56 protein-coding genes (2 of these 56 running past the window's edge) are annotated in these 55,713 nt (G+C 71.9%); 18 read left to right on the forward strand and 38 right to left on the reverse strand.

All coding sequences use genetic code 11. From position 1 onward, the window contains the following. Positions 1 to 515, forward strand: the 3' portion of a protein-coding gene (locus BU204_RS21475) for an ABC-F family ATP-binding cassette domain-containing protein (protein WP_075127510.1). The gene continues 1,123 nt to the left of window position 1, outside the view; only the last 515 of its 1,638 coding nucleotides appear in the window; its start codon lies beyond the left edge, outside the window; its stop codon occupies positions 513 to 515. Between the two features lie 66 nt (positions 516 to 581). Here the strand turns inward: BU204_RS21475 and BU204_RS21480 are convergent, their stop codons facing one another. From BU204_RS21480 to hemA, 18 genes are all read right to left on the reverse strand, one after another. After that, complete coding sequence (locus BU204_RS21480) at positions 582 to 962, reverse strand: histone-like nucleoid-structuring protein Lsr2 (protein WP_075127511.1); 381 nt, start codon at positions 960 to 962, stop codon at positions 582 to 584. Positions 963 to 1,735: 773 nt separating this feature from the next. Continuing rightward, the gene (surE, locus tag BU204_RS21485; RefSeq protein WP_075127512.1) at positions 1,736 to 2,497 is read right to left on the reverse strand and encodes a 5'/3'-nucleotidase SurE; all 762 of its coding nucleotides are present in this window, start codon (positions 2,495 to 2,497) and stop codon (positions 1,736 to 1,738) included. After that, positions 2,494 to 3,390, reverse strand: a complete 897-nt coding sequence (locus BU204_RS21490; protein ID WP_233160448.1) for a PfkB family carbohydrate kinase — start codon at positions 3,388 to 3,390, stop codon at positions 2,494 to 2,496. Before BU204_RS21490 ends, surE begins: the two co-directional genes overlap by 4 nt. Positions 3,391 to 3,482: 92 nt before the next feature. After that, a complete protein-coding gene (gene ccsB / locus BU204_RS21495; protein WP_075127514.1) occupies positions 3,483 to 4,523 on the reverse strand; it encodes a c-type cytochrome biogenesis protein CcsB in 1,041 nt (346 codons plus the stop codon). Between the two features lie 77 nt (positions 4,524 to 4,600). Beyond that, positions 4,601 to 5,494 carry a M56 family metallopeptidase gene (locus BU204_RS21500; RefSeq protein WP_075127515.1) on the reverse strand — a complete coding sequence of 298 codons (894 nt, stop codon included), beginning with the start codon at positions 5,492 to 5,494 and terminating at the stop codon, positions 4,601 to 4,603. Beyond that, positions 5,491 to 5,871, reverse strand: a complete 381-nt coding sequence (locus BU204_RS21505; protein WP_075127577.1) for a BlaI/MecI/CopY family transcriptional regulator — start codon at positions 5,869 to 5,871, stop codon at positions 5,491 to 5,493. The genes BU204_RS21500 and BU204_RS21505 overlap by 4 nt, the downstream gene beginning before the upstream one ends. A gap of 87 nt (positions 5,872 to 5,958) precedes the next feature. Next, entirely contained in the window at positions 5,959 to 6,507 is a 549-nt protein-coding gene (locus tag BU204_RS21510) for a hypothetical protein (RefSeq protein ID WP_075127516.1), read from the reverse strand. Beyond that, positions 6,504 to 6,929: a hypothetical protein gene (locus BU204_RS40180; protein ID WP_075127517.1), complete on the reverse strand. Its 426-nt coding sequence runs from the start codon at positions 6,927 to 6,929 to the stop codon at positions 6,504 to 6,506. Before BU204_RS40180 ends, BU204_RS21510 begins: the two co-directional genes overlap by 4 nt. Then, complete coding sequence (locus BU204_RS21520; protein ID WP_083661499.1) at positions 6,824 to 8,293, reverse strand: IS701 family transposase; 1,470 nt, start codon at positions 8,291 to 8,293, stop codon at positions 6,824 to 6,826. Before BU204_RS21520 ends, BU204_RS40180 begins: the two co-directional genes overlap by 106 nt. Positions 8,294 to 8,406: 113 nt before the next feature. Continuing rightward, entirely contained in the window at positions 8,407 to 9,213 is an 807-nt protein-coding gene (locus tag BU204_RS21525; protein WP_075127519.1) for a metal ABC transporter permease, read from the reverse strand. Continuing rightward, entirely contained in the window at positions 9,210 to 9,998 is a 789-nt protein-coding gene (locus tag BU204_RS21530) for a metal ABC transporter ATP-binding protein (RefSeq protein WP_075127520.1), read from the reverse strand. Before BU204_RS21530 ends, BU204_RS21525 begins: the two co-directional genes overlap by 4 nt. Further along, positions 9,979 to 10,956 carry a metal ABC transporter substrate-binding protein gene (locus tag BU204_RS21535; RefSeq protein WP_075127521.1) on the reverse strand — a complete coding sequence of 326 codons (978 nt, stop codon included), beginning with the start codon at positions 10,954 to 10,956 and terminating at the stop codon, positions 9,979 to 9,981. Before BU204_RS21535 ends, BU204_RS21530 begins: the two co-directional genes overlap by 20 nt. Next, positions 10,953 to 12,293 carry a glutamate-1-semialdehyde 2,1-aminomutase gene (hemL, locus tag BU204_RS21540; protein ID WP_075127522.1) on the reverse strand — a complete coding sequence of 447 codons (1,341 nt, stop codon included), beginning with the start codon at positions 12,291 to 12,293 and terminating at the stop codon, positions 10,953 to 10,955. The genes BU204_RS21535 and hemL overlap by 4 nt, the downstream gene beginning before the upstream one ends. Before the next feature lie 124 nt (positions 12,294 to 12,417). Next, on the reverse strand, positions 12,418 to 13,320 hold the full coding sequence (gene hemF, locus BU204_RS21545) for an oxygen-dependent coproporphyrinogen oxidase (protein WP_075127523.1): 903 nt from the start codon (positions 13,318 to 13,320) through the stop codon (positions 12,418 to 12,420). Next, the gene (hemE, locus tag BU204_RS21550; protein WP_075127524.1) at positions 13,317 to 14,339 is read right to left on the reverse strand and encodes a uroporphyrinogen decarboxylase; all 1,023 of its coding nucleotides are present in this window, start codon (positions 14,337 to 14,339) and stop codon (positions 13,317 to 13,319) included. The genes hemF and hemE overlap by 4 nt, the downstream gene beginning before the upstream one ends. Continuing rightward, positions 14,336 to 15,322, reverse strand: coding sequence for a porphobilinogen synthase (gene hemB / locus BU204_RS21555; protein ID WP_075127525.1), 987 nt, complete (start codon positions 15,320 to 15,322; stop codon positions 14,336 to 14,338). The genes hemE and hemB overlap by 4 nt, the downstream gene beginning before the upstream one ends. Positions 15,323 to 15,390: 68 nt before the next feature. After that, the gene (gene hemC / locus BU204_RS21560; protein WP_075127526.1) at positions 15,391 to 16,356 is read right to left on the reverse strand and encodes a hydroxymethylbilane synthase; all 966 of its coding nucleotides are present in this window, start codon (positions 16,354 to 16,356) and stop codon (positions 15,391 to 15,393) included. Beyond that, a complete protein-coding gene (gene hemA, locus BU204_RS21565) occupies positions 16,353 to 17,642 on the reverse strand; it encodes a glutamyl-tRNA reductase (RefSeq protein ID WP_075127527.1) in 1,290 nt (429 codons plus the stop codon). Before hemA ends, hemC begins: the two co-directional genes overlap by 4 nt. Positions 17,643 to 17,828: 186 nt before the next feature. Between hemA and hemG the strand changes: the two genes are divergently transcribed. The 4 genes from hemG to BU204_RS21585 are packed head-to-tail and all read left to right on the forward strand — an operon-like array spanning position 17,829 to position 22,063. After that, positions 17,829 to 19,226, forward strand: a complete 1,398-nt coding sequence (hemG, locus tag BU204_RS21570) for a protoporphyrinogen oxidase (RefSeq protein ID WP_083661500.1) — start codon at positions 17,829 to 17,831, stop codon at positions 19,224 to 19,226. Further along, on the forward strand, positions 19,223 to 20,134 hold the full coding sequence (locus BU204_RS21575; RefSeq protein ID WP_075127529.1) for an ABC transporter ATP-binding protein: 912 nt from the start codon (positions 19,223 to 19,225) through the stop codon (positions 20,132 to 20,134). The genes hemG and BU204_RS21575 overlap by 4 nt, the downstream gene beginning before the upstream one ends. Further along, positions 20,131 to 20,895, forward strand: coding sequence for an ABC transporter permease (locus BU204_RS21580; protein ID WP_075127530.1), 765 nt, complete (start codon positions 20,131 to 20,133; stop codon positions 20,893 to 20,895). The genes BU204_RS21575 and BU204_RS21580 overlap by 4 nt, the downstream gene beginning before the upstream one ends. Before the next feature lie 31 nt (positions 20,896 to 20,926). Next, entirely contained in the window at positions 20,927 to 22,063 is a 1,137-nt protein-coding gene (locus BU204_RS21585) for an MFS transporter (protein WP_075127531.1), read from the forward strand. Between the two features lie 13 nt (positions 22,064 to 22,076). Here BU204_RS21585 and BU204_RS21590 read toward each other — a convergent pair whose 3' ends face one another. From BU204_RS21590 to BU204_RS21605, 4 genes are all read right to left on the reverse strand, one after another. Continuing rightward, the gene (locus BU204_RS21590) at positions 22,077 to 23,129 is read right to left on the reverse strand and encodes an alpha/beta fold hydrolase (protein WP_075127532.1); all 1,053 of its coding nucleotides are present in this window, start codon (positions 23,127 to 23,129) and stop codon (positions 22,077 to 22,079) included. A 13-nt stretch (positions 23,130 to 23,142) separates the two neighbouring features. Next, the gene (locus tag BU204_RS21595; RefSeq protein WP_075127533.1) at positions 23,143 to 24,405 is read right to left on the reverse strand and encodes an esterase/lipase family protein; all 1,263 of its coding nucleotides are present in this window, start codon (positions 24,403 to 24,405) and stop codon (positions 23,143 to 23,145) included. After that, on the reverse strand, positions 24,405 to 25,250 hold the full coding sequence (locus BU204_RS21600; protein ID WP_075127534.1) for an alpha/beta fold hydrolase: 846 nt from the start codon (positions 25,248 to 25,250) through the stop codon (positions 24,405 to 24,407). The genes BU204_RS21595 and BU204_RS21600 overlap by 1 nt, the downstream gene beginning before the upstream one ends. Positions 25,251 to 25,387: 137 nt before the next feature. Then, positions 25,388 to 26,386, reverse strand: a complete 999-nt coding sequence (locus BU204_RS21605; protein WP_198942944.1) for a LacI family DNA-binding transcriptional regulator — start codon at positions 26,384 to 26,386, stop codon at positions 25,388 to 25,390. Between the two features lie 256 nt (positions 26,387 to 26,642). Between BU204_RS21605 and BU204_RS21610 the strand changes: the two genes are divergently transcribed. The 6 genes from BU204_RS21610 (at position 26,643) to BU204_RS21635 (ending at position 32,791) form a co-directional block, all read left to right on the forward strand. Next, positions 26,643 to 27,896 carry an extracellular solute-binding protein gene (locus BU204_RS21610; protein WP_075127535.1) on the forward strand — a complete coding sequence of 418 codons (1,254 nt, stop codon included), beginning with the start codon at positions 26,643 to 26,645 and terminating at the stop codon, positions 27,894 to 27,896. Next, positions 27,893 to 28,795, forward strand: coding sequence for a carbohydrate ABC transporter permease (locus tag BU204_RS21615; RefSeq protein ID WP_075127536.1), 903 nt, complete (start codon positions 27,893 to 27,895; stop codon positions 28,793 to 28,795). Before BU204_RS21610 ends, BU204_RS21615 begins: the two co-directional genes overlap by 4 nt. A gap of 1 nt (position 28,796) precedes the next feature. Further along, positions 28,797 to 29,690, forward strand: coding sequence for a carbohydrate ABC transporter permease (locus tag BU204_RS21620; RefSeq protein WP_075127537.1), 894 nt, complete (start codon positions 28,797 to 28,799; stop codon positions 29,688 to 29,690). Positions 29,691 to 29,778: 88 nt separating this feature from the next. Then, the gene (locus BU204_RS21625; protein WP_075127538.1) at positions 29,779 to 30,861 is read left to right on the forward strand and encodes a DUF1214 domain-containing protein; all 1,083 of its coding nucleotides are present in this window, start codon (positions 29,779 to 29,781) and stop codon (positions 30,859 to 30,861) included. Then, on the forward strand, positions 30,858 to 32,012 hold the full coding sequence (locus BU204_RS21630) for a sulfotransferase family protein (RefSeq protein ID WP_158073489.1): 1,155 nt from the start codon (positions 30,858 to 30,860) through the stop codon (positions 32,010 to 32,012). The genes BU204_RS21625 and BU204_RS21630 overlap by 4 nt, the downstream gene beginning before the upstream one ends. Continuing rightward, entirely contained in the window at positions 32,009 to 32,791 is a 783-nt protein-coding gene (locus BU204_RS21635) for an SDR family oxidoreductase (RefSeq protein ID WP_075127539.1), read from the forward strand. The genes BU204_RS21630 and BU204_RS21635 overlap by 4 nt, the downstream gene beginning before the upstream one ends. Before the next feature lie 6 nt (positions 32,792 to 32,797). Here the strand turns inward: BU204_RS21635 and cysC are convergent, their stop codons facing one another. Beyond that, positions 32,798 to 34,621 (reverse strand): adenylyl-sulfate kinase, encoded by a 1,824-nt coding sequence (gene cysC, locus BU204_RS21640; RefSeq protein ID WP_075127540.1) that lies wholly within the window; start codon positions 34,619 to 34,621, stop codon positions 32,798 to 32,800. Continuing rightward, positions 34,621 to 35,514, reverse strand: coding sequence for a sulfate adenylyltransferase subunit CysD (cysD, locus tag BU204_RS21645; RefSeq protein ID WP_075127541.1), 894 nt, complete (start codon positions 35,512 to 35,514; stop codon positions 34,621 to 34,623). Before cysD ends, cysC begins: the two co-directional genes overlap by 1 nt. A 77-nt stretch (positions 35,515 to 35,591) precedes the next feature. Here cysD and BU204_RS21650 point away from each other — a divergent pair, with 77 nt between their 5' ends. Then, complete coding sequence (locus BU204_RS21650) at positions 35,592 to 36,209, forward strand: TetR/AcrR family transcriptional regulator (RefSeq protein ID WP_075127542.1); 618 nt, start codon at positions 35,592 to 35,594, stop codon at positions 36,207 to 36,209. A 121-nt stretch (positions 36,210 to 36,330) separates the two neighbouring features. On the opposite strand, the gene BU204_RS21655 is transcribed toward BU204_RS21650, so the two are convergent. Together BU204_RS21655 and BU204_RS21660 are read right to left on the reverse strand one after the other, a co-directional pair. Beyond that, the gene (locus BU204_RS21655; RefSeq protein WP_075127543.1) at positions 36,331 to 37,893 is read right to left on the reverse strand and encodes a solute symporter family protein; all 1,563 of its coding nucleotides are present in this window, start codon (positions 37,891 to 37,893) and stop codon (positions 36,331 to 36,333) included. Next, the gene (locus BU204_RS21660) at positions 37,890 to 38,252 is read right to left on the reverse strand and encodes a DUF485 domain-containing protein (RefSeq protein WP_233160449.1); all 363 of its coding nucleotides are present in this window, start codon (positions 38,250 to 38,252) and stop codon (positions 37,890 to 37,892) included. The genes BU204_RS21655 and BU204_RS21660 overlap by 4 nt, the downstream gene beginning before the upstream one ends. A 263-nt stretch (positions 38,253 to 38,515) precedes the next feature. Between BU204_RS21660 and BU204_RS21665 the strand changes: the two genes are divergently transcribed. The 4 genes from BU204_RS21665 to BU204_RS21680 are packed head-to-tail and all read left to right on the forward strand — an operon-like array spanning position 38,516 to position 42,784. Beyond that, the gene (locus BU204_RS21665) at positions 38,516 to 40,999 is read left to right on the forward strand and encodes a nitrate- and nitrite sensing domain-containing protein (protein ID WP_143229639.1); all 2,484 of its coding nucleotides are present in this window, start codon (positions 38,516 to 38,518) and stop codon (positions 40,997 to 40,999) included. Beyond that, a complete protein-coding gene (locus BU204_RS21670; protein ID WP_075127546.1) occupies positions 40,996 to 41,418 on the forward strand; it encodes a roadblock/LC7 domain-containing protein in 423 nt (140 codons plus the stop codon). The genes BU204_RS21665 and BU204_RS21670 overlap by 4 nt, the downstream gene beginning before the upstream one ends. Before the next feature lies 1 nt (position 41,419). Then, positions 41,420 to 41,911: a DUF742 domain-containing protein gene (locus BU204_RS21675; RefSeq protein ID WP_075127547.1), complete on the forward strand. Its 492-nt coding sequence runs from the start codon at positions 41,420 to 41,422 to the stop codon at positions 41,909 to 41,911. A 39-nt stretch (positions 41,912 to 41,950) separates the two neighbouring features. Beyond that, positions 41,951 to 42,784 (forward strand): patatin-like phospholipase family protein, encoded by an 834-nt coding sequence (locus tag BU204_RS21680; protein WP_075127580.1) that lies wholly within the window; start codon positions 41,951 to 41,953, stop codon positions 42,782 to 42,784. Between the two features lie 18 nt (positions 42,785 to 42,802). Here the strand turns inward: BU204_RS21680 and BU204_RS21685 are convergent, their stop codons facing one another. Then, the gene (locus tag BU204_RS21685; protein ID WP_075127548.1) at positions 42,803 to 43,855 is read right to left on the reverse strand and encodes a uroporphyrinogen decarboxylase family protein; all 1,053 of its coding nucleotides are present in this window, start codon (positions 43,853 to 43,855) and stop codon (positions 42,803 to 42,805) included. 144 nt (positions 43,856 to 43,999) lie between these two features. On the opposite strand from BU204_RS21685, the gene BU204_RS21690 reads away from it, so the two are divergent. After that, positions 44,000 to 45,172, forward strand: a complete 1,173-nt coding sequence (locus BU204_RS21690) for an NAD(P)/FAD-dependent oxidoreductase (RefSeq protein WP_075127549.1) — start codon at positions 44,000 to 44,002, stop codon at positions 45,170 to 45,172. A 1-nt stretch (position 45,173) separates the two neighbouring features. Here the strand turns inward: BU204_RS21690 and mctP are convergent, their stop codons facing one another. Together mctP and BU204_RS21700 are read right to left on the reverse strand one after the other, a co-directional pair. Next, positions 45,174 to 46,811: a monocarboxylate uptake permease MctP gene (gene mctP / locus BU204_RS21695; RefSeq protein WP_075127550.1), complete on the reverse strand. Its 1,638-nt coding sequence runs from the start codon at positions 46,809 to 46,811 to the stop codon at positions 45,174 to 45,176. Beyond that, positions 46,811 to 47,092, reverse strand: a complete 282-nt coding sequence (locus BU204_RS21700; RefSeq protein ID WP_075127551.1) for a DUF3311 domain-containing protein — start codon at positions 47,090 to 47,092, stop codon at positions 46,811 to 46,813. The genes mctP and BU204_RS21700 overlap by 1 nt, the downstream gene beginning before the upstream one ends. Before the next feature lie 147 nt (positions 47,093 to 47,239). Here BU204_RS21700 and BU204_RS21705 point away from each other — a divergent pair, with 147 nt between their 5' ends. Then, on the forward strand, positions 47,240 to 48,196 hold the full coding sequence (locus tag BU204_RS21705) for an alpha/beta hydrolase (protein WP_075127552.1): 957 nt from the start codon (positions 47,240 to 47,242) through the stop codon (positions 48,194 to 48,196). Positions 48,197 to 48,253: 57 nt separating this feature from the next. On the opposite strand, the gene BU204_RS21710 is transcribed toward BU204_RS21705, so the two are convergent. The 9 genes from BU204_RS21710 to BU204_RS21750 form a co-directional block, all read right to left on the reverse strand. Continuing rightward, on the reverse strand, positions 48,254 to 48,580 hold the full coding sequence (locus tag BU204_RS21710) for a DUF1048 domain-containing protein (protein ID WP_075127553.1): 327 nt from the start codon (positions 48,578 to 48,580) through the stop codon (positions 48,254 to 48,256). A gap of 1 nt (position 48,581) precedes the next feature. Then, entirely contained in the window at positions 48,582 to 48,938 is a 357-nt protein-coding gene (locus BU204_RS21715) for a DUF1048 domain-containing protein (RefSeq protein WP_075127554.1), read from the reverse strand. Beyond that, entirely contained in the window at positions 48,935 to 49,261 is a 327-nt protein-coding gene (locus tag BU204_RS21720; RefSeq protein WP_075127555.1) for a PadR family transcriptional regulator, read from the reverse strand. The genes BU204_RS21715 and BU204_RS21720 overlap by 4 nt, the downstream gene beginning before the upstream one ends. Before the next feature lie 93 nt (positions 49,262 to 49,354). Next, complete coding sequence (locus BU204_RS21725; protein ID WP_075127556.1) at positions 49,355 to 50,380, reverse strand: LacI family DNA-binding transcriptional regulator; 1,026 nt, start codon at positions 50,378 to 50,380, stop codon at positions 49,355 to 49,357. 1 nt (position 50,381) lies between these two features. After that, positions 50,382 to 51,305, reverse strand: coding sequence for an ABC transporter ATP-binding protein (locus tag BU204_RS21730; RefSeq protein ID WP_075127581.1), 924 nt, complete (start codon positions 51,303 to 51,305; stop codon positions 50,382 to 50,384). Continuing rightward, positions 51,302 to 52,252 (reverse strand): ABC transporter ATP-binding protein, encoded by a 951-nt coding sequence (locus BU204_RS21735; protein ID WP_075127557.1) that lies wholly within the window; start codon positions 52,250 to 52,252, stop codon positions 51,302 to 51,304. The genes BU204_RS21730 and BU204_RS21735 overlap by 4 nt, the downstream gene beginning before the upstream one ends. After that, complete coding sequence (locus tag BU204_RS21740; protein WP_083661503.1) at positions 52,252 to 53,175, reverse strand: ABC transporter permease; 924 nt, start codon at positions 53,173 to 53,175, stop codon at positions 52,252 to 52,254. The genes BU204_RS21735 and BU204_RS21740 overlap by 1 nt, the downstream gene beginning before the upstream one ends. Then, positions 53,172 to 54,164, reverse strand: coding sequence for an ABC transporter permease (locus tag BU204_RS21745; protein ID WP_075127558.1), 993 nt, complete (start codon positions 54,162 to 54,164; stop codon positions 53,172 to 53,174). The genes BU204_RS21740 and BU204_RS21745 overlap by 4 nt, the downstream gene beginning before the upstream one ends. A 7-nt stretch (positions 54,165 to 54,171) precedes the next feature. Further along, positions 54,172 to 55,713 carry the 3' portion of an ABC transporter substrate-binding protein gene (locus BU204_RS21750; RefSeq protein WP_075127559.1) on the reverse strand. It continues 183 nt past the right edge of the window, so the window shows 1,542 of its 1,725 coding nt (coding positions 184-1,725); its start codon lies beyond the right edge, outside the window; it ends in the stop codon at positions 54,172 to 54,174.

Below are 55,713 nucleotides of genomic sequence, written 5' to 3' on the forward strand. Positions count from 1 at the left end.
CGGACCGGGTCGCGATCACCGGCTCGAACGGCGCGGGCAAGTCCACGCTGATCGCCGCGATGCTGGGCCGTGTCGAGCTCGCGGCCGGCGAGGCCGCGCTCGGCCCCGGCGTCCGGGTCGGCGAGGTCGACCAGGCCCGGGCGCTGTTCACCGGCGAGCGCACGCTGCTGGCCGCGTTCGAGGCCCAGCTGCCCACCTGGCCGCCGGCCGAGATCCGCACCCTGCTCGCGAAGTTCGGGCTGACCGCGGCGCACGTTCCGCGCCCGGCGGGCAGCCTCTCGCCGGGCGAGCGCACGCGGGCCGCGCTCGCTCTGCTGCAGGCCCGAGGGGTGAACCTGCTGGTGCTCGACGAGCCGACCAACCACCTCGATCTCCCCGCGATCGAGCAGCTGGAGTCCGCCCTCGCCACGTATCCGGGCACGCTGCTGCTGGTGACGCACGACCGCCGCATGCTCGAGGCCGTGCACACGACCAGGCACCTCCACCTCGCCCACGGCTCCGTGACCGACCGCTGATTTCCCGGCGCCGGCCGGAATGACTTTCTCAGGGCGGGTCAGCGAGCTCCGGGGAGGATTCCCGGCTCAGCTCTTCTTGCGCGCACGCCGCTTGGGCGCGGGCTTCTCGGCGGACTGGGCCTCTTTGTAGGCGTCGATGACGTGACCGGGAATGCGACCCCGGGCGGACAGTTCGAAGCCGTTCTGCTGAGCCCACTCGCGAACCTGGCCGGCCTCCCCGTTGGCGGAGCTGCCGTTGGTCGGCTTGGTGCCGCGCTTGATCCGGCCACCGGTCCGACGGGCGGAGTCCACGTACTGGGCGAGCGTCGCACGCAGGCGCTCCGCGTTGTCCTCGGTGAGGTCGATCTCGTAGTTCGCCCCGTCAAGTCCGAACTGGACCGTCGAGATGTCACTGGAGGTCGCACCGGTCAGATCGTCTACCAGTTGGACAAGAACCTTCTGAGCCATGGGGGGAGCCCTTCTGAGATGTGGCCGCGAATACGGCTATCACTTCCTGAAGATAGCAAGAGGTCGGAGGTAAACCAACAGGGGGTACCGAGATCAGCGCCTCATTCTGAAGATTAGATCTCTCCAGCCTGCCAGCCACAAGCCCCTCGCGCATCCTCCGCGGCAACGATTGAGAGCCGGATGACTACGACTGGTAGTAAGGAATCGGACATCCACCCCCTCTCCGCACGCCCGAGAACTCGCCGCGAGACGCCACGAGCACTGCCGGAAACGAAGAACTTTCCGCACTCACAACGAGACGGGGTGTGGTCGAGGCGGTGTGAGCGGCCCACCTCGGGCGCGAGGTGATCTGTCGGCGGGTGACCGGAGAAATCACGGTCCGGGGGAAACCCGCCTCGATCCGGTATCCCGCGCCGACGCCGTCGCGGTCGATTGTGGGCCACGTTCGACCGCGGCGAGGTGACCAACCGCTCGGTCTACGCGGTGGTGGGATGGCTCAGGAAGGGCGGGCGGAGAGCCCGCCCGAGACGGGCACGAGCCGACCGGGAACCGCCGGCGGGATCCAGGGCACGTCCGCACAGCCCTCGGTCGCGGTCTTCGCGCCCAGCCCGCCGCTGGCGGCGTTGTCGGACAGGCCGAGTACGACCCGGTACGAGGCCTGCCCTCCGCCTTGCCAGCGACGACCTGGATCACCAAGCCCATCGACCGGGACTGTGCGGACGCGCCCTACGACCCGCCCGCGGTACCGGGGCGGCGAAACGGGGCGCGGCCGGTCAGGAGAAGGTCGACAGGACCTGCTCGTCCTCGGTGACGGGGGTCAGCGGGGTCGCGGTGGCGTGGCCCTGGGCGAGCAGGGCGGCGTCGGTGCCCTCCTCGAGCTCGCCCTCGACCACGACGTTGCCCACCTCGATCAGGTCCTCGCCGAGCTGGGTGATCTTGCTCTGGACGCGCCCGTAGCTGGCCAGCCGACCCCAGCGCAGCTCACGCACCTCGTCCACCGGGCGGTCGGGCACGTTGACGTTCACGACCGTGCCCGGGGCCATCTCGGCCACCTTCGGCAGCAGGTCGCGGACCAGGGTCGCCGCCGTGGCCCAGTGCGGGTCGGTGACCTCCTCGATCTCCGTGTCGAGGGACACTGCGACGGCCCGGGAACGGTTCACCGCGGCGGTGAGGGCGGCGCCGACGGTTCCGGAGTGCAGGATGGCCCGCCCCACGTTGGCGCCCCGGTTAACGCCCGACAGCAGCAGGTCCGGCCGGCCGCCGAACCCGTCGTGGCAGGCGATCAGGGCGATGAGCCCGGGGTGTGCGGCCACCGCGTAGGCCGTGACCTCCTCCAGGCCCGGCAGCCGACGGCGCTCGACGGCGACCTGGCGGGCGTCCTTGGCGGCGGTCAGGCCGGCACTGGTACCGCTGGACTCGGTGACCGGCGCGGCGACGACCGGGTCCCACCCGAGCTCCAGCGCGCACCGGACCAGCGCGTGCAGACCGGGTGAGTCGATCCCGTCGTCGTTGGTCACCAGCACCCGCGGCGTCATCGCTTCTTCTCCTCGATCTGCTCGATCTCGACCCGTTCGGCCAGCGCGCGCACGGCGTCGCCGCTGCCGGTGCCCAGGCCGTGCCTGGTGATGTTGAGCGCGCCGGCCGCGGCGCCCAGGCGCAGCGCGGTCCGCACGTCGGCCTTCTGGGCGAGCGCCGCGGCGATGCCGGCGGTCATCGAGTCGCCGCCGCCCCTGGTGTCGACCGGTTCGAACGACGGGGCACGCATCGTGACCGCCTCGCCGTCGAACACGGCGAGCGTCGGATCGGCGGCGCGGGACACGACGACCAGCCCGACACCCGTCTCGGCGATCTCCCGTGCGGCGGAGAGCAGGTCGTCGAGGGAGTCGGACTTGGCGCGGCCGTCCTCCTGCAGCTCCTCGTGGCTGACCTTCACGACCGTGGGGGTGCCCTTCAGCGCGGACTCCAACCGCGCGCCCGCCAGATCCACCACCACGTCGCACCCGTTGCGGGTCAGGTCGGTCGTCAGCCGTTGGTACACCGAGATCGGCACGACCTCCTCGGTCGCGGTGTCGGCCGAGCCGCTGAGCACGGCGACACCCGCGCCCAGCCCGGCGACGACGGTCATCTCGTACAGGTCGTCGAGCTCGTGGCGGGTGAGCTTGTCCGGGATCATCTCCGCCACCGACTCGCGGTCCCCGTCCCGCCGGTCGTGCACATAGGCCCCGTTGCGGGCCAGCACGTCCCTGGCGCGCACCTCGATGTCGGGGACGTCCATCAGGTGCCGCAGCACCTGCCCGGGCTCCCCGCCCAGCGCACAGCAGAGGATCACCCGCGAGCCGAGCGCGGTGATCATGCGCGCCTGCCAGAAACCCTGGCCCCCGGCGTGCAGGTGGACGTCGGCATTGCCCTCGACCTGCTCGACCGTCACCGTTACCTGCGGCGAGGGAGCGAAGATTACGACCTGGTCATTCACCCCGGCCGAGTACCCCGATCCGCCCAATGCACAAACGCGTGCCGGGGTCAGCCGCCGGCGTAGGAATGCAGTCCCGCGACGACGAGGTTCACGAAGAACAGGTTGAACAGGACGATCACCAGACCGACGATGTTGAGCCAGGCCGCCCGGCGCCGCCGCCAGCCCGACGTCGCCCGCGCGTGCAGGTAGGCCGCGTAGCAGACCCAGGTGACGAACGCGACGGTCTCCTTGGGATCCCAGCCCCAGTACCGACCCCAGGCCGACTCCGCCCAGATGGCGCCGGTGACGATCGCGAAGGTGATCGTGATGAAGCCGAACACCCCGCTGCGGTAGGCGAGACGGTCGAGGAACTCCGGCGGGGGCAGGCGGTCCGCGCGCGACGCCGGCGCGCGGTCCTGCCCGGAGCGTCGTCCGTCCCCGGTGGACCCGGCCGCGCCGCTGGCCTCCTCGGTGAGCGTGCCCAGCCGTCCCTCGCTGACCAGGTGCAGGGCGCTGGCGACCCCGGAGACCAGGAAGACCCCGCTGGCCATGATCGCCGCCGCCACATGGATCACGATCCAGTAGGAGCGCAGGGCCGGCTGGAGCGGCGCGACCTCCGTGTAGAGCAAGTTGCCGGCGAGGAACAGCAGCAGTGACACCGGCAGCAGCACGAACACGGCCACCCGCCGGACCGGGTGCCGGCGCAGCACGTAAAGCCAGGCGAGGACCGCGACCAACCCGACCGCCGACATGTACTCGTACATGTTGCCCCAGGGGATCCGGCCGGTCGCCGCCCCGCGCAGCACCACCGAGCTCAGGTGCAGCAGCGCGCCGAGCACGGTCAGGGCGACCCCCATCCGGCCCAGCCGCGCGGGCAGGGTGGCGGGTGCCGGCGGCGGGTCGGCCGGGGGCGGTGCCGCCGTCGGTGCCGCACCCCCGGCGGCGGCACCGACGGCCACCGGAGCCGGCCTCGCGGCCGCGGCCCGCCGCACGGGATAGCGCCCGAGGACGTACTCCCCCGCGCTGAGCAGCGCGGCCAGCATGTAGACGCCGACGGCGCTGGTGAACAGCCAGTCACTCAGCATCGCCGTACCGGGCAGCTCGGGCATCACGACTCCTCGAGGTCGGCTCGGACGGATCTTAGTCCTACGCCGCGTAGTAGATCGCGGCGGCCGCCTCGGACCGCTCAGACGACGAGGAAGCTGAGCGGGGTCGACACCAGTACCGCCCCGGTGACCAGCACCAGCCAACGCACGGCGAGCGGGAGCGGCCGGAGGGCCGAACCGAGCCGGGACAGCCGGGCGGCGACCGCGCCGTCGGCCATGCCGATCGCGCCGGGCGGTGGCGCGACCGCGGTGAGGTTGAACCGGCGCAGCGCCGCCGCGAGCGAGGCCGCGCACCGGGCGCGGCAGGCCCCCTCGTCGGCACGCATCTCCACCAGCAGCGCCACCGCCTCGGCCGCCCCGGCCACCAGGCTGCTCCTCGGCAGCAGCCGGCGCAGCGCGGCGAACGGCAGCAGCACCAGGTCGTGCCGCTCCCGGGCGTGGGTCTGCTCGTGGGCCAGCACGGCGGCGACCTCGTCCGGGGAGAGCGCCGACAGGGTCCCCGAGCTGAGCACGACCTGAGCCCGCAACCCCGGCAGGCAGTAGGCCACGGTGAGCGGGTGGTCCAGGATCAGCACGCCGGGCAGAGCGGACTCCTCCCGGGCCACCAGGGAGAGCACCTGCCGGTGGCGCCGCCGGGTGTGCAGCACCCGGACCCACGACCAGGCGAGCGAGGCCAACAGGACCGACGCCAGCACCAGCCCGGCGCCGACCACGGCGAGGTGCCACGGGGAGAGCCCGGCCGGGCGGGTGCCGGCCAGCAGGCGTTCGACGGCGGTGGGGATGTCGGGGTCGTAGGGCGACAGGCCGATCGCGAACACCGCGCCGACCGCGCACAGCACCCAGGTCAGCAGCAGCATCTGCCACAGCAGGATGCCGGTGCGCGGAGAACGCCACACCCACCTCGCCGCGGCCAGCGGGCGCACCAGCGCCGTGCACAGCAGGAGGGTCGTCAGCAGGTGCAGCGTCGCGTTCATGCCGGCGCGGGGTCCTCCGGCTCGCGGCGCGCGGCGCGTTCGAGCGCCTGGCTGAGCACCTGGACCTCGGGACTGCTCACCGACAGCGCGAAGCGGGTGAGCGCGGCGTCCCGGTCGCCGGTCAGGTCGAGCGCGTCGAGCATGAGCTGGGCGATGTAGCCCTCGCGGCTGTTGGTCGGCTCGTACCGCCAGGCCCGGCCGTCCCGGTGGCGCCGAACGACGCCCTTCTTCGCCAGCCGGTCCAGCACGGTCATCACAGTGGTGTAGGCGAGCTGCCGGTTGGCCAGCGCACCGGCGACGTCCCGGACGACGCAGGGTTCGCCGCGGTCCCACAGGACCTCCATCACCGCGCGCTCCAGCTCGCCCAGCCTGCCCACCACGGTGTCCTCCCTGCCGATGCCCGCGCCGATCGTAGCGCCGAACGGGGTGGTCGCGGAGCCGCCACCACCCCGTCCCGCCACGCCTCAGCGGATCACGCTGGCCTCCGCCTCGTACCAGTGGTGCACGTCCTCCACCGACCCGATCGGAACGCCGAGAACCTCACCCGGGCGCTCGTCGTCGCCGACCGCCAGCGCGAAGCGGGCGGGGGACGAACCGGAGACCGAGAGGGTGTAGGTGCCTTCCTCGGCCGGGAACCGCCCGGTGAGGTAGCTCAGGTAGGAGGTCTGGGTGTAGGGCTCGTCGAAGGTCTCCCGCCGGGAGGCGCGCAGCACCCGCTCCTGTCCCGAGGGCGAGACGATGGTCAGGAACGGCAGGTCCTCCTCGGCCAGGTCCTGCTCCGGGCTCAGCTTGGGGATCAGCAGCTCGACGAACAGCTGCTGGTCCGCGCGCAGCTCCGCACGCACGGTCCGGACCTCTCCCGGCTCGTCGATCGCGCCGTAGAAGGCGAAGGAGATGTTGCCGTCGGGCAGCGTCGGCGCCTTGCCTCGGCTGGCGTTGGCCCTGGTGAGCACGACCGGGATGTGCAGCAGCAGGCCGGCGGTGAGCAGGAGGTTGGCGGTCAGCCGGTTCATGTGGTCTCCAATCGAGGGCGGGCGAAACGGAAGACGCAGACGTTGCGCCGGTCGGTCTGGCGGGCGAGCACCCGCACGTCCAGGTCGGGGAAGGCGCGTTCGGTGGCGAGCAGGTCCAGCTCGCACAGCACTGGCTCGGCCTCGGTCTCGGCGAGTCCGAGCCCTTCGGCGGCGACGCGGCAGGTGCAGGTCAGCATGATCTCCAGCGCCGCGTCCTCGGCCTCGGTGGAGACGTCGACGAAGTCGGTGGTGATGCCGACCGCGGCCAGGCCCGGCACCGCGGCGGAGAGCCCCTCGGCCAGGGACGCCGACCCGATCAGCGGACCGAGCCGGGCCGCCTGCCGCTCGGGAAGACCGGAAAGGGCGATCTCCCGCGCCTCGGCCGGCCCGTGCCGCTCACGAAGCTCGAGGTACTGGCGCACCTGTTCGCACATGGCACGTCTGGCGTGCTCGACGGGGCCCGGATCGGGCTCGGGCATGACTCCTCCTCGGGGTCGGGGTCGGGACCGCCGGCGGACTCGGTGCCGGCGTCGGGGAACGGGGTGCGGGCTTCGGGCACGGGACCGGGCCGGGCCACCGGCCCCGGAGCTGGGTCACGCTCCCCGCCGGGGGCGGAGCGCCGGGAGCGGGTGGGGCGGTGTGCGCCGCCCTGGCGGGGGATGGGGACCGGGGTGGCCGGCTCGGTACGGGGTCCGGCGAGCTCCAGGCAGTTGTGCGCGGCGAGCGCGAGCGTGGTGTAGCGGTACCAGCCGGTCCAGTGGCGTACCTCGTACTCGTCCAGCCCGGCCCCCGAGCAGGCCGCCGCCAGCACGTACCGGTTGCGCTCGAGCACCAGGGCGACCTCGACCAGCTCGGGCAGCGTCGTCGCCGGCGCCGCCTGGCACAGGTAGGCGTGCAGGTTGTCGCGGGTGCCGGCGTCGCGGCGCAGCAGCAGCCAGCGGACCGGACGGGCGGGCCGGCCGGGCGCCAGGCGCACCCTGGTCCACTCGTAGGAGCTCCACGGCCTCGGCTGGCCGGACCAGGCGTCCCCCTCCAGCAACGCCGCCAGCGACTCGGCGGACTGCCGCTCGCGGCGGTCGGCGATGACCACCGGCAGCTTCTCCGCGTTGGCCACGCCTACCAGGAACCACATGTGGTTCTTCTCGAAGAACCGGCGCAGCCCGGCGTCGACGACCGACGCGCTGGCCGCGACCCACCGCCCCGGCACCCTGGCCGCGACCGCGCGCGCCACCATCGCCGCCGCCAGGGCGGCCGGGCTCCGATAGGGCAGCTCCTCGGGAATGCGCGCCGCGCGGCGCAGACCGGCATCGGCGATCCACGCCTTGGGGAGGAACAACTCGCGGTCGACCAGAAAACTGCCGCGCTGTGACGAATAGGTGCAGAACAACCCGGTCTGCACGTTTTCCGTTCGCCGCCCCGCACTGGACTGGGCCAGGTGTACGCCGACCGACCGGCGCCCCCGCTTCGGAAAACGCCATTCGTCAACCACCAGTACGGCGTTCCGGTCAGCGGCGTGACCGAGAACGAAGTCGCGGACGTCGTCGCGCACGCGGTCCGCGTTCCACCGCGCCGTGCTCAGCAGGCGCTGCATCCCGTCCGGGTACTTCTCGCCGCCCTGCGCGGCGAGCTGCCACCCGTTCCGGCGGCCGACCGGGTCCAGAATTCCACGGAGATATACCAGCGCCCGTTCCCGCGGCTCTGCTCTGGCGAATCGGTGTCGAATGTGTCCGTGTAATGCCTCCGCGTAATCCAACGGGCTCGGCGGTACACTCGCCTCCAAGGACATCGATGATTCCCCCACGTGCGAATTGGCCCCATAGTTCCGACGCGCTCATGCACGAACGTAGTCCCTGACCCAATGCCGATGTCGACCTAAGTGCGGTTGAGGGCAATTGCAAATTAGTGGTGATAACGGGCGGTACCGGCGTACACGACGGCGAACACCACGGCACCCACCAGAACGATCGTCGTCCCGCTCGGCACGTCGACGTGGTAGCTGAGGTTCATCCCGACGAACCCGGTCCCGGCGCCGACGAGGGCCGCGACCGGGAGCAGGAGGGCGAAGGTGCGGGCCAGCATCCGCGCGACCACCGCGGGGACCACCAACGCCGCGGCCACCAGTGTCACCCCGATGATCGTGAGGGTGGCGAGGATCGCGAGCGAGAGCACGCACATCAGCAGCACGTCGACCCGCCCCACCGCGATCCCGGAGGCGGCGGCGACCTCGGGGTCGAACGTGGTGAACAGCAGCGCCCGGTAGCGGGTGAGGACGGCCACCACCGCCAGGACCAGAACCCCCGCCACCACGACCACGTCCAGCGTCCGCACCCCGACGATCGAGCCGAACAGGGCGGCGTCGAACGAGGGGCCGCGGCTGCCGAAGACGGTCAGCAACGCGACACCGAGCGCGAACGAGGCGGTCGTGACGACACCGATCGCCGCGTCCGAGCCGATACCCCGGGACCTGGCCACCCGGTTGATCACCAGTGCGCTGGCCACCCCCCACACCCCGGCGGCGAGGTAGTAGTCCACCTGGACCAGCGAGGCGGCGGCGAACCCGCCGAACACCGAGTGGGACAACCCGTGCCCGAGGTAGGACATCCCGCGCAGGGTGATGAACACGCCGGTGAGCCCGCAGAGCGCCCCGGCGAGCGTGGCCACCAGCACCCCGTTGACGAAGAACTCGAACCGGAACGGATCGATCATGAGACGCCCACCCGCCGGCCTGCTTCGCGGTCCACCACGACGCGGAGGCCGAGGTGCTCCAGGACCTCGAGGCGTGCGCCGAAGGTGCGCTCGAGGATGTCGGGGCGGATCACCGACTCCGGTGGACCGTGTGCGACGACGGTCCGGGCCAGGCAGATCACCCGCGGCAGGTGGGTGGCGATCCCGTTGAGGTCGTGGGTGGTCAGCAGGATCGCCGTCCCGCGACGGTTCAGCTCGCCGAGCAGGTGCAGGATGTCGTGCCGGGTGGCCAGGTCCAGGCCGCTGGTCGGCTCGTCGAGGAGCAGCAGCGCCGGACGACGCAACAGCGCCCTGGCCAGGAACATCCGCTGCTGCTGTCCACCGGACAGCTCCCGCACCCGGCGGCCCGCCACCGACGCGATGCCCAACCGCTCCAGCACCTCGGCCACCTCGAGCCGCTCGGCCCGGGTCGGCCACGGCCACGGTCTGCTCTGGCGGCGAGCCATCAGCACGCACTCCCGCACGGTCACCGGGAAGTCCCAGTTGATCGTCTCCAGTTGGGGCACGTAGCCGACCGCCAGCCCCGGCCGGCGGCGGACGACGCCCCGGGTCGGGCGCAGCGTGCCGAGCAGCAGCCGCAGCAGGGTCGTCTTGCCAGAGCCGGACGGGCCGACGACGGCCGTGAGCTCCTCCGGCGTCACGGTCAGGTCCACGCCGTACACCGCCGGCGTGCCACCGTAGGAGTGGTCTACTCCGGACAGCTCGACGAGCGTCCCCTCGGTCGGGCTACTGGGGATAGTGCGCATCGGCCGCGCTCACGTCCTCGATCTCCAGTGCCCGCAGCGCCGGCGCGCTGCCGCCCAGCGCCTCGATCATCGTCACGTAGTCGAACCGCATGAGGCCCAGCCAGGAATGCTCGGGGTCCCCCGGCTCGCCGGGCAGGTCGTCGTCGCGCAGCACGTCGACGTACCGCACCCCGGTCGCCGCCCCGATCTGCTCGAGCACCCTGGACGGGAAGACCTCCGACCCGAACACCGCCCGCACGTCCTCGCGCCGCACCTGGTCGATCAGCGCGGCCACCTCGCGCGGCGTCGGGTCCTCGAAGTTCTCCGGCTGGATCGCGCCGACCACGCGCCAGCCGAACGTGCGGGCGAAGTAGGCGTAGGCGTCGTGGTAGGTCAGGAGCTCCCGCCGCTCCCGCGGCAGCGACTCCTGGTCGGCCCGCAGCGCGTCGGCGAGCCCGTCCGCCCGCGCCACGAACGCGGCCGCGTTCGCCCGGTAGTCCTCGGCGCCGTCGGGGTCGAGCTCCACCAGCGTGTCGCGCACCTTCTCGGCGTACCGCGCGGCGAAGGTCGGGTCTGTCCACAGGTGAGGGTTGGGCTTGCCCTCCTCGCGCGGGAACGAGAAGTCGTAGATGTACTCCGACTCCGGCAGCACCGAGCCCAGCTCGACGACCGGCGTACCGGACTCGATGGTCCGCTCGGCCAGCTCGACGGTCGGCTCCTCGAGCCGCAGACCGTTGACGAAGACGACGTCGGCGAGCGCCAGCGCCTCCCCCGCGCTCGGCGGCGGGTCGAAGGTGTGGCTGTTGGTGCCCTCGGGCACCAGGCCGGTCACCCGCCCCCGGTCGCCGACGACGTCGGCGACGATGCTGGTCAGGGGGGCGACCGTGGTCACCACCTGTAAGCCGGGCTCCTCGGCGGACCCCTCGGGTGCGCAGGCGACCAGGACGGCCAGCAGCGCGGCTGGCGCGACACGCCTCATTCCTCTCTCCCTTCCTGGGTGGCTTCGGCGGTGACTTCGGCGGCGGCCGGGAGCGCGGCGTGCACGCGGGCGAGCGCGGCGTCGTCGAGGGCACCGGAGACGAACCACGCCTCGAACGCCGACGGCGGCAGGTAGACGCCGCGGGCCAGCATGGCGTGGAAGAACACCGCGTAGGCCCGGGTGTCCTGGGCGCCGGCCGCCGCCCGGTCGGTCACCTCGTCCCCGGTGAAGAACACCGAGAACAGGTTTCCCGCGCGCTGCACGCGGTGCGCCACCCCGACCGCCGACAGCGCCGCCGAGGCGGCGTCGGCGATGGAGCTCGCCGCGGTGTCCAGCCGGGCGTACAGGTCATCGTCGGCCAGCCGCAGCGCGGCCAGGCCCGCCGCCGTGGCCAGCGGGTTCCCCGACAGCGTCCCCGCCTGGTACACGGGTCCGTCCGGGGCCAGCCGGTCCATCAGCTCGGCCCGGCCGCCGAAGGCCGCGGCGGGCAGCCCGCCCCCCATGGCCTTGCCGAACGTGAGCAGGTCCGGCTCTACGCCCTCCAGCTCGCACCAGCCGCCCGGCCCGACGCGGAAACCCGTGATCACCTCGTCCACGACGAACAGCGCGCCGTACTCCCGGCAGAGCGCGGCCAGCGCTGCGGTGAACCCCGGCCTCGGCGGCACGACGCCCATGTTCGCCGGGACCGCCTCGGTGACCAGGCAGGCGATCCGCTCGCCGTGCCGCTCGAACGCCGCCCGGACGGCCTCGATGTCGTTGAAGGGCACCACGATCGTGTCGGCGACCTGTGCCGCGGCCACCCCGGCGCCCTCGGGCAGGCCCAGGGTCATGGCACCGGAGCCGGCCGAGGCGAGCAGCGCGTCGACGTGCCCGTGGTAGCACCCGGCGAACTTGACCACCGCCGGGCGTCCGGTGACCCCGCGGGCCAGCCGGATCGCCGACATCGTCGCCTCGGTGCCGGAACCGACCAGCCGCACCCGCTCGACGGCCGGCACGCGGCCGACGATGGCCTCGGCCAGCCGCACCTCGCCGGTTGTCGGCGCGCCGAAGGTGGTGCCGCGCTCGACCGCCTCCCGGACCGCGGCCAGCACGGTCGGCTCGGCGTGCCCGTGCAGCAGCGCTCCCCACGAGTTGACCAGGTCGACGTACTCCCGCCCGTCCGCGTCGGTCACCAGCGGCCCGGCGCCGGCGGTGAGGAAGCGCGGGGTGCCGCCGACGGCCTGGAAGGCGCGGACGGGCGAGTTCACCCCGCCGGGCGTCACCTCCCGCGCCCGCTCGAACAACGCCGCCGACCGCGGAACCTCGTACGGGTAGTGCAGAGTCGTGGGTGCGCTCATCGGGCAACCTCCGGAACCGTCACCTCAGGGGAACCTGGCGCAAACCAGCCACACGTACGCGACCGGGCCGAACACTCGCTGTCGAAGGCGACCAACAGGGACAAGTCCGGGGAGGCTGAACGGCTCATACGGCCACCTCGCTTCCCGCCCAGTCCCTCGGTCGCAGGAACCGGGCGACCTCGGCCTCCGGCGTGCCCGGCTCCGGTCGGACGTCGTAGGCCCAGCCGGCCACCGGCGGCATCGAGATGAGGATCGCCTCGATGTTCCCGCCCGTCTGCAGGCCGAACAGCGTTCCCCGGTCGTAGACGAGGTTGAACTCCACGTAGCGCCCGCGGCGCAGCTGCTGCCAGCGCCGCTCACGCTCGCCGTAGGGCAGCCCGCGGCGCCGGTCGAGAACGGGCAGGTAGGCGGGCAGGATCGAGGCGAGCCCGTCGACGAGGAGGTCCCGGTACGCCCCGCGGTCCCCACCGGTCAGGCCGTCGAAGAAGACCCCGCCGACGCCGCGCATCTCGCCGCGGTGGGGGATGGTGAAGTAGTCGTCGCAGGCGGCCTTCCAGGCGGGGTGGTCGGCGACGGGGTGCCTGGCGCACCAGTCCCGCAGCACCCGGTGGAAGTGCACGGCGTCCTCCTCGAAGCCGTACACGGGGGTGAGGTCCATCCCGCCGCCGAACCACCACGCCTCCCCCGCCTCCAGGTAGCGCAGGTTGGCGTGGAAGGACGGCGCGTGCGGGTTCAGCGGGTGCAGCACCATCGAGATGCCCGTCGCCCGGTAGGGCTGGCCGGCCAGCTCCGGCCTGGCCTCGCTGATCGTCGCCGGGACGGCCGAGCCGGCCACCGAGGACACGTTCACGCCGGCGCGTTCGAAGACCCGTCCGCCCTCCAGCAGGCAGACCCGGCCTCGCCCGAAGCCGGCCCGCTGCCAGGGGTCGCGTCGAAAGGGGGCACCGCCGTCGTACTCCTCGAACGCGGCCACGAGGCGGGACTGCTCGCCGAACAGCAGCTCGGCGATGGCGTCGGTGAAGGTCACGAGCCCTGGTCTCCTTCCGTCCGGGGAAACTCGTGCACGGCGTCGACCAGCCGGGCGACCGTGTCGGGGTTCGTGCCGGGCAGCACGCCGTGGCCGAGGTTGAAGATGTGCGGCCCGCCGAGGCCGGCGCGGAGCACCTCGTGTGCACCGGCGACGGCCAGCTCGGGCGTGGTCAGCAGCAGGCCCGGGTCGAGGTTGCCCTGCAGGGCCATGCCGGGCAGCTCCGCTCGGCACTCGTGCAACGGCCGCCGCCAGTCGACGCTGACAACCTCCGCCGGGAGGGACGCGATCGGCCCGTAGAGGTGGGAGGCGCCGACGGCGAGGTAGATCCGCGGCACGCGATCGCCGAGCGCCTCGAGCACGCGCCGGGCGTGGGGCAGGCCGAACCGCCCGTAGCCGGCCGCGTCGTGCACGCCGGCCCAGCTGTCGAACAGCTGCACCGCCTGGGCTCCCGCGTCGATCTGGTCGCGCAGGTACCGGATGGTGACCTCGGTCAGCTTGTCCAGCAGCGCGTCCGCGCTCACCGGGTCCTGGCGCAGCCATGCGCGGAACTCGGCATGGTCCTTGCTACCGCCGCCCTGGACCAGGTAGGTCGCGAGGGTCAGCGGCGCGCCGGCGAACCCGATCACCGGGACCGGCGAGGCGGCCCGCAGCAACCGCACCGCCTCGGCGACGAACGGCACGAGCTCCCCGGCGGCCGGCACCCGCAGCGCGTCCACATCGGACCCGGTGCGGACCGGCCGGGCGAGCACCGGGCCGGGCGCGAACTCGATGTCCACGCCCATCGGCGGCAGCGGCGTCATGATGTCGCTGAACAGGATCGCGGCGTCCAGCGGGAACCGGCGCACCGGCTGGAGGGTCACCTCCACGGCCAGCTCGGGGGTGCGGACCATCTCCCAGAACCCGTACCGCTCCTTGAGGTGGCGGTACTCGGGGAGGTAACGCCCGGCCTGGCGCATCAGCCACACGGGGGCGTGCGGGGTGGACTTCCCCCACGCGGCATCGAGAAAGACGCTCATAGCAGGCGCTCCGCGGCTTCGGTTGCCCAGTAGGTCAGGACGAGGCGGGCGCCGGCCCGGCGGATCGAGGTGAGCGACTCGACGATCGCGGCGTCCCGGTCGATCCAGCCGCGGGCGGCCGCGGCCTCCACCATCGCGTACTCCCCGGAGACCTGGTAGGCGGCGACGGGGACGGTGGCGAGCTCGCTCGCCCGCCGCACGATGTCCAGGTAGGACATGGCGGGTTTGACCATGACGATGTCGGCGCCCTCGGCGAGGTCCAGCTCGATCTCCCGGACGGCCTCGACCGCGTTGGGCGGGTCCATCTGGTACGCCCGGCGGTCCCCGTCGAGCTGCGAGTCGACAGCGTCGCGGAACGGCCCGTAGAAGGCGGAGGCGTACTTGGCCGCGTAGGCCAGGATCGCCACACCCTGGTGGCCGCCGCGGTCGAGGGCGGCCCGGATGGCGGCGACCTGGCCGTCCATCATGCCGCTCGGCCCGACCACGCCGCAGCCGGCCTCGGCGAGCGCGAGGGCCATGTCGGCGTAACGGCCGAGCGTGGCGTCGTTGTCGACCTCGCCATCCGGTCCGAGCACGCCGCAGTGGCCGTGGTCGGTGAACTCGTCGAGGCACAGGTCGGCCATCACCACGCCGTCCTGGCCCACCTCGGCGACGACGTCGCGGACCGCCCGGTTGAGGATGCCGTCCGGGTCGGTGGCGGCCGTGCCCCCGGGGTCCCGAACCGCGGGGACGGCGAACAGCATGAGCCCGCCGACCCCGGCCGCGAGCGCGTCGTGTGCCGCCTTGCGCAACGACTCCAGGGTGTGCTGGACGACCCCCGGCAGCGAGGGCACCGGCACCGGTTCGGTGATGCCCTCCTTGACGAACAACGGCAGCACCAGCTGTCGCGCGACGACCTCCGTCTCGGCCACCAGCCGCCGAACCGCGGTGGTGCGCCGCAACCGCCGTGGCCGGACCACCGGCACCCTGACCAACTCGCTCATGTCCGCCTCCCCGGGATCGATCCCGCTGGCTGTGTGTTCGGCTCGAGCACGTACGTGTGGCCGGCGCGTCACGTTCCGCTCCCCGCGACCGGGGTCGGCACGCTGCGCGGGTCGGCCGGGGCGAGGTCCGCGGCCGCGGCGAGCAGCGCGTGCGCGCCGGCGTCCCGCAGCCGGCCGGCGACGGCGAGACCGAGCGCCTGCGCCGACTCCGCCGGACCGCTGCTCGTCGCCCGCAGGACAGTGCGCCCGTCCGGGGCCGCGGCCAGACCGGTGACGTGCAGTTCCCCACCCGCCAGGTGCGCGTGCGCGCCGACCGGCGCGGTGCAGCCCGCGTCCAACCCGGCCAGCACCGCGCGCTCCGCGGTCACCACACACCGGGTGGGGCCGTGCTCCACGGTGGACACCACGGCGGCGGTCAGCGGGTCGTCCGCGCGGCACTCCACGGCGAGCGCACCCTGGGCCGGCGCGGGGACGAGCTCCTCGACCGGCAGCGGGCGCACCCCGGGACCGACCGCGTCCAGGCGGGACAGGCCGGCCATCGCCAGCACCACACCCTCCAGCTCGCCCACCCGGGACAGCCGGCTGTCCACGTTGCCTCGCAACGGGACCAGCTCCAGCTCCGGGTTCGCCGCGAGCAGCTGCGCGGCCCGCCTCGGCGAGCCGGTGCCGACCCGGGAACCGGGAGCGAGGTCCCTCGCCGCCCGGCCGTCCCGGGTGACCAGGGCGTCGCGCTCGTCGGCCCGGACCGGCACCGCGGCCAGTCGAAGGCGTGGGTCCGGCGCGGTGGGCAGGTCCTTGTAGGAGTGCACGACGAGGTCCACCTCGCCCGCGGCCAGTGCCTCCCGCAGGGCGGCGACGAACACCCCGACGCTGCCGAAACTGGCGATCGGGGCGCCGCTCTCGTCGCCCGCGGACGACATCGGCACCAGCTCGACGGCGCGTCCGGACGCCGCGGCGAGCGCGTCGGCCACCCACCGGGACTGGACCAGGGCCAGCGTGCTGCGCCGGGTACCGAGCCTCAGCGGCGTGTTCATGATCGGCTCACCTCGTCCTCGTTCTCCTTGGGGATGCCGAACACCCGGTAGAGGGCGTCGACGTAGACCTCGCCGTCCGCGGCCGCGGACAGCTCCCTGATCCGCACCGTGGGGCGGTGCAACAGCTTCTGTGCGACCCGGTGCATCGCGGTCTCGGTCTCGGTGCGCTCGCGGTCGCCGAGCGTGGGCAGCCGGGTGTGCAGCCGGGTCAGCTCGGCGCCCACCAGCTCGCTCGCGCGTACCCGCAGTGCCGAGATCAGCGGTGCGGCCGACATCGCCCGGTCGCGCGCGGCGAACGCAGCGGCCTCCTCGGCCACGACGCGCCAGGCGGCGTCCAGCTCGGACACCTCACCCCGACCGGCCAGCGAACCGCCGAGCACGTCCAGGTCCACCAGCGTCACGCCGTCGACGTCCCGGCAGGCGGGGTCGATGTCCCGCGGCATGGCCAGGTCGAGCGCGAACAGCGGCCGGTTGCCGACGGCGCGGCGCGCCGCGCGCAGTACGTCCGCGGTGATCACGTGCTGGGGCGCGCCGGTGGAGGACACCAGGAGGTCGCAGCCGGCCAGGGCCTCGGCAAGCGCGCCCGGTGGGACCACCGAGCCGCCGACCTCGTCGGCCAGGCGGGCCGCGTTGGCCGTGCCGCGGCCGGCGATCCGGATCTCGGCGAGCCCCTCGGAGCGCAGCGCGCGGGCGGCAAGCGTGCCGATCGTGCCCGAGCCCACCAGCACCGCACGCCGGCCGTGCAGGCCGCCGAGCGTCGCCCGGCCGAGCTCGAGACCGGCGTCGAGCAGTGACGGCGCCGCCCTGCCGATCCCGGTCTCGGTGCGGGCCCGCCTGCTCGCCCGGAACGCGGTGTCCAGCGCACCGCCCAGCACGCCGCCGACCACACCCGCGGCCCGAGCGGTCCGCAGCGCGGCGCGCAGCTGGGCGACGATGTGCTCCTCACCGGTCGCCATCGAGTCCAGCCCGCAGGCGACCGCGCAGAGGTGGGTCACGGCCTCGGCGCCATGCCGCACCCGGAGGAACCCGCAGGTCTCGGCGACCGACAGGCCGGCGCGGGCGGCGAAGAAGTGGTCGACCGCGTGCGAGGCGGCGTGCACCGAGCCCTTCGGCGCCACGTAGACCTCGGTGCGGTTGCAGGTGGACAACAGCAGAACCTCCCCGATGGCGGGGCTCGCGCGCAGTCGCTCCAGCGCGCCGTCCTGCTCGCCCGCGGGCACCGCCAGCCGCTCCAGCAGGTCGGTCGCGGCCGACTTGAAACTGGCCCCGATCGCAAGAATCGCCATGAGACGTCTCACCGTTCGCTTCTCGAATGGAGTGCGACCGACGATATTCGCGCATTCTCGCCCATTTCAAGGAAATACGACGACAACCGCACTTCCAGCCATAACCGCACTTAGCGCGACAGGCGACGGTAAACCGGTGCTAGCGTTCGGCCGCGAACTCCAGGCGAGAAACGAGGGTGAGCAGACGTGTCGAACGAATTGGATGTTCTCGTGGTCGGTGGCGGGGTCACCGGCCTGACCGTCGCGCAGCAGGTCGGCGCGGCCGCGCCGCGTACCTCCGTCGCGGTCCTCGAGGCCGGCGAGCGGGTCGGCGGAATCGTCGGCTCCTACCGGCGGGAGGGGTACACGGTGGACACCGGCCCGCACGGGTTCGTCGTCTACGGCCCCGGCGGCGTCTCCGACCTGGCCAGCGAGCTCGGCCTGGACGACGAGCTGATGGCCGCCGAACCCGCGGCACAGCGGTTGTTCCTGCTCCGGGAGGACCACCTGCTCGAGCCGATGCCGGTCTCGGTGACCGACTTCCTGACCAGCTCGCTGCTCTCCGCCCGGGGCAAGCTGCGCGCGGCCGCCGAGGTCCTGGTGCCCCGCCGGCTCGCCGAGGAGCCGTTCTTCCACTTCACCGCGCGCCGCTTCGGCACCGAGGTCGCCGAGGCACTGGCGGTTCCGGCCGTTCTGGGCGTCACCGGCGGCGATTCCAGGAATCTCAGCGTGGACGCGAAGTTCCCCTTCATAAGGCAGCTGGAACGCGACCATCGAAGCATTCTGCTTGGCGCACTGAAAGTGACGTGGAAACAGCAACGGGCGGCCGGGAAGCGATTCCCGACGCTGCCCAGGTTCGAGGAGTTCGGGATGCGGTTGTTCAGCTTCCGCGGGCACGGGATGCAGCGGCTGGTCGACGCGCTGGAGAAGTCGCTGACCGACCGGGTCCGGCTGGGGGCGCGGGTCGTCGCGCTGGACCGCGACGAGGACCGCTGGCGAGCCACGCTGAGCACCGGGGAGTCGGTGCGAGCGGCGCAGGTGGTGCTCGCCCTGCCGGCCCACGCGGCGGCGGCGCTGCTCGGCCCCCACCTGCCCCGGCTGGCCGCGACGCTGACCGAGATCCCGCACCCGGACGTGCGGGTGGTCGGGATCGGCTACCGGCGGGCGGACCTTCGCCGCCAGCCGGACGGCATCGGCTTCCTCACGATCCCCACCGAGCACACCCACATCCTCGGCACGATCCACACCTCGACGATCTTCCCCGACCAGGCGCCGCCGGACACCGTGCTGATCCGCACGCTGGCCGGCGGCGTCCAGGACCGGGCGTTCGCCGAGTTGTCGCCGGCGGACGCGGTGGAGACGATCCACCAGGACCTGCGCCGGGTGTTCGGCATCAGCGGCCGCCCGGTGTTCTCCTTCGACCACCTGTGGCGGCGGGCGATTCCGGAGTACCAGGTCGGCCACCGCGCCCGGATGGACGCGGGTCTCGCCGAGGTGGCCCGGCTCGGCGGGCTGCACCTGGCCGGCAACACCTACCACGGCGTCGGCGTCAACGACTGCGTGCGCGACGCCCGCCGGGTGGCCGCGGACGTGCTGGGCTCATGAGCGCCCCGCCCGCCATCACGGTCGAGGACCTGACCGTGCGCTACGGCGACCGGGTCGCCGTGGACGGGGTGTCCTTCCGGCTGCGGCGCGGCGAGGTGCTGGCTTTGCTCGGCCCGAACGGCGCCGGCAAGACCTCGATCGTCGAGGTGTGCGAGGGCTACCGGCGGGCCGGCGGCGGGACCGTCGAGGTGCTCGGGCTCGACCCGTTCGCCGACCACGACCGGCTGACGCCGCGGATGGGGATCATGCTCCAGTCCGGCGGGGTGCACCCGCGGGTCTCGGCGGCCGACATGCTCGAGCTGTTCGCCTCGTTCGCCGCACACCCGCTCGAGGTCGACCTGCTGGTCGACCGCCTCGATCTCGGTGGGTTCCTGCACACCCCCTTCATCCGGCTCTCCGGCGGCGAGCGCCAGCGGCTGGCGATGGCGCTCGCCCTGGTCGGCCGGCCGGAGGTGGTGTTCCTGGACGAGCCGACCGCGGGCATGGACCCGCGGGGGCGGTACCGCACCTGGGAGCTGGTGGACGAGCTGCGCTCGTGCGGGGTCGCGGTGCTGCTCACCACCCACCTGCTCGACGAGGCCGAGCGGCTGGCCGACCAGGTCGTCATCATCGACCGCGGCCGGCTCCTCGCGGCCGGCTCGCCCGAGGCGCTCACCGGCATGGGCGGGGTGGGCAGGCTGACGCTCACGGCCACGCCCGGCCTCCCGGTGGCGGCGATGCCCGCCGGGCTCGTCGCCGCGGAGGAGCCGGCGGGCACCTACCTGGTCGAGGGCGCGCTCGACACCGCCGGCCTGGCCGCGGTGCTGACCTGGTGCCTGGCCGAGGGTGCGACGGTGACCGGCCTGCGCACCGAAAGCCGCACGCTCGAGGACGTGTTCCTGGAGCTGACCGCTCGGGAGGCGGCGTGAACGGGAAGGAACCGGCCTTCGCCCCGGCGCCCGGCCGGGCGCCGACGACCACCATCCTGCGCCACCAGACGGCGCTGGAGATCCGCCTCATCCTGCGCCGGGGCGAGACGCTCGTGCTCAACGTGCTCGTGCCGCTCGCCGCCCTGCTGGGGGTGGGGCTGACCGACGTGATCCGCCTGCCCGAGGAGGACCGGCTCGGGTTCGTCGTGCCGGGCGTGATCGGGCTCGCGGTGATGTCGACCGCGTTCACCGGGCAGGCGATCAACACCGGCTACGAGCGCGCCTACGGCGTGCTGAAGCTGCTCGGGGGCTCGGCGCTGCGCAGGTCGGGCGTGCTGGTGGCCAAGACCGCCGCGGTGCTGGCCGTGATCGCGCTCCAGGTGGCCCTGCTGGTCTCGGTGGGCGTCGCGCTGGGCTGGCGGCCGCAGCTGTCGATGCTGGCGCCGGCGCTGGCCCTGGTGCTCCTGGCCACGGCGCTGTTCTCGTCGTTCGGGCTGCTGCTGGCCGGCACGCTGCCCGCCCAGGCGACGGCCGGTGCGGCGACCCTGGTCTACCTGGTGCTGCTGGTGACCGGCGGGGTGATGTTCCCGGTGCCGGGGGCGGACCGGGTCGGCGCCGTGCTGCCGCTCTCGGCGCTCACCGACGGCCTGCGGGCCACGCTCACCCACGGTGTCGCGCCGGCGGCACTGAACTGGATCGGCCTGGCGTGCGTAGGGATGGTGGGGGTGCTCGGCACTGTCCGCTGGTTCCGCTGGGAGTGAGCTGATTACTACCTATTGTAGTATTTCGCGGGTGCGTCCGGCTCTGTACGCGACCGTGTTCGTCGACCTGCTCGGTTTCACACTGGTCCTGCCCTCGCTGCCCTTCCGGGTGGTCGAGCTCGGCGGGGACGCGCTGTGGCTCGGCGTGGTGCTGACGATGTACTCGGTGTGCCAGGCGGCGGCCGCCCCCGTGCTGGGCCGGCTCGCCGACCGGCACGGCCGGCGCCGCCTGCTGCTGCTCGGGCTGGGCGGCTCGGCGGCCTCGCTCGCGCTGATGGGGCTCGCCGACGCGCTGTGGCTGCTGCTGGTGGCCCGGGCGGTGGCGGGCGCCTGCGGCGGGAGCATCGGTGTGGCCCAGGCCTTCGCGGCCGAGCTCGCCGGACCGGCCGGGCGGACGAGGGCGATGGGCCACGTCGGCGCCGCGGTCGGGCTCGCGTTCACGGTGGGGCCCGCGCTCGGTGCGCTGGCGGCCCCGCTCGGCTTCGCCACCACGGCCTACCTCGGCGCCGGCCTGGCACTGGCGAACCTGGCGCTGGCCGCGGCCGTGCTGCCCGCCAACCCCCCGGCCAACCCGTCCGGCGCGGCCGCGCCGCACCGCCGGGTCGCCCCGCTGCCGCTGCTGCTGGCGGGCTTCGCGGCGATGGCCGCGTTCGTCGGGATGGAGACCACCGTCGCCTTCCTCGCCGCCGCGCGGTTCGGCGCGGGGCCGGGGCTGGTCGGTGTGCTGCTCGCCCTGGCCGGGTTGACGCTGGTGATCGTGCAGGGCCTGCTGGTCGGCCCGGCGGCCAGGCGGTGGGGCGAGGTCGGGGTGGCGACCGTGGGCGCGGCGGCGATGGCGGCCGGACTGCTGGCCATGCCCGTGCTCGCCGAGGTGCCGTTCGTCGTCGCGGTGCTCGTCGTCTCCGCCGGCAACGGGCTGGTCACCGCGACCGTGGCGAGCCTGCTCGCGGGGGCGGGCCCGCCCGAGCAGCTCGGGGCGCGGATGGGTCAGGGCCAGTCGGCCGCGGCCGTCGCCCGCGCCGCCGGACCGCTGGCCTCCGGGGCCCTGTTCGGCGTCGCGATGGCGATGCCGTACCTCCTGGGCGCGCTGCTCTCGGTCGGGGTCGCCGCGTCGGTGTCCACCCGCCGCGCCCGCCGGCCGGCCGGGTCGGTGCCAGGAGCGGCGTGAGCGGGCGCCGTTCTCACCCCTTGGCGAGGATCTCCCGCAGTGCGGCGACGAACTCCGCCGGCCGCTCCAGGTGCGGGCTGTGCCCGGTGTCGGGGAACACGACCTCGTCGAACGTGCCGCCGGCCCGGGCGTAGCGCTCCAGCACCGCCCGGGTCTGGGCGACCATCGGCTGCGGCGGGTGGGTCCCGGCACCGGGCCAGTCGGGCAGGGCACCCACCGACCCGAGGAACGCCAGGTCGAACACGGAGGCGTCCGAGACGATCTGGTCGTCCGCGCCGCGGATCCAGCAGATCGGCGGCTTGGGTGAGATCGTGTGCAGGTCGTCGATCCGGAAGTGGTTGGGCGCCATGCTGTTCAGCACGCCGCGCCCGCCCGCGGCGACGCCAGGCCAGTCCCGCGCGGCGACCAGGTCACCCGGGTAGTGGTCCTCGCCGGTGCGGGTGCTCAGCATGGACTCCACCAGCACCTCGAGGTCCGCCGGGCGTAGCGGCGGTTTGACGTAGTAGGACAGCAGCACCTGCCGCGGCGACAGCGGCGAGTCGTCCGAGCGGTCCCCGGCGGCGAGCAGCCGGACGAAGTCGGGGTTGGCCGCGCCACCGCCCGCGCCGAGACCGGCCGGGCCGAGCGGCTCGCCGTCCACGCCGCGGGTGCCGCCGAACCCGTACGGAGAGACCGGGTTGACCAGCGTCGCCGTCCGCACCGCGGTGGGGTCCGCACGCAGGATCCGCAGCACGACACCGCCGCCCATGCTCCAGCCGACCAGGTGCGGCGAGCCGAGGTCGAGCGCACGCACCAGTGCGACCACGTCCTCGGCGTGGTCGCGCAGGCCCCGGGTCGCGTCGACCGGCAGCGGGTCGGTGTCGCCGAAGCCGCGCAGGTCGACCGCGAGCGGGCGGTAGCCCTCGGGCAGGTCGAGCATGGTCCGCTGCCAGAACAGGCTCGAGGAGACGTTGCCGTGGACGAACAGCACCGGCGTGCCGGTCCGGCCGTCGACCTCGAGGACGTTCGCGGTGAGCCGCTCGGTGGGGACGCGGCGCGCGACGATCCCCGGCAGGAGAGTGATCATGAACGCGTACCTTTCAGGCGAGCCAGCCCGCCACGGTCGCCGAGACCGCTGACGCCCAGCCGAGTTGGAGGTGGTTCGCGGTGCCGACCAGGGCGGTGGCACCGACGGTCGTGATGCCCGTCGTGGACAGTGCACTCGAGACGAACACGACGCCGTCGCTGGGGCCGCGGGTCTCGTTCCAGATGCCCACGACGGTCGGCGCGCCACCCGCGAGCAGGTACACCGGCACGTCGGCCGGCGTGGGGGCGGACCGGATGCGGGCGACCAGCGAGCCGGCGTCGATCGCGGCCTGGATGCCGGGGCCTTCGGTGTAGAAGCCGCGCCCGCCGTGGTAGGTGGTGTACCAGTCCTGGGTGGCCGTGTTCAGGCCGTACACGCCGTCCCAGCGGGCGAGCATCTGCCGCTGGCCGGGGTAGGCGTCGAAGCCGCCGGCCGGCGTGATCGACAGCTCCGGGTGGCGGGTGAGGCTGCCCAAACAGGTCATCGCCGTGTGCGGGCTCGGTGCGTTCACCGTGCCGCCGCACTCGGGCCAGACGGAGAAGTCGTGCGCCCAGCCGTGGGCGAACGGGTAGTCGTACCCGCCGTTCGGGCCGCCGAGGGTGACCAGCCGGCGCACGTCGCCGGCGTAGGGGCGGCCCCAGGCCGGCCGCACCGAGGCGAGGTACATCCGGGCCGACATCATGCCCTTGCTCCAGCCGACCACGTCCACGCGCGGCACCCCGAGCCGGGCCCGGATGACCGCGACGGCGTCGCCGACCTGTTGCGCCTGCTGGAGGTTGTCCCCCTGCTTGTGGGCGAACCCGATGGCGAACACGCGGTGTCCGCGCGCGCTCAGGTACTGCATGAGGCCGGTGGACGGGCAGCTCGCCGACCCGCAGCCGAAGTCACCGGACTCGCCGGGGTTGGCCCAGGCGCGGTCGGGGTTGTCGTTGGCGCCGTGCACGAGCAGCACCGGCGTCGCCTTCGACCCGGTGTCCCAGCCCGGCGCCGAGTAGAGCAGGAACCGGGACGAGGAGGGCCGCGCGACGCCGCCGAAGAAGACCCGCCGCTGCCCGTCCTGGTCGCCGCGCCCGTCCGGCGGGTACTGCTCGTCGCGGAACCCCGGGGTCGTGTCCCGGTACCGGTCGACCGAGGCCCACCCGTTGGCGACGTCGGTAAAGGTGGCCTCGCGGACCAGGTGGGCCGGGTCGGCCGCGGCGCCGGACGAGACCACCAGCGGCGGTCCGGTGAGCAGGCAGGCCAGCAGCGCCGCCAGGACGGCGCGGTGTCGAGGCATCAGCGCTCCTTCTCGGGGTGTCCGGCCACCGCGGCGAGCACGGCGGCGACGCCGGTGTTGTCGAACAGGACCGAGTAGTGGTTGGTGCCGGGCACCGTGCGCACGTCGAGCGGCGCCAGCGCCGCCGGGTCGGGGTAGAGCGGCACCGGCTCGTCCAGCAGCCCGCGCTCGGCACGCACGAACGGGGTTCCGGGCGGCAGTGCGGCATGGGCGGCGCGCGGCAGGTCGCCGGCGTGCAGCTCGAGCAGGTCCACCCGGACGGCCTCCTCGACCACCCGGCTGCGGTAGTCGTCCCCGTCGGGAACGAGGTCGTAGTCGACGTAGGCGGTGACCGCCGGGGACCACCGCACGAAGGCCGGGTGCCGGCGCCAGAAGTCGCGGTAGGCCAGCGGGTCGGCGAACCGCATGCGCAACCGGGCGGCGGCCGGCCCGAGCGCGGCCTCGGGGTCGGCGACCGGGGGCAGCTGCGCTCCCCCGTCCACCAGCACGAGCCGGGCCACCCGAGCGGGGTGCCGCATGGCCAGCACGGCCGCCACGAAGGCTCCCATCGAATGCCCGACGACCCGCGCGCGACCCACCCCGAGGTGGTCGAGCACGGCCAGGCAGTCCGCCGCGTGGGCGGCCATCCCGTACGGCCCGCCCCGCACGCTCCCACCCCTCCCCCGAAGGTCCGGGGCGACGAGGCTGCCGGCGGCCGCCGCCACCGCGCCCCAGGCCCGGCTGGACGCGGTGATCCCGTGCAGCGCGAGGAGGGGCTCCCCACCGGGCTCACCCCAGACGGCGACGTTCAGCTCACCGCCGGGCACCGGGACGCGGACGTCGACCGGGGTGAGGGGGGCGGGCATCGGCGACCTCCCGAACGTGGACGGACGGCCTACGGTCACCCGCCACCCGCGTCGGGGGCAAGGTGGCCACCCACCACCGCCCGCCCACCGCCCATGGTGGGCGTCCACACCCGTTCCGCTCCCTCGGACCAGCTCCGTCAGAGCGGCGCCGTCGAGGCGCGGACCACCAGCTCGGTGGCCAGCTCGACGTGATGGGACTCGAGCTTCTCGCCGTCGGCGAGGCGTAGGGCGGTGCGCAGGGCGACGCCGCCCATCTCCCGCAGCGGCTGCCGCACGGTGGTCAGCGGCGGTGAGGCCATCCTGGCGAGCAGCGTGTCGTCGAAGCCGACCACGCTCAGGTTCTCCGGGACGCGCAGCCCTCGGCCGCGGGCGGTCTCGATGATGCCGAGCGCGATCTCGTCGTTCCCCGCGAACACCGCCGTCGGCGGCGTCGCGAGGTCGAGCAGCGCCCCGGCGCCGCGCACGCCGCTCTGGTACGTGAACTCCCCCGGCCGGACGTACTCGCCGCGCACCGGCGCCTTCTCCGCCTCCATGGCCGCGCGATAACCGTGCACGCGCGCCTGGTTGGCGCCGGCGTCGGCCGGGCCGCCCAGGTAGGCGATGCGGCGGTGGCCGAGCCGGAGCAGGTGCTGGGTCGCCGCGAAGCCGCCGGCGAAGTTGGTGGACCCGACGCTGTTGACGTCGCTGTGCGGCAGGTGCAGGGGGTCGAGCACGACCAGCGGAAGACCCGCCTGGGTCAACGCGTCCAGGTACGCCGGGGTGTACACGCTGGTGACCGCGACGAGGGCGCGCCGGCCCGCCGAGACCACGCCGCGCGCCGCCCGCGCGCCGCTGCCCGGCTGGCTGACCACCAGCGCGATGCCGGCCTCCGCGGCGGCGTCGACGATGCCCCCGAGCGCCTCGGCCACGTACGGCCTGATGTCGCCGGCGAACTGCACCTCGATCGTCGAGGGCGCGCTCTCGGCCCGGCGGACGACGGGGGTGACGTAGTCGTGCCGGTGGAGCAGCTCCTGCACGCGGGCACGGGTCTCGGGAGCCACGTCGCTGCGGCCGTTGACGACCTTGGACACGGTCGCGACGGACACCCCCGCCGCACGTGCGACGGCCGCCAACGTCGTGCGCCTGGCGCGACCCATCGCCCTCCCTCGCACACCCGGCAATTTTCGAAAAGTTTCGACGCGTCAGCTGAGGATACATTTGCACATTATCCCGGGCAATGCATCGTTCTGACCTTGACACAAATTCGATCCGCTCCCTACGCTAGCCGACACGATTTCGAAAATTTTCGGAAAATCTGCCAATGGATCTTCGGCCCGAGAACGGAGCACCATCGTGGCAACACCCATCTCCCGACGTACCGTCCTCGGCCTCGCTGCCAGCGTGCCGGTATCAATGGCTCTCTCGGCCTGTGGCACGTCCGGCCCGAGCAGCGGCGGCGGCGCGAGCTACTGGTTCCTCAGCGGCCCGCCCCAGGAAGGCATCCGGCAGGGTGCGGTGGACCGGTTCAACGAGGCCAACCCCGACACCAAGATCAGCACGAACACCTTCCTGAACGACCCCTACAAGACGAAGATCAAAACCGCGCTCGGCGCCGGCGAGGCTCCCACGATCATCTGGGGCTGGGGCGGCGGCGGGCTGCGCACCTGGGTCGACGCCGGCCATGTCGACGACCTCACCTCGTGGTTCGACGAGAACCCGAAGGTGAAGGACAAGCTGATCTCGACCTCGTTCGGCCCCGCGACCATCGACGGCAAGATCTACGCGATGCCGTGCGAGACCGCCGAGCCGATCCTCCTGTACTACAACAACAAGGTCTTCGACGACGTCGGCGTCGAGCCGCCGGAGTCGTGGGACGACATCATGGCGCTGGTGCCCAAGTTCAAGGCGAAGGGCATCGCGACGTTCTCGCTCGGTGGGCAGTCCCGCTGGACGAACATGATGTGGCTGGAGTTCCTGTTCGACCGCATCGGCGGAACCGAAGTGTTCGAGGCCGCCTTCGAGGGCGAGAAGGACGCCTGGTCCAACCCGGCGGCCATCGACGCGCTGACCAAGCTGCAGGAGCTGGTCCGGGCCGGCGGGTTCGTCGAGGGCTTCTCCTCGATCACCGCGGATTCCAACGCCGACCAGGCGCTGCTCTACACGGGCAAGGCCGCGATGATGCTGCACGGGTCCTGGTCCTACGGCATCCAGCAGGAGCTGGGCGGCGACTTCGTCCCCAGCGGCGGGCTCGGCTTCATGAACTTCCCGCCGGTCGAGGGCGGCACCGGCGACCCGAGCAACACCGTCGGCAACCCCGGTCAGTACCTGTCCATCTACTCCAAGGCCAGTGCCGAGCAGAAGGAGATCGCGAAGAAGTTCTTCACCAACGGCGTCCTTGACGACCAGGAGGTGAAGGACTGGATCGACTCGGGCGCGGTCCCGATCCTGAGCGGCATCGAGGATGAGCTGGCCGCCAGCAAGAACGCCGAGTTCGTCGACTTCGTCTACAAGACCGCCAACGAGGCCAACGTCTTCGCCCAGTCCTGGGACCAGGCACTGGACCCGAGCGCGGCATCGACCCTGCTGGACAACATCGTCAAGCTGTTCCAGCTGTCCATCTCGCCCCAGCAGTTCGCCGACAACCTCAACGCGGTCACCAACAAGTGAGTACGCCGGTCTCCGACGCGTCGCAGCGCGGCCAGCGCGGCGTCCTGCCGTGGCTGGCCGCGCCGGCGCTGGTGTTCTTCGTCGGCTTCGCCGTCCTTCCGCTCGTCGGCGTCTTCGCGCTGAGCTTCACCACCTGGGACGGCATCGGCGCCATTCGACCGTCGGGTCTGGACAGCTGGCGGGAGGTGCTCTCCGATCCCGCGCTGCCCCACGCGGTCTGGGTGACCTTCCTGGTGATGGTCGTGTCCTGGGCGGTCCAGACGCCGATCAGCATCCTGCTCGGCACGTTTCTGGCCAACCAGCAACGTTACCGCGCGGTGCTGGCGGTGGTGTACTTCGTCCCGCTGCTGCTGAGCTCGGCGGCGATCGCGATCGCCTACAAGGCGCTGCTGGACCCGAACTTCGGCCTCGGCGCCGGGCTGGGGATCGACTTCCTCACCCAGGACTGGCTCGGCCGGCCCACGCTCGCGTTCAGCCTCGTCGTGTTCGTGGTGTCCTGGCAGTTCATCCCGTTCCACACGTTGATCTACCAGGGTGGCGTGCGGCAGATTCCCCAGTCGTTGTACGAGGCGGCGCAGATCGACGGCGCCGGCCGGGTCCGCCAGTTCTTCAGCATCACGCTGCCCCAGCTGAAGTACACGATCATCACCTCCTCGACGCTCATGGTGGTCGGCTCACTGACCTTCTTCGACCTCATCTTCGTGCTGACCGAGGGCGGTCCCGGCGACGCGACCCGCGTGCTCGCCCTGGACATGTACAAACGGGGTTTCGAAGCCAACGAGATGGGACCGGCCAGCGCCATCGCGGTCATCCTCGTCCTCGTCGGCCTCGGCCTCGCCCTGCTGCTGCGCAGGCTCGGTGGCCGGGACGCCAGCCAGAGCCAGTTCGAGGGGGCATGACATGAGCCTCACCCTGACCAGGCCGTCCGAACAGTCGACAGGTCCCCGCGGACGCCAACGGCACACCAGCGCGGGCAGCCGCCGACCCAACTGGCTCGCCGGGCTGGGCGGCTGGGTGTGGCTCGCGATCATCGTCATCCCCCTCTACTGGGTGGTCATCACCAGCCTCAAGCTCCAGAGCAACTACTACGCGAGCAACCCGTTGGCACCGCCGCCCGATCCGACGCTGGACAACTACCGTTTCGTCCTCGAGGCCGGCTTCGTCAGGTACTTCGTCAACAGCGTGATCGCGACGGCGGGCGCGGTGGTGCCGGCGGTGGTGGTCTCCTTCATGGCCGCCTACGCGATCGTGCGCGGCTGGCGGCTGCGGTTCCTCCGCGCGGTGAACGGGCTGTTCCTGATGGGGCTCGCCATCCCCCTGCAGGCGACGATCATCCCCGTGTACCTGATCATCATCGAGCTGCAGCTGTACGACAGCCTGCTGGCGCTGATCCTCCCGTCGATCGCGTTCGCCATCCCGCTGTCCGTGCTCGTGCTGTCCAACTTCATCCGCGACGTGCCCAAGGAACTGTTCGAGGCGATGCGGGTCGACGGCGCGAACGAGTGGACGACGATGTGGCGGCTGGCGGCGCCGCTCACCCGGCCGGCCATCCTCACGGTGACCATCTACAACGCACTGCACATTTGGAACGGGTTCTTGTTGCCGCTGGTGCTCACCCAGAGCCCCGAGCAGCGGACCCTGCCGCTCGCGTTGTGGTCCTTCCAGGGCCGGTACAGCGTCAACGTCCCCGCCACCGTCGCCGCCGTCGTCCTCACCACGCTCCCCATCCTGGCCCTCTACGCGGTCGGCCGTCGCCAGATGCTCCGCGGCCTCGCCGCCGGCTTCAGCAAGTGACCCGACCGCCGCAGCGCAGCGACTGAACGTTGTCCAGTACGCCTCGCCTCTGGTAGAACGTGTTCTAGATTTGCACGAGGAGGTGCCCGTGACGGACGCGCAGGCGGAGGTGCTGAGCGGGCGGGTCTGGACCGAGTTCTGCCGGGCGCTGGAGCGGGCGGGCGAGGTCGTGCTGCGGGAGCGCTCGCCGGCCACCCCGTTGGACCGGGCCGAGGGGTTCCGCTACCTCGCCCGGCTCACCCGCGAGATGCTCTACTCCACGCTCGACAACGCCGACCCCGACTTCCCCCGGCTGCACCAGCTCGACCTCACCAAGATCGGGGCGGACAACCCGGACAACGTCTACCTCTCCGCCACGGTTCGCGGGGACCGGACCTACCGGATCACCGGCACGCGGGGCTCGATCGCCTACTTCTCGATCGGCTCCAAGGCCAACCGGTACGCCAGGGACGGCACGATGGCCTCCACGGGCGAGCTCTCCGACCGGGACCTCGCGGTCGATGCCGACGGGCGGGTGGAGATCGTCGCCAGCGCCACCCCGCACGAGGGGAACTGGTTGCCGCTCGCCGCGGACTCGACGAGCCTGGTCGTGCGTCAGACCTATCTGGACCGTTCGACCGAGGTACCCGGGACCTGGGGGATCGAGTGCGTCGACGGTCCAGCGGCGCCGGCGCCGCTGGACCCCGAGTTCCTGGTCAAGGCCCTGCGCCGGGCGGCACTCGCCGTGCACGGGACGGCGGCCACCTTCGCCGGCTGGACCGAGCTGTTCATGACCCGGCCCAACGAGCTGCCGGACTTCGGCCAGGAGATGTTCCAGCGCGCCGGCGGTGACCCGGAGATCTTCTACCTGCACGGGTACTGGACCCTCGAACCCGGTGAGGCGTGGGTGATCGAGACCGACGTCCCGGACTGTCCATATTGGAACTTTCAGCTGGACAACTGGTGGATGGAGTCGCTCGACCACGCCAGGAGGATCACGGTCAACAAGCACACCGCCACGCTGGACGACGACGGGCGGCTCACGATCGTCGTCGCCGCGACCGACCCCGGGTGGGGTAACTGGATCGACACCTGCGGCCACACCAGCGGCACCGCCCTGCTGCGCTGGCTGGGCGCGACCAACCACCCGGTACCGCGTTGCCGGGTGGTCCGCCCGGAGGCGACGCCGTGACCGCGGTCGCCGAGGCGTTGCGGGTGCCCGGCCTGCTCGCCGCGGCCAGGGAGCGGACCGGGCTCACCGACTTCGGCGACGAGTGGTTCCTCGAGCCGCTCACCGTGCTCACCACGAGCCTCGCCGAGGAGGCACGGCTGTCCGTGCTCGGGCTCGAGCTGACGCGCCGGCGCCTCACCGCGCTGCTCGCCGACCGGTTGCGGCTGCGCGCGCTGCGGCTGGCGCACCCGGAGATCCAGGACGTCGAGGTCTCCGTGGCCGCCGAGATCTGCGGGCTGCCCCGCACCGGCTCGACGCTGCTGCACCGGCTGCTCGCCGCCTCACCGCGGCTGACCTCCACCCTGTCCTGGGAGACCTCCTACCCGATCCCGTTCCCCGACGAGGGGCGCGAGGCGGAGGAGCGCAAGCGGCGCGCCCGCGACCGCGCACGGCTGTTCCTCGAGATGTCCCCGGAGTTCGCCGGCATCCACACGATCGAGTGGGACGGCCCCGAGGAGGACGTCATCCTGCTGGACCGGACGTTCGTCTCGATGAGCTTCGACTCCTTCTACCGGGTGCCCACCTACGGCAGCTGGCTGCGCGCGGCGGACCAGACCCCGGCCTACCGCGAGCTGCGCGAGTGGCTCCAGGTGCTCCAGTGGCAGGACCCGGAGCGGGCCGGGCGGCGGTGGGTGCTGAAGTCGCCGCACCACCTGACCGCCGTCGACACCGTGCTCGACACGTTCGACGGCTGCCGCATCGTGATGACCCACCGCTCGCCGGTCGACGCCGTGCCCTCCTACGCCTCGATGGTCGCCTCGATAGCGCGCCAGTACAGCGAGCAGGTCGACCCGCTGGAGCTCGGGCCCTACTGGGCACGCCGCTTCACCTCGGCGCTGCGCGCGTTCGCCGGGGTTCGAGCACGGCGACCGGACCGCTTCGTCGACGTGCACTTCGCCGACATGCTCACCGACCCGCTCGGACAGGCCGAGCGGGTGCTCGCCGCGCTCGACGTCGCGGTGGACGAGGCCGACCGTGCGGCACTGGCCGCCTACCTCGAGCGCAACCGCGCCCAACGGCATGGCTCGCACACCTACACGCCCGAGGACTTCGGGCTGGCCCGTGAGCGCCTCGAGCGGGACTTCGCCTTCTACCAGGAGGTGTCGCCGTGATCCTCGCCGGCGAGGTCGTGATCGTCTCCGGGGTCGGCCCGGGGCTGGGCGCGAAGCTCGCGACCAGGGCCGCCGCCGAGGGCGCGAAGGTCGTGATGGCCGCCCGCTCGAGCGGAGTGATGGACCAGGTCGCCGAGCGGGTGGCCGCCGCCGGCGGGGAGGCCGTCGGCGTGCCGTGCGACGTGCGCCGCGCCGAGGACGTGGAGCGGGTCGCCACGACGGCGGTCGAGCGCTTCGGGAGGGTGACCGGACTGGTCAACTCGGCCTACTCCCACCCCGGCTTCCACGACCTGCTCGACACCCCCGACCGCCAGCTCCGTCGCTCGATGGACATCGTCCTGCACGGGGCGCTCGGGATGACGCGCGCCGTCGTCCCTCACCTGCGGGCCGCGGGCGGCGGGTCGATCGTCAACGTCGGCACGATGTCCACCCGGCGGCCGATGCGCGGCGAGGGCGGCTACGCCGTGGCGAAGGCGGCGATGGGGTGCGCGAGCCAGTACCTGGCGCTCGAGCTCGGCGAGTTCGGCATCCGGGTCAACCAGGCCGTGCTCGGCTGGCTGGACGGGCCTGGCGTCCGGTTCTACCTGACGATGACCGCGGAGCAGCGCGGCGTGTCCGAGCAGGAGATCTACGACGAGATCGCCGCGCGGAACCCGCTGGGCCGCATCCCGACCGACGAGGCCTGCGCCGGGGCGGTGCTGTTCCTGCTTTCCCCCCTCGCCTCGGAGGTGACCGGGGCCGTGCTCGACGTCAACGGCGGCGAGCACATGCCGGCCTGAACCACGTCAGCAGACCCCCAGCTCGCGCAACCGGGACAGCACCGCGTCCGCCGCCTCGCCCGCGGACAGCGCGGTGGTGTCCAGCCTGACCTCGGGACTGTCCGGGGGCTCGTAGGGCGAGTCGATGCCGGTGAAGTTGGGCAGCTCCCCTCGGCGCGCCTTGGCGTAGAGGCCCTTGGGGTCCCGTTCCTCGGCCACCGCGAGCGGGGTGTCCACATGCACCTCGCAGAACTCGCCGGCCCCGACGATGCCTCGGGCCAGCGCCCGCTCGGCGCGGAACGGGGAGATGAACGAGACCAGCACGATGAGACCGGCCCGCACCATCAGGCCGGCGACCTCGCCCACCCGGCGGACGTTCTCCACCCGGTCGGCGTCGGTGAAGCCGAGGTCCTTGTTCAGCCCGTGCCGCACGTTGTCGCCGTCGAGGAGGAACGTGTGCCGACCCTCGCCGTGCAGCCGCGACTCGACCAGGTTGGCGATGGTGGACTTCCCGGAGGCCGACAGACCGGTGAACCACACGACGCACCCGCGGTGGCCGTTGAGCCGCTCGCGCCCGGCCTGGTCGACCGACAGCTCCTGCCAGCGCAGGTTGCTCGCGCGGCGCAGCGGGAAGCGGACCAGCCCGGCACCGACCGTCGCGTTGCTCATCCGGTCGATCACGATGAACCCGCCCAGGTTCCGGTTGGCCCGGTACGGGTCGAGCGCGACGGGCTGGTCGAAGTGGACGTTGACCAGCCCGATCTCGTTGAGCCCAAGGGTCTTGGCGGCGAGTTGGGCACCGGTGTCCACGTCCAGCCGGTGCCGTGGCGTGTCCATGCTGATCCCGACCGTCCGCGCGCCGATCTTGGCGAGGTACCGCCGTCCGGGGAGCATCTCCTGCTCGCCCATCCAGATCAGGTCGGCCTGGCAGGCGTCGGCGACGGCCGGCGGGTCACCGGCGGCCAGCACCGCCCCGCGACCGACGTCGAGGTCGTCGGCCAGCACCACCGTGACCGACTCGCCGGGGCCGGCCTCGGCGAGGTCGCCGTCGAAGGTGACCAGGCGCGCGACGGTGGTCTCGCGCTCGCCGGGGAACACCCGCACGGCGTCACCGGGCCGGACGGTGCCGCCGAGCACCATGCCCGCGGCCCCGCGGAAGTCCGGGCCCGGGCGGTTCACCCACTGCACCACCAGCCGGAACGGGCCGGAGCGCCGGTCGTCCTCGACCGCCACCCCCTCGAGCCAGCCAAGCATCGTGGGGCCGTCGTACCACGGCATCCGCGGGGACCGGGCGACCACGTTGGACCCGTCGAGGGCCGAGACCGGGACGCACTCGACCTCGGCGATCCCGATGCCGGCGGCGAACTCCCGGTACTCCTCGGCGATCGCCTCGAACGTCTTCTGGTCGTAGCCGACGAGGTCGATCTTGTTCACGGCGAGCACGACCCGCCGGATGCCGAGCAGCGCCACGACGTGGCTGTGCCGCCGGGTCTGGCGCAGCACGCCCCTGCGCGCGTCGAGCAGGATGACCGCGGCGTCGGCTGTGGACGCGCCGGTGACCATGTTCCTGGTGTACTGCTCGTGGCCGGGGGTGTCGGCCACGATGAACGTCCGGGCCTCCGTGGCGAAGTACCGGTAGGCCACGTCGATCGTGATGCCCTGCTCCCGCTCCGCGAGCAGCCCGTCGACCAACAGGGACAGGTCCAGGTCGCTGCCCCGCCGGCGGGAGTCAGCCTCCACCGCGGCCAGTTGGTCGGCGTGCAGCTGCCGGGTGTCGTAGAGCAGCCGGCCGATCAACGTGCTCTTGCCGTCGTCGACGCTGCCGCAGGTGATGAAGCGCAACAGGCTCATCAGAAGTAGCCCTCCCGCTTCTTGCGTTCCATCGACCCGGACTGGTCGCGGTCGATCACCCGGCCCTGCCGCTCGGAGGTGGTGGCCGCGACGGTCTCCTCGATGACCTCGCGCACGGTGGTCGCGGTGCTGGGCACGGCGCCGGTGAGCGGGTAGCAGCCGAGCGTGCGGAAACGCACCATCCGGTACTCCGGGCGCTCCCCCGGGCGCAGCGGGAGCCGGTCGTCGTCCACCATGATCAGTGCGCCGTCCCGCTCGACCACCGGCCGCTCCGCGGCGAAGTAGAGCGGCACCACGGGGATCCGCTCCCGCTCGATGTACTGCCAGATGTCCAGCTCGGTCCAGTTGGACAGCGGGAACACCCGGATGCTCTCGCCCGGCGCCTTGCGCGCGTTGTACAGCCGCCACAGCTCGGGTCGCTGGTCGCGCGGCTCCCACCGGTGGTCGGCGGTGCGGAAGGAGAACACCCGCTCCTTGGCCCGACTCGCCTCCTCGTCGCGGCGGGCGCCGCCGAAGGCGAGGTCGAACCGGCGCTCGTCGAGCGCCTGGCGCAGCCCCTGGGTCTTCCACATGTCGGTGTGGGTGGCCGACCCGTGCTCGAACGGGTTCACCCCGAGCGCGACGCACTCCGGGTTGTGGTGCACGACCAGCTCCAGTCCGAGCTCGGCCACCGTGCGGTCGCGGAAGGCGATCATCTCCTGGAACTTCCACGTGGTGTCCACGTGCAGCAGCGGGAACGGCGGCCGGGACGGGTAGAACGCCTTGCGGGCCAGATGGAGCAGGACCGAGCTGTCCTTGCCGATCGAGTAGAGCAGTACCGGGCGGTCGCTCTCGGCGACAGCCTCCCGCATGATGTCGATGCCCTCGGACTCGAGCCAGTCCAGGTGAGTCATCACCAACCCATGGTAGGAGTAAATTGAACAACGTTCAACGTCACCGAAGATCACCATCGGCGCGGTAACCTTGCTGGGTGGACCCGACCACGCCGACCGCCTGGGGGGACGCGGAGGCCAGGCGGCGGGACATCCTGCGTGCCGCGAGCAACCTGCTGGAGTCCTCCGGTTACGCCGGCCTGACGATGCGCGCCGTCGCCGAGGGCGCCGGCGTCAGCGCGGGCACGGTCTACCAGTACTTCGACGGCAAGGAGGACGTCTTCCTCGCCCTCATGGCGGCCCGGCTGGAGAACATATGCACCACTGTGGACACCATTGACCGCACGCTCGGCGTGGCCGGCCTGCTCCGCGAGATCCTGCCCCAGGTGCGGGAGCTCTGGCGGCTGTTCGGGCGCTCCGCCCAGCAGTGGGAGGCCAAGGTGCTGGCCGGCGGCCGGCAGGGCAGGCCCGCGACCATGTCGGCGGCGGTCTTCCGCCGGACGATCCGTTCGCTGGAGCGCGCCCTGCGCGAGACCGCGGCGGCGGACGGCCGGACGCTCGTCGACCACCCCGCGATGCCCCACTGGGTGTGGGACTCGCTGATCGGCGTCGCCGACGACCTGGTCCAGGGGGGCTCCCGTCAGGCTCGGGTCTCCGCCGAGCGGCTGGTGACCTTCGCGACCGAGGCCATCGAGCGCGGAATCGTCGATAGCTGAGCGTCACCGCGGCTTTTTTGTCTCCGGTGGAAAGCGCCCGGATCGACCGGCATCATGGCTGGAATATACGTTCCCGGTATTCGCCGGTAATCGCCCTCGTGAAACTCGGTGAATCGGTTCATCATGCACCGATTCCGGTCACCGAACGAACCTCCAACTGCTCCGAACGGGTGACGTCGGAGCGTTCCTTGCTGAAGATCGTTCCGAGGAAGCCGAGCAGGAACGACAGCGGGATCGACACGATCCCCGGGTTGCTCAGCGGGAACAGGTGGAAGTCGACGTCCTCGACGATCGACGTGGACGTCCCGGAGAACACCGGCGAGAACACGATCAGCAGCAGGCAGGACCCGAGACCGCCGTAGATGGAGGCCAGCGAGCCGGCGGTGTTGAAGCGCCGCCAGAACAGCGTGTAGAGGATGGTCGGCAGGTTGGCCGAGGCGGCGAGGGCGAACGCCAGCGCCACCAGCGACGCCACGTTCTGCCCGAGGGCGAGGATGCCGCCCAGGATGGCCAGGCAGCCGATGACGACCGCGGTCACCCGCGCCACCCGCATCTCCGCGCCCGGCTCCGGCGCCCCGCGCTTGATCACGTTCGCGTAGACGTCGTGGGCGAAGGAGGCCGAGGCGGTCAGCGTCAGCCCGGCGACCACGGCCAGGATCGTGGTGAACGCCACCGCGGCCACGAGCGCGAGCAGCACCGGCCCGCCCACCTCGAACGCGAGCAGCGGCACCGCCGAGTTCTCCGCGCCGGGCGCGTCCTGGATCGCCCTCGACCCGACGATGGCGCCAGCGCCGTAGCCGATGACCAGCGTGGCCAGGTAGAACAGCACCATCGCCCAGATCGCGGAGACCACCGAGCGACGCGCCTGGCGAGCGTCGGGGACGGTGTAGAACCGCATCAGCACGTGCGGCAGCGCACCCGCTCCGAGCACGAGCGCCAGCGCGAGCGAGACGAAGTCGAGCTTGCTCGTGCCCGACTCCCCGTACCTGGCCCCCGGGCTGAACACCGCCTCGCCGAGCGGGTTGTTCCGGGCCGCCCGGTCCAGCAGGTTGGACATGCTGAACCCGAACCTGCCCAGGATGAACACGCTCAGCATCAACACGCAGACCAGCAGCAGACCGGCCTTGATGATCTGCACCCAGGTCGTGCCCCGCATGCCGCCGATCAGCACATAGAGGATCATGATCGCGCCGACGCCGACGATGACCAGCGCCTGACCGCCCGTGGAGCGCACGTCGAGCAGCAGGGCCACCAGCACCCCGGCTCCGGCCATCTGCGCGAGCAGGTAGAACGCCGAGATCACCAGCGTGGCGTTGGCCGCCGCGGCCCGCACCGGGCGCTGCCGCATGCGGAAGCTGAGCACGTCGCCCATCGTGAACCGGCCGACGTTGCGCACCCGCTCGGCGAGCAGCAGCAGCGGGATCAGCCAGGCGACGAGGAAGCCGATCGAGTACAGGAACCCGTCGTAGCCCTGCACGGCGATGGCGCCGGCGATGCCGAGGAACGACGCGGCCGAGAGGTAGTCGCCGGAGAGCGCGAGGCCGTTCTGCCCGCCGCTGAACCCGCCGCCGGCCGCGTAGTAGTCGGCGGTCGTGGAGTTGCCGCTGACGCGGTAGACCATGAACAGCGTGGCCACGACGACGACGCCGAAGATGGCGCTGTTGAGCAACGGATCACCGTTCACGGGGCCGCCACCCCCGCTCGCTCACGCAGCGCGGCTACCTCGGGGTCTAGCCGGCGCCGGGCGAACCTGGAGTACAGCACCATGATCAGGACGGTGCTGGCGAACTGGGACAGCCCGAGCAGCAACCCGACGGTGACGTTGCCGAAGACCCTGGTGCCCATGAACTCCGTCGCGTACGCCGCCAGCACGACATAGGTGAGGTACCAGAGCAGGAACGCCACCGTGGCCACGGCGGCGAACCGGGCCAGGCGCCGGCGCAGGGCGACGAACTCCGGCAGCGCGCGGATCGCCGCGAAGTCCGGGTCGCCCGCGGCGTCGACGAGGTACTCCCGTTCGGGCGCGCGCGCAAAGGAGGACATCCGAGTCATTGATCAGTCCCTTTCGCCACACAATTCAAGGGGCCGGAGGAGGTGCGGCGTCGGAAGCGTAACCAGGAAGTCAAGTGCCTTCTGGTGCGAAACTCACCTGTTCAGCAGGCATCTGGCAACCTTTCGCCAATCAGTGATGACGGTCCGTATTCGCGCGGTGGCGAAAACCGCTCTTGTCCACAATGTCTGCGAATCCTAGGTTTGGGAGAAAGTCGAGCCGGCCATCACGCCGGAGATCCCGTGAGGTGCAGCTCGTGAAGCGGGCGTGGTGGGTGAAGGCCGCGCAGTGGCGCAACTGGCCACTGCTGGTGAAGCTGAGCGTGGTGCTGGTGGTGCCGGTCGTCGGCGCGCTGGTGCTCGGCGTGCTGCGGGTGCAGGCGGACGTCGCGCTGGCCCGCTCCTACGAGGACATCGAACGGATCGCGACCCTGCGGGTGGAGCTGGTCCGCGCGCTGACCGCGATCCAGGACGAGCGCAACGCCGCCATGCGCGGCTGGGTGGACCTCGGCAGGATCGGTGAGCAGACCGATCTGGCCGTCGCGCGGGCCAGGGACGCCGTGGAGCAGGCACCCGACCTCGGCACCGGCCCGAGCCAGCGTTACGAGAACGTTGTCGGAGCGCTGGACCTGCTCCCCTACGCCCGCAAGGTCGCCGACGGCGACGGTCTGGTCGTGCTCAGCGCCTACAACGCGGTCACCAACGCGGTCATCGAGTTCGACCGGGCGCTGGTCGGCCGCTTCCCCGACGAGAACCTCACCAGCGCCTCGATCGCGGTCAACGAGCTGCAGGCGGTCCGCGAGCAGGTGGGCATCCAGCACGCCGCGGGCATGCTGGGCGTGCGCGACGGCACGCTCACGGCCGGTGAGCGGGAGATGATGGTCGAGGCCGACGTTCGGCTCGACGACAACCTGCGCGACTTCCGCGCGACCGCCCCGGCAGAGCTGCGCTCGCTCTACGAGTCGACCGTGACCGGCACGCCGGTGACCGAGCGGCAGCTGCTGGCCACCGCCGCTCGCTCGTCGGCACCGCAGTTCAACAGGGAGGCCTGGGACTCCGCGTCCAGCGCCACCGGTGACCTGCTGGCCCAGGTGACCGGGCAGGCGGCGCAGCGGCTGCGCGCCCAGTCCGGCGACCTCGCCACCAGCATCGGCAACCGCGCCGGCGCGGAGTCGGTCCTGCTGCTCACGCTCGTTCTGCTCGCCGCCGGCATCGGCGGCGTCCTCGGTCGCTACCTGGTGCGGTCCTTCACCGTCCTGCGCCGCACGGTGCTCGACGTGGCCGCCGACCGCCTGCCGCAGGCGGTGGCCGCCATCCGCGCGGGCCGGTCCGAGGAGGCCAGGATCGAGCCGGTGCCCCTGCACACCACGGAGGAGTTCGGTCAGCTCGCCCGGGCCTTCGACCGGGTGAACGAGCAGGCGGTCCGCTCGGCCATCGACGAGGCGAACCTGCGCAGCGACCTGAGCAGCATCTTCCAGAACCTCTCCCGCCGCAGCCAGGGTCTGGTCGAGCGCCAGCTCAAGCAGCTGGAGCAGCTGGAGCAGAAGGCGGACGACCCCGAGCAGCTGTCGAACCTGTTCCGGATCGACCACCTGGCGACCCGGATGCGCCGCAACAACGAGAACCTGATGGTGCTCTCCGGCGCACAGCTCACCCGGCGGTTCACCGAGTCGGTGCCGCTGACCGACATCCTGCGGGCCGCGGTGTCCGAGGTGGAGCACTACCAGCGCGCGCTGGTCCGCTCGGCGCCGGGCGTCCGGATCGTCGGGTACGCGGCCGGCGACCTGATCCGCTCGGTGGCCGAGCTGATCGAGAACGCCACCACGTTCTCCCCGCCCGACAGCCAGGTCCTCATCGAGAGCCGGTTGGCCGAGGACGGGGCGGTGGTGGTCGAGGTCCTCGACGAGGGTGTGGGGATGTCGGACGCCGACCTGCGCGAGGCCAACGAGCGTGTGGCTGCCGGCGGCGGTGTCGACGTGCCGATCTCCCGGCAGATGGGTCTGTTCGTGGTGGGTCGGCTCACCGCCCGACACGGGATCCGGGTCACGCTGAACAGGCGCGCGGACGCGGGCCTGTCCGCGTCGATGCTCGTCCCCACGACCCTGGTGGCGGCCGCGTCGGCCGCCCCGACGCGACCCGCTCGGGACGGCACCCCGGTCGGTCCGCTCTCCGGTGTGCTGCAGACCTCCCGCTCGGGCAACGGGTCCGGCCCGTCCGCCGGGCCGGGTTCGGTCGTCGCGGTCGAGGAGGTGGCCGGGCGGCTCGAGCTGGCCGGGATCCACGTGCGGCTGCACGACCTGCCGCTCGCCAACACACCCGCCTCGATCCTGTTCACCGCACAGACCCCGGTCGACCCGGCACCCCAGAACCCGGCCCCCCAGGGCCCGGCGCCCGGCGGGGCTGGCGACTTCACCTGGCTGAACCGGCCGCTCACCTCCTCCTCGGCCGCACCGCAGCAGCTCGCGCCCCCGCCGCCCTCGGAGACCGCGCCCGAGCCCGGACCGGGCGGGCTGCCCAAGCGAGTGCCCCGGGGCCAGCTGCTCGCCCCACCCGCCAACCCGGCCGCGAACCCCGCCACGAACCCCGCGATGGCGCCGACCGTGACCCTGCCCGCGGCGAAGCCGCCCGGGACGGGGCCGACCGCCGACCGTCCGGCCAGGGACGCCGCGCGGGCGCGGGGGTTCCTCAGCAGCTTCCAGGCGGGTATCCGTGACAGCCAGAACCGGAAGGAAGAGCGATGATCGCCACGCAGGAGGACACCCAGCACCTGGGGCAGTTCGGCTGGTTGGTGAACAACTTCGCCGAGAGCGTCCCCGGGGTGGCCCACGCCGTGGTGGTCTCCGTCGACGGGCTGCTGCTCGCCTCGTCGGCACGACTGCCGGTGGACAGGGCCCAGCAGATGTCCGCGATCTCGGCCGGCATCGTCAGCCTCAACCTCGGCGCCGCCAAGTGCCTCGGCGCCGACAAGGTGATCCGGTCGATCGTGGAGATGGACCACGGGGCCCTGCTGATCACGTCCATCAAGGACGGTTCATGCCTGGCCGTGCTGGCCGTGCGCGACTGTGACATCTCGCAGGTGGCGTACGAGATGACGGTCCTGGTGGACCAGGTGGGGGAGATCCTGACCCCGCAGCTGCGAGCCGCTCTCGCCACCGGCTGACATGGCCGCCGACGAGCCGGCGGAGCAGACCTTCGCCGATGTGCTCAACGGGCTCTCCCGCGGCGGGCGGGCACGCCCGACGCGCTCGGCCGCGGCCCCCGCACCGGCGCCGGCGAGGCCCGAGCCCGGCGAGGAGGAGCCGATCGAGGAGGGCGCCTCGATCGTCCGTGCCTACGCCTGGACCGGCGGCCGTACCCGCTCGACGGTCAAGCTGGAGATCGAGACGCTGATCTCCACGACCCCGAGGGCCGAGGCCCGGATGGACGGGCTGCGCAGCGAGCACCAGGCGGTCGCGCAGCTGTGCCGGGAGACGAAGTCGGTGGCCGAGATCGGCGCGCTGCTGTCCCTGCCGCTCGGCGTGGTGCGGGTGTTGCTCTCGGACATGGCCGGCCTCGGACTGGTGGAGGTGCACGAGTCCCGGAGCGAGGGCGACCGGCCCGACATCGAACTGCTCGGGCGCGTGCTCCGCGGCCTGTCCAACCTGCGCGGCTGAGCGCGGACGACCGGGTACGGGGTCGGCATGATGGGTGGCATGACGCGTGCACTGGTTCTCGGCGGAGGCGGCATCACCGGGATCGCCTGGGAGTGGGGCCTGTTGGCGGGGCTCGCCGAGGCCGGGGTGGACCTGACCGCGGCCGACCTGGTCGTGGGCACCTCGGCCGGGTCCGTGGTGGGGGCTCAGGTCGCGAGCGGGCTGGACCCGCGGGAGCGCTACCGCGCGCAGCTCGAGCCGCCGGACGGGGAGGTCGCCGCGGCGCTCGGTCCCGGCGTTCTGCTGCGCTACGCGGTCGCGATGGTCGGACCGGGCACGCCGGCGCGGGCACGCGCCAGGATCGGTCGGATGGCCTTGCGGGCGACGACGGAGCCGGAGAGCGCGCGGATCCAGGTCATCGAGTCGCGGTTGCCGGTGCGGGAATGGCCGGACAGGCCGCTGCTGGTCACCGCGGTGGACGCCGGATCGGGCGAGTTCCGTGTCTTCGACCGCGACTCGGGCGTGCCGCTGGTCCGCGCGGTCGCGGCGAGCTGCGCGGTGCCGGGTGTCTGGCCGCCGGTCACGATCGACGGCCAGCGGTTCATGGACGGCGGGATGCGTTCCAGCGCCAACGCCGACCTGGCCGGGGGGTACGAGCGGGTGGTCGTGCTCGCCCCGATCGCCCGCGGGCTCGGTCAGCTGACCCCGGTCGCCACCCAGGTCGAGGCCCTGCGTGCCCGGTCGAGGGTGGCGCTGGTGACCCCCGACCCGGCGGCCGTGCGCGCGATCGGCCGCAACGTGCTCGACCCGTCCCGGCGCGCCCAGGCCGCCCGAGCCGGCCTCGCCCAGGCCCGGTCCGTGCTCGGCCAGGTCCGGGAGGTGTGGGCGGACTGAGGACGCGCCCCAGGGCGTCTAGCGCGCGTGCTCGCGGCGGAGGATCTCCGCGGCGCCGGCCATCGCCACGAGCTTGCCGGCGGCGGAGCGGCGCGGGAGGTACTTCATGCCGCAGTCGGGCGCGATGACCAGCCGCTCGGGCGGCACCCGGTCCAGCGCCCGGCGGACCCGGGCCGCCACCACCTCCGCCGGCTCCACGTCGTGGTCGGACAGGTCGATCACGCCGAGGATGATCGTCTTTCCGGCCAGGTCGGACAGCACGCCGAGGTCCAGGTTGGACTGCGCGGTCTCGATGGAGATCATCTCCACCGGGCAGCCGGCGAGCTCGGGCAGGAACGAGTAGCCCTCCGGCCGCTCGTGGATGATCGCCGCGTAGCCGAAGCACAGGTGCACCGCTGTCGGACCGGTGACCCCCGCGAGCGCCGCGTTCAGCGCGGCGAGGCCGTAGGCCCTGGCGGCGTCGGGCCGGGCCTGCAGGTAGGGCTCGTCGATCTGGACGATGTCCGCTCCGGCCGCGAACAGGTCCTTGATCTCGGCGTTGACCGCGTCGGCGTAGGCCATCGCGGCGGCCTCGAGGTCCGGGTAGTGGTCGTTCTGGGCCTGCTGGCTCATCGTGAACGGGCCGGGCACGGTGATCTTCACCGGTCGGTCGGTCTGCGCCCGCAGGAACTCCAGGTCGCGCACCTGCACCGGGTGCGGTCGCCGGATCGGTCCGGTGATCCTCGGTACCGGGTTGGGGTGCCCGCTGCGGTCCGTGGCCACGCCGGGGTTGTCGAGGTCCAACCCGGTCAGCGCGGTCGCGAAGTGGTTGGAGTAGCTCTCCCGGCGGACCTCGCCGTCGGTGAGGATGTCCAGCCCGGCGCGCTCCTGTTCGCGGATCGCCAGCACCGTCGCGTCGTCCTGGGCCTGGCCGAGGAACTCCGGCGCCACCCGCCACAGCTCCTTGGCCCGCACCCGCGGCGGGAAGCGCCCCGCCAACCGCTCCCGGTCGATCAGCCAGTCCGGCTGGGCGTAGCTACCCACCAGCGACGTCGGGAACAGCGGAAGATCGGACACGGCACGCCTGGTCATGCCCACATCGTCGCCGCCGGCGGCACACAGGGCAACCATGAGCCCCGGCCCTCTCGCGCCCCACTCGAGTAAGCGCCGCGCGGATGATGACCGGACCCGCCCGGACCGGCACGATGAGCGGGTACCCGTGGCCGAGGAGGACGTATGACCGACCAGCTGTCCGCCTCCGCGACCGTGATCGTGGGTGCCGGGTTGGCGGGGTTGCGTACGGCCGAGCGCCTTCGCCGCCTCGGCCACACCGGGCCGGTCACGGTGGTCGGCGCGGAGCCGCACCTGCCCTACGACCGTCCGCCGCTGTCCAAGGCCGTGCTCACCGACCCGGCGGCCGAGCGGCCGCCGCTGCGCGCCGAGGAGTACGCCGAGCTCGACCTCGACCTCCGGCTGGGGACGCGGGCGACCGGCGTCGACCTACCGGGCCGGCGGCTGCTGCTCGACGGTGACGCGGTCGGCTACGACCGGCTGGTGGTCGCGACCGGGGTACGTCCGCGGCTGCCCGCCCTGTTCGCGGGGTGGGGCGGGGTGCGGCTGCTGCGCGACTGGGAGGACTGCGTCGCACTGCGGTCGGCGTTGGCTTCGGCCCGGTCGGTGGTCGTCGTCGGTGCCGGGGTGCTCGGCTGCGAGGTCGCGGCGACAGCGCGCGGACTCGGGCTGGACGTGACCCTCGTGGAGCGGCTGGACCAACCCCTCTCCCCGGTGCTCGGCCCCGTGATCGGCGGCCACGTCGCCGGTCTGCACCGGGCGGCCGGCGTCCGGGTGCTCTGCTCCACCGAGGTCACCGGACTCAAGGGCGACGGCCGGGTCGCCGGTGTCGAGCTCGCCGACGGCATGGTGCTGCCGGCCGACGTCGTGGTCGTCGCCGTCGGCTCGACGCCGAACACCGAGTGGCTGGCCACCTCCGGCCTCGAGCTCGCCGACGGCGTGGTGTGCGACAACACCGGTCGCACCTCCGACGCCCACGTGTTCGCGGCCGGTGACGTGGCGCGGTTCCCCCACCCGTGGGGCCCGGGCACGGTCCGCTTCGAGCACTGGACCGGCGCGGTCGACACCGCGCACCTGGTGGCGGCCAACCTGTTCGCCGAGCGGCCGACCGCGTTGAGCGCGGTCCCCTACTTCTGGACCGACCAGTACGGCCTGCGGCTACAGGCGCTCGGCCTGCCGGCACCGGACGACGAGCTCGACGTGGTCGCCGGCTCGCTCGCGGAGGGCCGCTTCCTGGCCCACTACCACCGCGCCGGAACGGTCACCGGCGCGGTGGCGATCGGTATGCCCGGCCCGCTCGCCAAGTGTCGCGGGCTGATCGGGCGGCCCCGCGCGTGAGTCAGTGCGCGGCCGCGATCGGGCGCAGGTCCTCGTCGCCCTCGTCGACGTGGTAGTCCGCGTCGGTGGTGCCGTCCTGGCCGTTGGACACGTTGAGCCGGCGCACGATCAGCGTGCCGACCACCGCCACCAGCAGGTTGGCCAGCAGCGCGACGAAACCGACGTAGATCTGCACCGTCGAGCCCTCGAACGGCTGCCAGCCGAACAGGTTCAGCTTGTCCAGGGCGAGCGCTGAACCACCGAAGTGCGCCCGGCCCGAGGCCGGGTTCGGGATGCCGTAGAGCAGGACCATCCCCCAGGTCATCCCGACCAGCCAGCCCGCGAGCAGCGCCCAGCGGTGCAGCCACCGCGTGTACAGCGCGATCGCCACGGCCGGCAGGGTCTGCAGGATGATCACGCCGCCGATCAGCTGGAGGTCGATGGCGTACTGCGGGTCGATGAACAGGATGAACGCGACGGCGCCGAACTTCACCACCAGCGAGGCCACCTTGGCCTGCTTGGCCTCCTGCGCGTGGGTCGCGTCCTTGTGGAGGAACTCCTTGTAGACGTTCCTGGTCCACAGGTTCGCCGCGGCGATCGACATGATCGCGGCCGGGACCAGCGCGCCGATGCCGATCGCGGCGAAGGCGATGCCGGCGAACCAGGAGGGGAACTGGCCGTTGAACAGCTCCGGCACGATCGTGTTGTTGTCCGGCCGTCCGGTGGCGTTGTTGACGATCGGCTTGGTGCCGGCGGCGATCGCGACGAACCCGAGCAGCGCTAGCAGACCGAGCAGCAGCGAGTAGGCCGGCAGGGCGGACATGTTGCGCTTCAACACGTCCCGCCCCCGCGAGGCGAGCACGCCGGTGATCGAGTGCGGGTACAGGAACAGTGCCAGGGCCGACCCGAGTGCCAGCGTCGCGTACTGGAGCTGGTTGTTGGCGTTGAGCAGGATGCCGTCGGCCGGCGCCTCGGAGGCGGCGAACTTCTCCTGCGCCGCGCCGAAGATCGCGTCCCAGCCGCCGAGCTTGGCCGGCAGGTAGATCACCGCGACCAGGATCACGAGGTAGATCAGGATGTCCTTGACGAACGCGATCAGCGCCGGCGCCCGCAGCCCGGACTGGTAGGTGTAGAGCGCCAGGATGACGAACGCGATCAGCAGCGGCAGGTGGCCGAGGAAGCCCGCGCCGTTGAAGCCCATCGAGCGCAGCACGGCCTCCAGGCCGACCAGCTGCAGCGCGATGTACGGCATCGTCGCGACGATCCCGGTCACCGCGACCACCAGGGCCAGCAGCGGCGAGTCGTAGCGGCCGCGCACGAAGTCGGCCGGCGTGACGTAGCCGCGGGCGCGGGAGACCGACCACATCCGCAGGATCGGCAGGAACACCAGCGGATAGGCGATGATCGTGTACGGCAGCGCGAAGAACCCGGTGGCGCCCGCGCCGAACAGCAACGCCGGCACCGCGACGAACGTGTAGGCGGTGTAGAGGTCTCCGCCGATCAGGAACCAGGTGATCCACGAGCCGAACTTGCGCCCGCCCAGGCCCCACTCGTCGAGGTGGTCCAACGACGCCGCCGCCCGCCAGCGCGCCGCGACGAAGCCCATCACGGTGACGAGCAGGAACAGCAGCGAGAAGACGATGAGCTCGACCCACTCCATCAGCGAACGCTCCCCTCGTCGAGCTCGTCGACGCCGGGTTCCTCACCCGGCGGCGGCGCCACCGGATGGCTGCGGGTCATCCGGTACACGATCACCGTCGACAGCACGCCGACGATGATGACCGCCAACTGGAACCAGTAGAAGAACGGCAGCCCCAGCAGGCGCGGTTCCGTGCGGTTGTACAGGGGTGTGAACAACACGATGAACGGCGCGATCAGCAGCAGGTTCCAGGGGTTGAAGACCAACCCGCTGACCCGCCGCTCCGGCTTGTCCGACGTCATTGGTGGCCCACCTCGATGATCGGCTTAAGGACAGACCATAGTGGGCCGCGCAAGCCCCTGCCCAGCGTTGACGGTGCTGGGGGCTTGTTCGACCGGGGTCGGCGTGCGCACCATGGAGCGACCAGCGGGCGAGGGAAAGGGCACGCCATGCGACTCCGGGGACTCCTGCTGACCCTGGTTCTGTTGTTCAGTCTGGTTCTCACCCAACCGGCCTCGGCCACCCGGGGCGGCGCGCGGGTGGTGCACGAGGAATGGCTCGGCGAGCGGTTGGTCGAGCTGACCGTGCGCTCCTCGGCCGTCGGCCGGGACGTGGGGGTGCGGCTGCTGGTGCCGAGGAACTGGTCGAGGTTCCCGCACCGGGAGTGGCCGACGCTCTACCTGCTGCACGGCTGCTGCGACGGCGACGTCGGGTACCGCTCCTGGACCAACAACACCGATGTCGAGGAGCTGACCGAGGACTCCGACATCATGGTCGTGATGCCGGAGGCCGGTCCCGCCGGCTTCTACTCGGACTGGCTGGAGGGCCCCGGATGGGAGACCTTCCACCTGACCGAGCTGCGCCGCCTGCTCGAGCGGCGCTACCGCTCCGGCGACGACCGCGCGGTGGCCGGCCTGTCCATGGGCGGCTTCGGCGCCCTGTCCTACGCGGCCCGCCACCCGGGGTTCTTCGAGGCCGCCGCGTCCTACAGCGGCGTCGTGCACACGACCTACCAGGGCGAGACCGGGATCTCGCTGGTCCGGTGGCTGCTCGAGGCCTACAGCCTCGACCCGGACGACCTGTGGGGCGACCCGGTCACCCACGCCCGGGTCTGGGCCGCGCACAACCCCTACGACCTCGCGAAGCGGCTGCGCGGTACGCCGGTCTACCTCTCGACCGGCAACGGCCAGCCCGGTCCGCTCGACCCGCCGGACGCCGCCCCGGACGACCTCGAACGGCTGCTGGGCGAGCAGTCGGTCGCGCTGGCGGAGCGGCTGCGCCAGGTGCACGTCCCGGTGCGGACGGACTTCTACGGTCCAGGCCGGCACACCTGGCCGTACTGGGAGCGCGCCCTGCACCGCTCGCTGCCGATGCTCGAACGCGCCATGTGCCACGGCCCCTGCTGAGACGAGGCCGCCACCGGCACACCGGGGCACCCGCCGGCGCCACGGCGTCGGCGGGTGTCATCGTCCGGTCGGGCCGCCGCTTCCGCTGATCGACTCCTGGTAGATGTCGGCGTAGGTGCGCGAGTCCTTGATGAGGTCGTCGCAGAAGGCGGCGACGTCGTCGCCGACGAGCTCCAGGACTCCCGTGCCGGCGGCGACGCCCTCGTCGAAGAAGTCGACGATCCCGGAGAGCAGCGACCCGTCGGACAGGCCGACCGGTCCGACCTTGAACAGGTACCTCTGCATCTCCTTGTAGACGATCCGGTAGTCCGGCGGAAGCGCCTTGACCCGCGCGACGTGTGCCCGCCACTGCTTCTTGCCTTCGATGATGTCCTGGATGCTCACGTCAGCCTCCCAGCTGGGCCAGTTTCCTGGCGACGTTCCTGTTCAGCTGCTCGCGCCACCGGTCGCGGTAGCCCCGAGCCCCTTCTCCGCCGGCCAGCGCCGCGCAGAAGCCTCCGATGTCCTCACCCAGCACCTCGTGAGCTCGCTGGCCGTCGGCCGCCGTCTCCTCGAGCAGTCCCAGTGCACTGTCGAGAATCGGCAGCAGGTTTCGCCCGGTGAAGTCCGAGTACGGGGCGAGATGGCCCTTGATCTGCTCCCACGCCGCCCGGTGGTCGGCGGGCAACGCCTCGGCCCGGACCTCGAACGCCTTCCATTCCCTGGTGAGGTCGCTTCCAGTGACCTTCTCCCAGAAACTCATCTCCCGCCCTCCCTGAGCTTGGCGATTCGTGACGTGACGTACTCCCATTTCGCCCAGAACCTCGCGAGCTCCTCGCGCCCCGCTTCGTTGAGCGCATAGAACTTCCGTGGTGGCCCAACCCCTGACGGTCGTTTCGCCACCGTGACCAACCCGTTCCGCTCCAGCCGCACCAGGATGGTGTAGACCGTCCCTTCGACGACGTCGGTGAAGCCGAGCTCGTTCAGCCGACGCGTGATGGCGTACCCGTAGGTCTCCTCGCCGGCGATGATCTCCAGCACACAGCCCTCGAGCGTGCCCTTCAGCATCTCCGTCAGGTCGTCCATGCCGCCCCTCGGCCATCCCAGTACTCAGTGGTACCGAGTACTACTACAAAGTACCACAGAGTAGTGGAGGCACCGCGGCGCCGACGTGACCGCTCAGACCGTCCCCGCGGTCGGTCGTGCGGTGCTGCCCCGCACGACCAGCCGCGGCGGCGGGTTCTCGTAGTCGGTGACCGCCTGGCCGTCGAGCAGGGCCAGCAGGCGCTCGGCCAGATGCCTGCCGTAGCCGTCGATGTCGCGGCTCACCGCCGTGAGCGCGGGGTGGACGATCTCGCAGAGCACCGAGTCGTCCCAGGCCATGATGGAGAGCTCGCCGGGCACGTCGACGCCCATCTCGTGGGCGACCGACACCCCGGCCACCGCCATCACGTCGTTGTCGTAGACGATCGCGGTGGGCGGGGTCGCCGCGCTGAGCAGCCGGCGGGTGACCTGGGCTCCCTGGTCGGGGCTGTAGTCGGTGTTGACGGTGGTGCCGTCGAGCCCGATGCGGGCGCAGACCTCCTCGAACGCGCGGGTGCGCACCTCGGTGTGCAGCATGCCGGCGACCCCCGCCACCCTGGCGATGCGCCGGTGGCGCAGCGCCGCGAGGTACTCCATCACCACGACCATCACCCCGGCGTCGTCGATCCACACCCCGGGCAGGGTGCCGTGGTGGCCTGGCCCGCCGACCACCATCGCGGGCAGCTTCAGCTCCTCGAGCACCGGCACCCGGCAGTCGTCGCAGCGCAGGTCGATCAGGAACACGCCGTCCACCCGGCGCTCGGCCCACCAGCGGCGATAGGTGGCGATCTCCACGTCGTGGTCGGCGACCACCTGGAGCAGCAGCGCGGTCTGGGTGGCCGCCATCGCGCTCTCCATGCCGGAGATCAGCTTCATGAAGAAGGGCTCGACGCCGAGCGTGGCCGGGGAGCGGGCCAGGACCAGGCCGAACGCGCCGGCACGGGCGCCGGAGAGGGCCTTCGCGGCGCTGTTGGGGTGCCACCCCATCTCCAGCGCCATCCGCAGCACCCGCTGCCTGGTCGACTCCGACACCCCGGGCTGGCCGTTGAGGGCGTAGGACACGGCTCCCTTGGACAGGCCTGCCCTGGCCGCGATGTCCGCGATCGTCACTCGTTTCGTCACGCTAACCGCATTTCCGTCCTTCGTGGAGCCTGAAGCATGCCACGAAGTGGTCCTCGGCCACCTCCGCGAGCGGCGGGCCGCCCTCGGGGTGGACCTCGTGGTAGCGGCACGGGCCGGGGTCGAGGGGCTCGTCGGTCCACTTCGAACCCAGGCGGGGCACGGACGCGAGCAGCGTCCTGGTGTAGGGGTGCAGGGGGTCGCCGAACACGGCCGTTGTCGCTCCGCGCTCCACGATGGAGCCGCGCCGCAGGATCACCGTCTGGTCGGCGAGATAGTTGCCCAGCGACAGGTCGTGGGTGATGAACAGCACCGCGAGACCACGCTCCTTGAGGTCGGCCAACAGGTTCAGCACGTCGATGCGGGTCGACGCGTCGAGCATGCTGATCACCTCGTCGGCTACCAGCAGCTTGATGTCCAGCAGCAGCGCGCGGGCGATCAGCAGCCGTTGCAGCTGCCCGCCGGAGAGCTGGTGTGGGTACTTGTCCAGGACCAGCTCGGGGTTGAGGTTGACCGCGGCGAGCGCGTCCTCGACCCGCTGCCGCCACGCCTGCTCGCCCACGTCCGGGAAGTAGGACCACCGGATCATCGCCAGTACCCGGTCGGCCTTGAACACGGGGTTGTAGGTGCTGAACGGGTCCTGGAACACCCCCTGCGCACGCCGGTAGTACTCCTTGAGCGCGCCCCGCCGCAGCCCGGTGACGTCGGTGCCGTCGAAGGTGATCGTGCCGCTGCTGGCGGCGGTGAGCCGCAGGATCATTCGCCCGATCGTGGACTTCCCGCTGCCGCTCTCCCCGATCAGCGACACGACCTCGCCGGCCCGGAGCTCGAAGCTCACGTCCCGGACCGCGAGCAGCTCCTGGCGCCCGAAGGCACCGACCCGGAAGCGCTTGGAGACCCGGTCCAGGCGCACCACGGCCGGGGTCATGACGCCCGCCAGCACGCGACCGCGTGACCGGGCTCGATCTCGGCGAACGGCGGCTGCTCCGCGCACTTCCCGTAGGCGAGCGGGCAGCGGGCGCGGAACCGGCAGCCCGGTGGGGGTGGGCGCAGCGACGGCGGGCTCCCCGGGATGCCGGCGAGGCGCTTGCCGCCGTAGCGCACGCCGACCTCGGGCAGCGCCGAGATCAGCAGCTGGGTGTACGGGTGCCGGGGGCGCTCGACGATCACCTCGGTCGGTCCCTTCTCGGCGAGCCGGCCCGCGTACATCACCGTGACCGTGTCGGCGATCTGGTAGACCAGCGAGAGGTCGTGGCTGATCACGATCATGGAACGGACGAGGTCCCGGTCGCGGAAACCGGCCAGCGCCGTGGCCACCGCGCGCTGGGTGGACACGTCCAGCGCCGAGGTCACCTCGTCGGCGACCAGCAGCGACGGGTTCAGCAACGTCGAGATCACCATGACCATGCGCTGCTTCATGCCGCCGGACAGCTCGATCGGGTACCGCTCCAGCACCTCGGCGTCCAGGCCGACCAACGCGAGCCGCCTGTCCAGTTCGGACCGCACGGAGGCGAACGGGATCCCCCTCGACCCCACCAGCTCACGCACCATCCGGCCGATCCGCCTGGTCGGGTTCATCGCGCTCATCGCGTACTGGGGGACGACCGAGACCTCGGCGAACCGGAACTCGTTCATCCGGGCGTCCTCGCCGATCGGCAGCTCCCGGCCGTCCAGCGTGACCGTGCCGCCGACGTGGCGCATGCGGCCGTCCAGGCGGACCAGGCTCTTGCCCAGCGTGGTCTTGCCGCACCCGGACTCCCCCACCAGACCCATGATCTCGTGGTCGGCCAGGGAGAACGTGACACCGTCCAGCGCCCGCACGTCGCCGCGCAGGGTCCGGTAGTACACCCGGAGGTCCTCCACCGCAAGGCTCATCACGTCTCCCGCAGCTTCGGGTTGAACACCTCGTCCAAGCCGACGTTCATCACGTACATGGCCCCCACGATCGCCGTGATGGCCAGTCCGGGTGGGACGAACCACCACCACATCCCGAGGTTCATCGCGCTCCACTGCTTGGCGTGGTTGAGCATCAGCCCGAGCGAGATCCCGTCGGTCGGGCCGAGTCCGATGAAGTCCAGCGTCGCGGCGAACAGCACCGAGCCGCCGAACAGCAGGATGAACACCATGAACAGGTAGGAGGCCATGTTGGGGGCGATCTCGCGGAAGACGATCCGCCGGACCGGCATCCCGGACAGCCGGGCAAGGTCGACGAACTCCCTGGCCCGCAACGAGAAGGTCTGCGCGCGGATGGCCCGCGCCACCCAGGGCCAGGAGAACAGGCCGATGATCACAGCCTGCACGAGCACGTCGCGCACCTGCAGGTAGGCAGCGATGATCATCAACACCGCGAGCACGGGCAGCACGAGCACGATGTTGGTGATCATGTTGAGCACCTCGTCGACCAGCCCGCCGCGGTAGCCGCCGGTGAACCCGACGAGCATGCCGATCACGCCGGCGATCAGCGCGGCCACCGTCCCGACGAGGAAGGTCGCGCGCAGCCCGTGCAACAGCTGGGCCAGCACGTCCTGGCCGAACGTGGTCGTGCCCAGCGGATACTCCCCCGACGGAGCGGCCGCCGGCGGCCCGACGTAGGCGAGCGGGTCGCCGACCAGCAACGGGCCGACCAACCCGGCCAGCAGGAACACCACCACCACGGCCAGCCCACCGACCAGCTTGCGGTTGCGGACGGCGAAGTACAGCGCCTCGCGCCGCACCCCGGTGCCACGGACCGTGGCGACGCCGGGTACCGCGGCGACCTCGGGTCCGGACTCCCCGGACACCGGTTCCGGTGCGGTCACCGGTCACCTCCCATTCCCGCCCTGGTCCGCGGGTCGACCAGGACGTAGACGATGTCGATGACGAAGTTGGCCAGCAGCACACCGATCACGATGAACAGGAAGATCCCCTGCAGCAGGAAGAAGTCGGTGGCCTTGATCGCCTCGAGGACCAGGTAGCCGAGCCCGCGGTAGTCGAAGACGATCTCGGTCACCACCGCGCCGCCGACGATCACGCCGAGCTGCAGGGCGAGTCCGGTGATCTGCGGCAGCAGCGCGTTGCGGAAGGCGTAGCGGCGCACGAGCTTCGGCGGCGCGCCGAGCGAGGAGAGGTAGTGCGCGTAGTCGGCCTCCAGCTCGTAGATGACCATGTTGCGCATGCCGATCGCCCAGCCGCCGAAGGCCACCAGGAACAACGACAGGAACGGCAGGAACCAGTGGCTGACCAGGTCGGTGATGAACAGCCACGACCACTCCGGCACCAGCGAGGCGCTGTAGGGGCGGCCCACCGGGAACAGGCCGGCGACCTTGCCCAGTGCCCACGCCATCAGGATCGCCAGCCACATGTACGGGGTGGCGGTCAGGACGTACCAGACCGGCAGCACCGCGTTGTCCAGCACCTTCTTCCGCGCGGCGTAGGCGCCGAACTTGTTGCCCGCCCACCAGCTCAGCAGGATGGCCGGGATCAGCAGGCCCAGCGTGAGGGGCACGGCCCCCAGGATGAGCGAGGTCACCGGCTCCGGGAACGCCAACAGGCTGACCCCGAGGTCGCCGCGCAGGATCCCGCCCCAGAAGTTGAGGTACTGCTGCCAGACGGGTACGTCGAAACCGAACAGGCTCGAGTAGTACTCCCGCATGGCCGCGACCCCCTCGGGGGTCTGCAACCCGGCGCGCGCGACCATGGCGCGCACCGGGTCACCCGGCATGAACCTCGGGATCAGCCAGTTGATCGTCACGGCGACGAAGAACGTCAGCGCGTAGATCAGCAGCTTGCGGCCGAAGTAGCGGGCCATGCCGACCCTACTGCTGCTCGGCCGGGCGGAGCTCGGCCAGCATCTTGATCGCCCCGCGTTGCAGGTAGCCACGCCACATGGTGGGCACGAGGCGAGGTGCGTCACCGCTGTCCGCCGGCCAGTTGGTCCACACCGAGTTGCTCGCCTGCGACCAGAGGCCGTTGTACCACAACGGGATCATCGGCAGCTCGGTCAGCTGGATCCGGTGCAGCCGCGAGATGACGGCCTTCATTCCCGCCCTGTCGTCGATCTTCGTCGCGTCCAGCTGGTTGACCAGGTCCCACGCCTGCTGGTTCTCGTACCGGCCGTAGTTGACCGTCGTCTGGCTTTCCCGGATCGGCAGCCCGAACACGTACTCCAGGTAGCGCCACGGGGTGTTGTCCATCTGCCGCTGGTTGTCCAGGATGAGGTCGAAGTCGCCGCTCTCCCGGATGTCCTGGACCACGGTGTCGGCCGGAGTCTCCGAGGTGAGGTTGATGCCGGCGGCCTTGGCCCCTTCGGCGATCACCCTGGCCGACTCGTTCCAGTCGGTCCAACCCGACGGGGTGGCGAGGGTCAGCTCGATGGGCGACCCGTCCTTGTTCTCGACCAGCCCGTCGCCGTTGGTGTCGCGGTAGCCGGCCTGCGCGAGGAGCGACTTGGCACGGTTGGTGTCGAACGAGTAGCCGAGCCGGTCGACCTGTGCCTTGTCGATGTACTCGTCCCAGATCGGCAGCAGGCCGGTCGGGTCGGCCGGAGAGACGATCTGTCCGTACACCGAGTTCACGATCTTCCCGACGTCCACCGAGTTCGCCAGCGCCCGCCGGAACGCGGGGTCGTTCAACGGCGCCCTGGTGGTGTTGGGCACCATCCAGGTCGTGTTGGCGGCGAGCATGTACGGGGCCTGGGAGAAGTAGGTGTGGAGCTTGTAGCCGCCCTTCACCAGGTCGGCGATGCCGGGCAGGAAGTTGTTGCTCAGGTCGATCTCGCCCGCCAGCAGCTGGCTGAGTGCGGCCTCGTTGCTCGAGTTGACCAGGTCCACCACGTAGCGCGGCTTGACGTCGAGGCCGAGGGCCTCCTTGCCCCACCAGTCGTCGTTCTTCACCCAGACCTGCCGGTCCTGGTCGTGCGCCTCGTACTTGTACGGCCCGGAACCCACTGGGTTCTCGTTCGCGCCGGCCGTCACGTCCTTCTCGGACCTGTCCTCCCACAGGTGTTTGGGCACGATCGGGCTGAAGTAGACCCAGTTCGCCCACTGCTGGTAGCGCGGCTCGGAGAAGGTGAACCGGGCGGTGCGCTCGTCGACGGCCTCCGCGCTGTCCAGGAACTTCCAGAGCTCGTTGTAGGGCACCGACTTCATCTCACCCAGGTTCACCGTGAACACGACATCCTCGGCGGTGATCGGCTCACCGTCGGTCCAGGTGAGCTCCTCCCGCAAGGTCACCTCGTAGGTGTTGTCGTTGGTCCAGTCGCCGCTCTCGGCGAGCCAGGGCTCGAACTCGCCGGTGAGTGGGTCATGGAGGAACAGCGTCTCGTAGACCAGCCCGACGGTGCCGGTCGCGTAGGTCCA

Origin of the sequence: Actinophytocola xanthii (assembly GCF_001921205.1) — a bacterium.
Classification (GTDB): Bacteria; Actinomycetota; Actinomycetes; order Mycobacteriales; family Pseudonocardiaceae; genus Actinophytocola; species Actinophytocola xanthii.

Excerpts from the sequence above, each read along its gene's own strand:
- BU204_RS21480 (WP_075127511.1), bottom strand. The coding sequence starts at position 962 with ATGGCTCAGAAGGTTCTTGTCCAACTGGTAGACGATCTGACCGGTGCG.
- surE (WP_075127512.1), bottom strand. The coding sequence starts at position 2,497 with ATGACGCCGCGGGTGCTGGTGACCAACGACGACGGGATCGACTCACCC.
- ccsB (WP_075127514.1), bottom strand. The coding sequence starts at position 4,523 with ATGCCCGAGCTGCCCGGTACGGCGATGCTGAGTGACTGGCTGTTCACC.
- BU204_RS21500 (WP_075127515.1), bottom strand. The coding sequence starts at position 5,494 with ATGAACGCGACGCTGCACCTGCTGACGACCCTCCTGCTGTGCACGGCG.
- BU204_RS21510 (WP_075127516.1), bottom strand. The coding sequence starts at position 6,507 with ATGAACCGGCTGACCGCCAACCTCCTGCTCACCGCCGGCCTGCTGCTG.
- BU204_RS21520 (WP_083661499.1), bottom strand. The coding sequence starts at position 8,293 with ATGTCCTTGGAGGCGAGTGTACCGCCGAGCCCGTTGGATTACGCGGAG.
- BU204_RS21525 (WP_075127519.1), bottom strand. The coding sequence starts at position 9,213 with ATGATCGATCCGTTCCGGTTCGAGTTCTTCGTCAACGGGGTGCTGGTG.
- BU204_RS21530 (WP_075127520.1), bottom strand. The coding sequence starts at position 9,998 with ATGCGCACTATCCCCAGTAGCCCGACCGAGGGGACGCTCGTCGAGCTG.
- BU204_RS21535 (WP_075127521.1), bottom strand. The coding sequence starts at position 10,956 with ATGAGGCGTGTCGCGCCAGCCGCGCTGCTGGCCGTCCTGGTCGCCTGC.
- hemL (WP_075127522.1), bottom strand. The coding sequence starts at position 12,293 with ATGAGCGCACCCACGACTCTGCACTACCCGTACGAGGTTCCGCGGTCG.
- hemE (WP_075127524.1), bottom strand. The coding sequence starts at position 14,339 with ATGAGCGTCTTTCTCGATGCCGCGTGGGGGAAGTCCACCCCGCACGCC.
- hemB (WP_075127525.1), bottom strand. The coding sequence starts at position 15,322 with ATGAGCGAGTTGGTCAGGGTGCCGGTGGTCCGGCCACGGCGGTTGCGG.
- hemC (WP_075127526.1), bottom strand. The coding sequence starts at position 16,356 with ATGAACACGCCGCTGAGGCTCGGTACCCGGCGCAGCACGCTGGCCCTG.
- hemA (WP_075127527.1), bottom strand. The coding sequence starts at position 17,642 with ATGGCGATTCTTGCGATCGGGGCCAGTTTCAAGTCGGCCGCGACCGAC.
- BU204_RS21575 (WP_075127529.1), top strand. The coding sequence starts at position 19,223 with ATGAGCGCCCCGCCCGCCATCACGGTCGAGGACCTGACCGTGCGCTAC.
- BU204_RS21590 (WP_075127532.1), bottom strand. The coding sequence starts at position 23,129 with ATGATCACTCTCCTGCCGGGGATCGTCGCGCGCCGCGTCCCCACCGAG.
- BU204_RS21595 (WP_075127533.1), bottom strand. The coding sequence starts at position 24,405 with ATGCCTCGACACCGCGCCGTCCTGGCGGCGCTGCTGGCCTGCCTGCTC.
- BU204_RS21600 (WP_075127534.1), bottom strand. The coding sequence starts at position 25,250 with ATGCCCGCCCCCCTCACCCCGGTCGACGTCCGCGTCCCGGTGCCCGGC.
- BU204_RS21605 (WP_198942944.1), bottom strand. The coding sequence starts at position 26,386 with ATGGGTCGCGCCAGGCGCACGACGTTGGCGGCCGTCGCACGTGCGGCG.
- BU204_RS21610 (WP_075127535.1), top strand. The coding sequence starts at position 26,643 with ATGGCTCTCTCGGCCTGTGGCACGTCCGGCCCGAGCAGCGGCGGCGGC.
- BU204_RS21620 (WP_075127537.1), top strand. The coding sequence starts at position 28,797 with ATGAGCCTCACCCTGACCAGGCCGTCCGAACAGTCGACAGGTCCCCGC.
- cysC (WP_075127540.1), bottom strand. The coding sequence starts at position 34,621 with ATGAGCCTGTTGCGCTTCATCACCTGCGGCAGCGTCGACGACGGCAAG.
- cysD (WP_075127541.1), bottom strand. The coding sequence starts at position 35,514 with ATGACTCACCTGGACTGGCTCGAGTCCGAGGGCATCGACATCATGCGG.
- BU204_RS21660 (WP_233160449.1), bottom strand. The coding sequence starts at position 38,252 with ATGTCCTCCTTTGCGCGCGCGCCCGAACGGGAGTACCTCGTCGACGCC.
- BU204_RS21670 (WP_075127546.1), top strand. The coding sequence starts at position 40,996 with ATGATCGCCACGCAGGAGGACACCCAGCACCTGGGGCAGTTCGGCTGG.
- BU204_RS21675 (WP_075127547.1), top strand. The coding sequence starts at position 41,420 with ATGGCCGCCGACGAGCCGGCGGAGCAGACCTTCGCCGATGTGCTCAAC.
- BU204_RS21680 (WP_075127580.1), top strand. The coding sequence starts at position 41,951 with ATGACGCGTGCACTGGTTCTCGGCGGAGGCGGCATCACCGGGATCGCC.
- BU204_RS21685 (WP_075127548.1), bottom strand. The coding sequence starts at position 43,855 with ATGACCAGGCGTGCCGTGTCCGATCTTCCGCTGTTCCCGACGTCGCTG.
- BU204_RS21690 (WP_075127549.1), top strand. The coding sequence starts at position 44,000 with ATGACCGACCAGCTGTCCGCCTCCGCGACCGTGATCGTGGGTGCCGGG.
- mctP (WP_075127550.1), bottom strand. The coding sequence starts at position 46,811 with ATGGAGTGGGTCGAGCTCATCGTCTTCTCGCTGCTGTTCCTGCTCGTC.
- BU204_RS21700 (WP_075127551.1), bottom strand. The coding sequence starts at position 47,092 with ATGACGTCGGACAAGCCGGAGCGGCGGGTCAGCGGGTTGGTCTTCAAC.
- BU204_RS21705 (WP_075127552.1), top strand. The coding sequence starts at position 47,240 with ATGCGACTCCGGGGACTCCTGCTGACCCTGGTTCTGTTGTTCAGTCTG.
- BU204_RS21715 (WP_075127554.1), bottom strand. The coding sequence starts at position 48,938 with ATGAGTTTCTGGGAGAAGGTCACTGGAAGCGACCTCACCAGGGAATGG.
- BU204_RS21720 (WP_075127555.1), bottom strand. The coding sequence starts at position 49,261 with ATGGACGACCTGACGGAGATGCTGAAGGGCACGCTCGAGGGCTGTGTG.
- BU204_RS21730 (WP_075127581.1), bottom strand. The coding sequence starts at position 51,305 with ATGACCCCGGCCGTGGTGCGCCTGGACCGGGTCTCCAAGCGCTTCCGG.
- BU204_RS21735 (WP_075127557.1), bottom strand. The coding sequence starts at position 52,252 with ATGAGCCTTGCGGTGGAGGACCTCCGGGTGTACTACCGGACCCTGCGC.
- BU204_RS21745 (WP_075127558.1), bottom strand. The coding sequence starts at position 54,164 with ATGGCCCGCTACTTCGGCCGCAAGCTGCTGATCTACGCGCTGACGTTC.